Origin of the sequence: Limosilactobacillus difficilis (genome assembly GCF_947387495.1) — a bacterium.
GTDB lineage: Bacteria > Bacillota > Bacilli > Lactobacillales > Lactobacillaceae > Limosilactobacillus > Limosilactobacillus difficilis.
This window is the reverse complement of record NZ_CANDNU010000004.1, coordinates 1-57,671: the sequence shown is the minus strand read 5'-3', so window position 1 is coordinate 57,671 and position 57,671 is coordinate 1. Positions and strand designations below refer to the sequence as shown.

Below are 57,671 nucleotides of genomic sequence, written 5' to 3'. Positions count from 1 at the left end.
GTCAGCGTTTTTAACGACTTCCCTGCTGCTGGCACAAGCATGTGCACCCTGATGAACTAAGCAGTCAATATTTGTTTGGTGATGGTCATAGACATATACCGGCTGACCACTCTGCTTAGTCAAATTGTCAGCCATCGCCTTGCCCATAATTCCTAAGCCTACAAAACCAATTTTCATGATGCATCCCCCTAATATTGAATAACTGGCAATTGTAATAAACTTCCTAACTCGGCTACTTCTTTAACCACGTCCCCGTAAGCTAATGCAAAGTGGGGTTCATAGCCTTGGGCAATCGCCGTCTTTAAAAACGCTTCCGCATCACAATCCAGCTTAATTTGTGCACTGGTCCCCTGGTAGGCGTTAGCGCGGTCTAGAACCGTTCCGCTTAAGGTTATCAACCGGTAACCGTCCCCGGTAAAATTAACGCGTAGCAATGTGACCTTCCCCGGCTTAAGACCAAAATCCATGGCTAAACCGATTTTTCGGTTAGGATGCACTCCGGCACGAGCTCTCGTTCGCTTGTTAGCTAACGAGAAGGCTGCAAAACCACAGTGCCACATTACAATTTCATTGCGTTCGGGGAAACAATTGACGATATCACCTAGATAAGGAGCACTAGTCGTTAATTCTTGCAGGATAAACATCGATAAGGATCCATGGATGTCATGCTCGCACGCCGTTGGGAATTGCTGGTCCGTCAATTGAGAAAAGATCCCACAAGGTGCGGCGTGCAAGGCAGTAAAAAAGTCAGGCCAGCAACGCATTGCTAATGAGCTTAGATGATCTTCTTGGATATAGTGTTTCGCAACGGCAGTGAACTGGGCAAAACGTTTGACCGTCTCATCTGCCGGGTTGAGGCCGACTACCCTTTCTTTGGCAAAGTCCATCTCTTTTTGGTAAGCTTGTGTGCTAACGGTCTCGGCCTGTTTCAACCAATCGGCGAGTTCATATTGAAACAGCGAAACGCCAAATGTATCATGGATCAACTGATTGTCCGCATCGGAAAAATAAAAGCCAGCAGGATATTTACCAACGACGCCTAGGTGCATACCATGAAGGCGACGATAGACCGCCACTACTTTTAAAAGAGACTTTAGCTTTATCACCGTCTGGTCTTCATCCGGATTGCCAATTAAGCAACAGTATTGACGATGATTAACCATTAGAGTATTAGCCGTACTCATGACCCCCGTCAAAGTGTTGAGCCGTAAACGTCCCCCGTTTTCAAGATCTTCGCGAAGCCCCCAAATGATCACCGGAGCGTTCACCAAATCAATCGTTTGACTAATAAATTGTCCATCAACAAAGGTAATATCCTGGAAGACGACTGCATCCCAGTGCTGGCCAGCTTGACTAATGAAGTTATCCAACTTCACCGGGTCACTCAATAATTCATCAGGTGCCGATAACTCTATGCCAGGTAAATTAACCAAGGCCTGCTTGCTCTCTTTAAACATTTGTTCAGCTAAATTAACGTCAAATGTCAACCGGGCGACTGGCAAATATAAAACTTTCATTGTCAAGACTGGCAACTCCTCTCAATTAGGGTATGAACTAAAAAATTTTTGTTTGAAAATTTAATCAACTGAAGAATTAAGCAATTGTCGGCTGATGATATATACCAATTGGCATTTTAGCTGATGAGTCGAAGCCATCCATTCATTATGAACGCTATCAGTATCGGTCAAATCAACAAGTGTTTCATCCCACCTAAGCAAAATTTTTCTTCACAGTTTAGTATACCAATTTTTGGCAAGAATGGAACCGTTTTCTTTATAAATCAACGATAAGCAGATTAATCAGAATAATGATCAAAAGAATTAACACTACCTTGCTGGCCAAATTAAGGGTAAATTAAAAGGCAAGACTCTGGTTCAATCCCAAAATCTTGCCTTAGAACAATTATTTAAATTTCTCTTGTGAAAAGATTCCCGCTTCACCGTTCTGGAGAATCCTTCTTTTGTGATGATCTTTTTACTTTGATTGCTTAGTCGCTTGCTTTGGCGACTTCATAAAAAGACTGATCAAGATTACGATGACCGTGAAAGCGATGATACCGATGGTCAGGGCAGTAGCACCGGCCGAGCCCAGCTTGCCCAGGATGATCCCTGGAATCAAGTAATCGGTATCGGCGAAGGTCGAAGCGGCCATCTTCAGGCTGCCTAAGACTGGCAGGACGAAGAGCGGTAAGAAACTAATGATAATCCCATTCACGCTGGCACCGATGATTGCGCCTCGACGACCACCCATCGAATTACCATAGATCGCTGCTGCGGCACCACAGAAGAAGTGGCCGACAACACCAGGGATAATCACCGTGGTGTGCATTGCAATCATGATGAACATGCAGATCGTTCCGACGATAAAACTGACAACAAAGCCCAGCAAAACCGCGTTGGGAGCGTAAGGGAAGATGATTGGAACGTCCAGGGCAGGCTTAGAATTTGGAACCAATTTCTGAGCAATCCCCTGGAAGGCTGGAATGATTTCAGCCAAAATCATCCGAACACCTTGAAGGACAACGGCAAAGCCAGCAGCAAAGGTCCCGGCTTGAACAATCGCATAAACGATGAAGTTCGTGCCCGCGCTCAGTTTGCTTTCAACAAAGTGAGGTCCACAGACAATAGCTAAAATGATGTAAACAATTGACATCACCAAGGTAATTGAAACCGTTGAATCACGCATAAAACCTAGTGATTTCGGGAAGTTAATGTCTTCAGTGTCATGGGACTTGTCCCCAAAGAGCTTCCCGCACCAACCAGCAATCGCGTAACCGATGTTACCGGTGTGGCCCATGGCAACCGTATCCGCTTTAGTAATGCGCCGCATAAATGGTTGACACAGTGCTGGCGTGACGGTAAACAGGGTTCCTTCAAACAGGCCACCGAGAAGAATCGTCTTCCAACCAGAGCCCATGCCGGCTGAAATCATTACAACGGCCGCAAAGCAAGCAACATAGAGCATCGCCTGACCAGTTAAGAAAATATACTTAAACTTCGTAAAACGAGCCAGCAAAACGTTGACAATCATCCCGACCAGCATAATCAGGGCTGCGGTGGAACCATATTTCACCAGGGCGATCGCAACCACGGCTTCGTTACTTGGCACAACCCCTTGAACACCAAGGGCAAACTTAAACATTTTAGCAAATGGTGTTAAGGCGTTGCTCAAGATCGTGGAACCACCCGTTAAAATCAGAAAACCAGCGAAAGTTTTAATTGAACCCTGGATGACATTAGTAGCCGGTTTCTTTTGAAGAACCAGTCCCAGGAATGCGATCAAACCGACCAACAGCGCCGGCGTAGTCGCAACGCTCTTAAAGATATTTAAAATTGCATTCATATTGAATCCCCTAAATGGTATGATTGCTCTGTGACGACGAGAATATTAAGTCGCAAACAATAATTGCCGTCACATTGGTTACAAGTTAATCGTGGTCAATGCCTTCCTTATCGAGGATGGCGTTGACCTTTTCTTTTAATTCATCGGCATCCACCAAGCTCTTCAAGACAATCACACGGTCTTTGGGTAAATTAGCAGCAGCGGTCTCCAGCGTTGGGTCGAGGAAGAAGTAGTCCGCCTGATCAGGTGTTGCACTACCAACGTCTGAGTGATCGACCTCAATATCTTCCTTCACATTTTCCTGGTTGAGTAAGTTCTGGATGTTCATCTGAACCATAAAACTGCTACCTAAACCACTTTGGCATAATGCTTCAAACTTCATAATTAAATCCTCCTTTAGCCTTTTAATACTTGCAAAATTTCATCAACAGATTGGGCGTTGAGCAAAGCCTTTTGCTTGCTCTGGTCCATTAACACTTGCGACAGTTCCTTAATCACTTCCAGGTGACTAGTGCTGTCAACCGCTGCCAGGACGAACCATAAGCGGATCGGATGATCCTTGTTCACTAAATCAACATCCTGCTTGGTCTTCATCAACGCCAAGCCAATCCGTTTCACGCTTTGGCTCGGTCGTGAATGTGCTAAAGCAATTTCGGGACCGATGTTAATATAGGGTCCCTTCTTCTTCACAACTTCTACCATCGAGTTGACATAGTCCTTCCCGATCGTGCCGTTATCAACCAACGGCTGCGCTGCTTTGCGAATCGCTTCCTGCCAATTCAAATGGTCAGCTTCAACTACTTGAATGGTGTCCTTCGTCAGTAAATCTAGTGCCACGTCTTCACCTCATTTCCTTTCCTCGTTTACATTGTGTATCTTACATTTCTGTGCAATCGCTAACAAGTGCAATTCAGTTACTTGGCAAAGTGCAAAAAATTAACTACACTGTTGATATACACCTAAGGAGGCGCCGCTAATATGAAGACGTTTCAAACTAAACATGGCACCCAGCTCATCCAAGAACTGCTAGCGAGTCCCAATCCAATTGCGTTAACGACTCTGCGCAGCCACTTGCACCTGTCCCGGCGGAGTTTTTATTACACCCTCAAGCAAGTCAACCAAGAACTGGCTGCGAGTGGCTTAGACGAAATCGAAAACATTCGCAATGTCGGTTATCAGCTGCCCGAAAATTCGCGTCAGAGCCTGAACCGGTTATTTCAGCAGCAAAAAAAGGCCTCCAGTTTTCAGCAACTGTTTAGCCGTTACTATTACTTCCCACAACTATCCCAAAAGAAACGGCAACTCTTAATCATCTTTGGCCTGATCTCGCGCCCCACCACCTCACTTAACCAGCTTGCTGCTTACTTTTCTGTTAGCAAAAACACCATTTTAGCTGACCTGCGTCACATCCAAGAACGTCTCCAAAGTACGCATTCGCCCTTGACGATCCAAAACACCGCCATTGGCAAGCAAGTTGTCGGCGACGAACGGATCAAACGTCGCTGGGTCTTTGCCAATTTTGAACAATTGATGGACCTGATTGCTCCTCAGGTTAATTTCAACTCAAACAAGTATTACTATCAACAACTGCAACTTCTCGAAAAAATCACTGGCAATGCCTTTACTGACAACTCGGTCCACCTGCTGGTCAACTATTTTGGCTGGCAATTTGAACGACTACAAAACCTCCCCGATGCAGTCTTAGCAGCTAATCTTGAACAAAGTGACAAATTTTCCTTGACCTTAACCTGGGCTAAAAGTTTCCTAGCTGATTTGCATCTAGGCACCAACAACAAAGGAGAAGCTCCCTTTCTGGCAAAGATCGTCAACAGTCAGGCCTATCAACACATCAATTGGCAAAACCCGATGATTAAGCAAATTAAGCAGGTCGCTAGCGAAGTCATCCGAAGTTTTAACAACGTAGCGGGAGTCCACTTAGCCAGTCAAAATGGGCGCCTAGTCAACGATCTGACAGTCCATCTAGTCCCTACTTATTACCGACTCCAGTTTGATATTCCTTATCACAATCCCCTTTTGCGCCAAATTAAACACGGCCACCAAGAGACTTTTGAATTAACTAGAGCCGCCGTCAAACCATTTGAAAAGTTTGCCCACGCTAAGTTATCAGATGACGAACTCGGCCTCGTCACCGTTTATTTTTCTGGCGCCCTGCACGCCCGATCCGTAAACCCCAAGCAAAAAGCCGGTGCCATGGTCGTCTGTTCCAGCGGGATCGGCACGTCAGAGCTGTTAATCACTCAACTGCGTTCCCACTACCCGAGTGTGAACTTTATCGGTCCCTTTAACACCTTCGAGTACGAAAACGCCTCCCTCGATAACATCCGGCTCGTCCTATCCACAATCAACCTGCCCAAACTCAATGACAATTGCAGCGTGGTCACCGTCCCAGTCATCCCTGGTCCCGGCGATTGGCAGCTTATCGATTCCCAGCTCCTCCAAGCCCAACTGATCCAGACCCCCTTGAACCAGAAAATTAACGTCACCACCTTGATGGATATCATCGCCAATTACGCGCGGATCATCGAACCGCAAAAACTCGAAGCCGCTCTCCACGACTACCTTAACAAGCAGCTGATCAGTCCTGACACACCACTGACGCCAAAGGTCAGCTCCAATGTCGCGATTTCTTACTACCAACAGCCCGTAAACTGGCAAGAAGCGATTCGCATCAGTATGGACAAACTAGTGAGCGACGGAACAGTCCAACCTACTTATAGTGACCGAATTATTGAATTAACGCAACAACACGGCGCCTATATGGCAATCGGCAAGGGCGTCTTTCTCGCTCACGCGGCCCCGCGCGCTGGGGTAAATAAGCTCGGCTTTGCCTACACTTTTTTTGCCCATCCCTTCCACGTCAGCCCGGATAAAAAGATTAACTTTGTCGTTGCCCTTGCCCCCATTGACCAGAAAAAACACCTGGCAACCCTGAGCCAATTGCTGACTTGTCTCCAGGATGAGACCTGGCTGAACCGGCTCCAGCATGTCCAGTCAACTTTTCAGCTGCGTCGGCTCTTAATTGAAGGCGGCCTCTACAAGTCCGCCCGTACTGACCACCCCTAATTGCCAATTTTGATAGGGGTTTCATTAAAAAATAATGATGATTCCCCTCCCTCTTTTTTAATTTTCATCGTAAAATAGGAAGAACGGAGGGAAAAAGTTTTGAAAAAACACAAGTCAATCTACACGAAGGACGTCGTCTTAGTGATGGCCGCGTCGTTCTTCTTCATGTTCAGTTCTATGTTCGTCAACCCGTTGATCAACGGCTACGCTAAGGAATTGGGAGCTTCCAGTTCCTTTGCCGGCCTCATCGTGGGCTTGATGAGTCTGACGGCCATGTTTCTACGTCCGATCGCCGGTCACTTAACTGACCGCTTTTCACGTTATGGGCTCTCCTTTGTCGGCGGCATCTTCATCTTCCTGGGAATCTGTGGCTACATTGTGACCCCGAATGCCCCGCTCCTGTTATTCTTCCGCCTGCTCAACGGGACCGGTTACGTGCTCGCCACCGTCTGCATGACTACCTGGCTTGCCTTCCTGGTCCCCCGACAGCACGTCGGCGAAGCGATGGGTTTTTACGGTCTGATGAACGCCCTAGCGATGGCAATGGGGCCGGCCATCTCGATCAACCTCTACCACCGAATCGGCTACCGCCATTCGATCATTCTGGCGGCTCTCTCTGCTCTGTTGATGGTTATCAGTATCCAGTTTGTCGGTGACCACGCCCAACCATCTCCAGCCGCTCGCCAAGCTAAGCCCGAGCACTTTGAAATTATTCAGCCCCGCGTCATTCCAGTCGCCCTGCTGATCGCCCTCTTCGCGATCCCTTATTTCACGACCCAAGCCGACATCGTGACCTACGTTGAACAACGCCACTTGACCGTCGCAGTCGGCTACTACTTCCTAATCTACGCGGTTGTCCTCCTCGTCTTGCGGATCGCCTTGAAGAACTACTTTGATACCGTCCGCTTCGGTGCGTGGTTTTGGACCAGTTTTATTGCTATGGGGATCTACATCATCTTCCTGACAATTATGAAGACTAACTGGGAGATGGCGATTGCGGCCGCCGGAATGGCCGTCGGTTACGGCATTATTTACTCGGTTCTGCAATCCACGGCGATGTTACTGGCCCCGATGAGTGAACAAGGCCTGGCCAGCGCGACCTTCTTCCTCGGTCTCGACATTGGGATGTCACTAGGTCCTATTCTCGGTGGGATCATTGATGAAGTCCTGCCAGTTAAGTATTTCTACCTCGTTGAATTTATCCTGATGCCACTAATTCTGATCATTTACCTGCTGTGGCGTAAACGGCTGAACGGTGCCATCGACCAGCATTAAAATCAGCAAAAAAAGCATGCGACTATTTCATCCCCATGCAAGGAATGAAAATAGCCACATGCTTTTTTGTTTTATCTTAGGCGCGCCGCCACTGCAAGAGCTGGTGCGACATTTGCTTGGTTTGGCCGTAAACCTGCCGATAAATTTCGTAGAGGGAATTATAACGTTCCACTGCCTTTTCCTCTGGCAGATAATGCTTACCAAAGTGGACGAAGGCCTTGGCACATTCTTGCAACGACGTGAACCAACCGAGGCCCGTCGCGGCAATCATTGCAGCCCCGAGACCCGGCCCCTGCTCATTGGTCAAGGCAACAACTTCTTTATTGAAGATGTCAGCCTGTAACTGCAACCAAAATTCGCTCTTGGCACCGCCACCAATAGCCACAACCGTCTCAAAATCCTGACCGTTTTGTTGGTAGATGTTCATCACGTCACGGAAGCTGAAGGTGATCCCTTCCATCACCGCCCGAGCGAAGTCATCACGGGTCTGCATGTTGTCGACCCCGATAAAACTCCCCCGGATATCTGCATCCGCATAAGGAGCCCGTTCGCCATCAATGTAAGGGGTGAAGAGCAAGCCGTTAGCGCCAAGGGGTCGTTTACTGGCCCGCTCGACCATCGTATTAAAGTCAATATCAGTAGCAAAGTGGTGCTTAAACCAGTTAAGAGAATTGCCGGCCGACAACGTGACCCCCATCGAGTAATAGGTGCCCGGAATAGCGTGGCATTCGTACTGCACCGCCCCATGGTAGTCATTGTTGGCGTCAGCTTCGTATTTCAATACAACCCCGGAGGTCCCAATGCTGCTCATCACCATCCCCGGCTGCAGAATGCCCGCGCCGACAGCCCCGGCGGCATTGTCACCAGCACCGGCAAAGACCTTCGTTGCCGTCGTCAACCCTGACTGCTGGGCATAATCAGCACTGATATTGCCAGCCAAGTCAATTGACTCCATCAATGGCGGACACATCGACAGCGGAATGTCAAAGGTATCACATAATTCCTTACTCCACTGCCGCTTCTTGATGTCGAGCAGAACCGTGCCCGTGGCGTCAGAATAGTCCATCCCCTGCTTACCAGTCATTTGATAACGAACATAATCTTTCGGTAGCAAGAATGAGGCAGCCCGTTGCCAAATTGCCGGTTCATTTTCTTTGACCCATAACAACTTCGGCAGGGTAAATCCTTCCAGCGGCCGATTGCCAGTCAGTTCGATGAAGCGGTGACCCAATTTCGCTTCGATTTCTTGGCACTGCTTGGTCGTTCGGGTATCGTTCCAAAGGATCGCCGGCCGCAGCACCTTACCGGCCGCGTCCAACAGGACAAGACCGTGCATCTGTCCGGCATAGGAGACGGCTTTAATCGATTCGGCAGGCAAGCCGTCGTCTTCGATCAAGCGCTTAATGTCAGAAGTGGCCCCTTTGACCCAGTCTGCTGGATCCTGTTCGCTGTAACCCGGTTGTGGTTGGTGTAATGGATACTCATAGCTTTCTTGAGCGGCAATCTGGCCTTTGCGATCCATCGCCGAAACTTTGACGGAACTAGTACCTAAGTCAACACCGATAACATATTCATCCATAGTAAAAACCTTCCTTGATGAAAAAGGACCCAGCACACGTCTGGTGAGCAGGTCCTCCTTCCTTGTTGATAGTTTGTAGTTTGTTAGTCTGTTGCAGTTACTTAGCTAAGGTTTCGATCATGAAGTGGTTGATAGTGTCCTTAATTTCCTCAAGGTGATCAGACTGGGTTGCGGCCCGCAGTTCAGACTGTGGCGTGTCGATAACCGTCTTTTCAATGCTCTTGAAGTCTTCCTTGCCTTCTTCAATCCGCTTGCCCAGACCTTCGTCCCAGCTAGCGTAACGCTTCTTGATGATTTCGTCCAGGAAGCCATCTTCTTTCATGGCTGCAGCAACCCGCAGACCAGCAGCAAAGCTGTCCATGCCGACGATGTGGCCGTAGAAGAGGTCTTCCGGCTTGAAAGAAGTCCGCCGTGGCTTAGCGTCAAAGTTCAGACCACCACGAGGGCCGATACTACCATTTTGAATAACTTCCCACATTGCGGCAGTGGTTTCGTAGAGGTTCGATGGGTATTCGTCGATATCCCAACCGATCAGCTTGTCACCCTGGTTAGCGTCCAGTGAACCGAGGAGACCGGCTTCGCGAGCAACCCGGATTTCGTGTTGGTAAGTGTGGCCAGCTAGGTTAGCGTGGTTGCCTTCCAAATTCAGCTTGAAGTCCTTGTCCAGGCCGTATTCACGCATGAAGTTGATGGTCGTAGCAGCGTCGAAATCATATTGGTGAGTCGTTGGTTCCTTCGGCTTTGGTTCGAGCAACATCTGGGCATCAAAGCCAATTTCATTAGCGTAGTCCTTTGCCATGTGGAAGAACTTAGCAATGTGTGATTGTTCGCGCTTCATGTCGGTGTTCCACAGTGATTCGTAACCTTCACGGCCACCCCAGAAGACGTAGTTTTCAGAGCCAACCCGTTTCCCGATTTCCAGACTGTGCTTCAGTTGTGCGCAAGCGTATGCGTAAATCTTAGCTGACGGCGCGGTGCCGGCACCTTCCAAGAAGCGTGGGTTCGTGAAGAGGTTCGAAGTGTTCCACAGAACCTTCATGCCAGTGTCCTTTTGGTATTCGACGATCTTGTCGACGATCTTATCCAGGTTCTTGTTCGTTTCTCGCAGGGTGTCGCCTTCAGGTGCCAAGTCCCGGTCGTGGAAGCAAAGGAAGTTAACACCAAGCTTTTGGTAGAATTCAAAAGCGTAGTCAACCTTTGCCAGCGCCTGATCCATCGGGTCGCTGTACTTGTCATAAGGACGTTCAGCCGTGCCATCACCGAATGGGTCGACCAAGCGTTGGTCAAAAGTGTGCCAGTAAGCAACGGCAAAACGCAACCAGTCCTTCATCTTCTTGCCCAGGATTACTTCGTCCGGGTTGTAGTATTGGAATGACAGCCCGCTGTGAATATCCTTGTGTGGGCCAACATAGTTAATCTTATCGATTCCTTTCCATAAATCACTCATTGTGATTTCCTCCTCAGTTCAATGGTTATTGTCAATTTGGTTTGTTTAAACAACTAACTTACAACTATTAGTATAACGCTTACATTTTTCTTGTAAAGGCTTTTCAATAAAAAAACTGGGAAAAATCAAACGACTTTTCCCAGGAAATTTCAATTCAATTAACTAGTACCGAAACCGCAGCTGCAGGTCATGCATCTGGAAGCAACGATTAACTACCAAGGAGAAAGAGCCAAGCAGTTGAGCATCACGCGAATGGCGAATAATTGCAATTGGCCGATCCTGGCCCAACTTAACTAATTCCGCCTTGAGCTGGACATAGAGTTCCGGCACTTCGTCCATCAAGATGGAATTGATGTAGAGCACTTCGGGGTCATAGGAAACTGTCGCCCCAAAAATTGCTCGGGCCAGCAAGGACGAGAACGCCCTGACCTTACGATCGACTGCCGGATCATGGCGATCAATCAACCGCTGCAGGTCATCACGTTCCACCTCATGACCTTCCAATTGGCTAAGCTCATGCAACAAGGCATACTCCGAGCAAAAATCCTCAATTTTGCGTGCCTGCTTGGTCTTCGGGTCGAGGTAGACATTCCGTCCGATTTCGCCGGCCAGACCGTGACTGCCACGGTAAAGCTGGTTGTTAATAATGACCCCGGCACCAACCCCCCGGTGGATACTGACGGCTACCAGGTTATGATTTGGATAGCGGTCATCGAAGTCCCGCTCGTAGATGGCCGAAAGGTTGGCTTCGTTTTCGACGACGACAGGGACGTGATACTTGTCTTCAAAGTGCTTTTGCAGGTTGATGTTATCAAAGTCGACGAATGGTGAATCGAGAATTTGGTCGTGGAGAACTACCCCATGGACGGAAAAGCCAATTCCGATCAAACCGTTGATAGTATTATTCGATGCCACGACCCGGTCCAACTGCTGCTCAACTATAGGCAAGATATCGGCGAGCTGATTGCTATGAATTCGCTCCTGCTTGAAATAGTTGATCTCGCCGTCCAGGTAGTTAACCATCATATGTAGGTGGTCATAGCCAAAGTCAAAACTGGCGATGAGGCCATACTTCTTATTGATCTGAATAAGCTTCGGGCGCCGGCCACCACTAGACGTCGATTCCCCCTGTCCTACTTCTTCAAAGAGCTGCTGGTCATCGAGTTCGTTATATAAAGAAGAGACGGTTGACTTATTCAAGCCAGTTTGATGGGCAATCTCAATTCGAGAAGTAGGCTGGTGATTGAAGACTTGCTGTAATAATAATTTTAGATTTCGCCGGTGTTGAAACGGCTTACTGGTTGACGGTGTCATATTCATTTCTCCAATTAATATTCTGTGGTTAGTTTGTTTTTACAACTATCAATCATATTATAACACCATTTGACATAAAAGCGCTATCATTTTTGGTAAAAGCGTAAACTAAAAACGGTCGAGCACCCTGCCCGACCGTTGTGACGAAAACAATTGTTGTTTAGTTTAACTTCTTTGCAGCATCCATTGCCTTCATGAGTTCTGGATTCTTAGAATGGCAATCCTTGATCATTTGGACGTCAGCAGCAGTTAAAACAACTTGATACTTCTCTTCTTCAGCCATTATAATTACCTCGCTTTTTTTGATACACCTTGACTATACCACTTCCGGGCAAGCAAAAACCATTTAATTTATGAAAGCTGATGATTATTCCCCTCAAGCCGGCATTCTCTATCGTTAATCCACCGGCTCACCGCTATTTTTCACCAAACTTTCCAGCACTTGCAGAACCCCACTCTGGTCGTTGCTCGGTGCCCGGTGCCGGGCGAGACGGGCAACCAGCGGACTACATTTCGCCATCCCGTAACTGTGGGGAGTGCACTGCATCATCTGCTCATCGTTATCTGAATCACCAAAAACCATCAACTCGTCGGCCGTCAAGCCCCACTGGGCGAGCAGATGCCCCAGGGCAAAGCCTTTATTCACTCCGGGAATGATAATGTCCATCGCTCCTTGGCCACTAGCAACGGCTTCAGCATCGTGGCCAAAAGCTTTGTTAAATTGGTCGCACAGTTGGGCAATTCGCTGATCATCCCCGATAAAGAGACTGATCTCACCAAATTTATCATCCGGCAAAGACACAAAATCGCTCAACTCTTGAACCGCATAGTTATACTTGTACATCATCTTTTTAAAAGTAGGCCGACAACTGGTAAGCATGTAGCCGGCATGTACCCCGTTCAAAAGAAAGTCAACGTCGGGCAAATCCAGCAAGTAGTCGACGATCCGCCGTATCACCGCTGGCTGAAAAGATGATGAGAGAATCAGCTGGCCCCGATCAAAAATAAAGGCCCCGTTGTCACTCGCATAGACCATTTCTTGATCCTGATGGGGGAAGAAGGAGCGAATCTGCTGGTACTGGTTTCCGCTGGCGACCATGAAGCGGATGCCAAGCTGACTAAGCTGGCTGTAAACGCGGTCGAATCGCTCCCGGTCGTAATCATTTTGCGAATTGAGAAAGGTACCGTCCATATCGGTTGCCACGAGTTTAATCATCGCTGTTCTCCTTGGGGTTGGCCAGTGCCCGTACCCGGATGACCGGTTTAATGCGACGCAATTCTTCCTGCAGCTTGACCAATTGGCTGTCCGGTACCGCATCGATATCAATAACCGTGTAGGCAATCTCGTTGCGGGAGCGGTTGATCATGTTCGTAATGTTGAGCCGGTGCTGGGCGAGGATCGTCGTGATCTGCCCCACCATGTTCGGCACGTTCTGGTGGATCATGGTTAACCGCAACGGCGCACTAAAACCCATTTCCACCGTTGGGAAGTTGACCGAATTGATGATTTCGCCTGTCTCCAGAAAACGGCGCAAGGTCTGGGCACCCTGTTTGGCACCGTTAACTTCAGCCTGGTGAGTCGTCCCACCGATATGAGGTGTCACGACCGTCTTCGGGTGCTGCAAAATCTTGGGGCTAGAAAAGTCAGTCGCATATTGCCGCAGTTTACCGCTGTCCAGGGCGTCACAGACCGCGTCATCGTCAACAATCCCGTGACGCGAATAGTTGAACAGCACTGCGCCATCCTTCATCTGGGCCAGCTCCTCCGCCCCGATCAAATTGCGATTCTTTTCGGTATAAGGGATATGGATCGTGACATAATCTGCATCGGCCAAAACATCCCGCAGCTGCTTGGCCCGGGGAATGGAGTTGGACAGGCGCCAGGCAGAATCAACCGAAATGAAGGGATCATAACCGACCACGTTCATCCCCAAGTTAAGAGCCGCTCGGGCAACCCGGGAACCAACATTGCCGAGTCCGATAACGCCGATCTTCTTGCCCAGCAATTCCGTCCCGGCGAAGTGGTTCTTCCCCTTCTCCGTGCTGACTGAAACGTCGCCACCGCCGAGCTTCTTCGCCCAAGCGATGGCCGGAATCACCGGTCGCGCTGATAGAACCAGCATCGCCACCATCAATTCCTTGACCGCATTTGCGTTTGAACCCGGCGTGTTAAAGACCACCGTCCCCTGCTTAGTGCACTGATCAAGGGGAATGTTGTTAACCCCGGCTCCAGCCCGGGCAATCGCCAGCACTTGCCGGCCAAACGGCGTCGCGTGCATGTCCTGACTCCGGATCAGCAGGGCATCGGGATCCTGGCCATTGTTGACGCGGTAGTGTTCCTCAGGGAAAGCATCGATTCCTTCCTGGGCAATGACGTTGTAAGTTTTAATGTTAAACATGGGAGAACCTCCTAGTGCTCCAATTCAAACTGCTTCATGAAGTTGACGAGTGCTTCCACTCCGGCCTCGGGCATCGCGTTGTAAAGGCTGGCCCGCATCCCACCGACGGAACGATGGCCTTTCAGATTGAGCAAGCCCGCCGCAGTCGCCGCCTGGATAAACTGCTGGTCGAGTTGAGCATCACCAGTCACGAAAGGCACGTTGGTAGTCGACCGGTCACTGGCTTTGGCGGTCGGATGAAACAGTTTTGAATTATCCAAAAAATCGTAGAGCAACTGAGCTTTTTCCTCGTTGCGTTGCTGCATCGCATCAACACCACCCTGGTCCTGGACCCACTGAAAGACCAGTCCGGCGACATAGATGGCAAAAACCGGTGGGGTGTTCAGGGCGCTCTTCTTCTTGGCTTGTTTAACGTAGTCGAGCATTGCCGGCAGTTTTTGCTTTTCGTCAAGGAGGTCATGGCGAACGATTACCACCGTCAACCCGGCTGGCCCGATATTTTTCTGAGCACCAGCGTAAATCATCCCAAAATCCGCCACCCGGTAGCGTTGGGCTAAGATATTAGATGACATGTCACCGACCAGAACTTGGCCGTCCAGTTGGGGCAGCTGACGGTACATCGTCCCTTCAATCGTGTTGTTAAGGGTCAAATGGATGTAGTCATAATCTCCGCTTAAATGGTACGCACTCGGCAGAGCCGCATAGTTTTGCTCCTGATTCGTTGCAACTACTTCGGCCGTCATTTTCGGCAGTAATTCGGCCTCTTCTTTGGCCCGGACTGCCCAGTGACCGCTGTCCACTACCCCGATCCGGTGGTAATGCCGGGCAAGATTGAGAGGGGCCATCGTAAACTGCAGGGTGCCACCGCCCTGCAGGAAGAGGACGTCGTAATCATCCGGAATTTTCATTAAATCGCGCAGGTTTGCTTCCGCCGCAGCAGCCAATTCTTCATAGAGTGAGGAGCGGTGACTCATCTCCAAGATACTCATCCCACTACCGTGGTAGGACGGCAATTCGGCCTGCACTTGCTTGATCACTGGTGCTGGCAAAACGGCCGGTCCAGCAGAGAAGTTATAAACCTTCGTCATCATTCTTCACTTCTTTCGTTCAATATTGACTGACTGCTGACGATCACAATCAGCTATCATCATTATACACGAAAATAAGTGAAACATGAGTCTTGAATTAAATAATTATTAGAAAAATTTAATATTGATCCGTTGCAAAAAAATACCATGTCCGCCGACATGGTAATTATGGAGAGCATTGCTATTTCATTGTTATTTACTATCTTTTTACTGATTTAATTGAGAACATGCAAATCCCACCGATAATGGCAAAGACAAACGAAACCACGAAGACGCCTGAGTAACCACAAAGAGAAATTACTGTTCCGGCAATTACCGGGGCAATCGCTTGGGTGACCGTATTCCCCAAGTTGTAAACACCCAGGAAAAACGCAACTCGATTTTTATCCGGAATAACTTCCAAATTCATCAGATTATCCAGCGCATTCCATAGTCCCATTCCCAGGCCAGCAAAGAAGGCATAGGCGGCAATTCCGGCCGTGTTCCGGAAGAGGAATAAAATCAGAGCGGCGAGCGCCAATGACAGTGTCGAAAGAGCAATTGGGTATTTCAGAATTTTGAATTTGTCTGCTACCGGGCCGGCCACAAACCCCATTGCAATTCCCCAAACCAGCATAATAACATTAATCAGCTGAATTGATGACTGAGTTTGACCACCACGGTGTAAGAAATCAGTCATGATATAGAGGATGTATCCAGTAATGGCAAAATTACCTATGCCCTGGAACAGTTTTCCAATTAGAGCCAAGTAATAGTCACGGCCAACGGACCACTTAGGAAAGACACTCTTGAGATCTCCCCAGCTAAATTTCTTCTTATCTTTAACTTCATCAAGGTTGGATGGTTCGTGTACGATCAGCACTGCAATGAGCGTTCCGATAAAGGCAAAAATTCCAAAAATCACAAACCCTAAACGAAAACGACTGAGAAACATTGCACCGACCACGTTAAACCCATTATTTCCCAGTGCCATGCCTAATCCACCATAAGCTGACGAAGCAGTGGCCCGCCCATCTTTAGGGGCAAAGTCCAGCCAAGCAACCATTGGGGCAACGATAAAGTTCAGGGTGATCTGTCCCAGCATCCAATCGATTAATAGACTAGGAACGTTGTAGCATAGTGACGCACCGATCATCGACAACATAAAGCAAAAGGCCCCGCCAACAATCCATGGAGCACGTTTCCCAAAACGACTCTTCGTTTTATCCGACAGTGCCCCGGCCACCATGTTGGCAATCGCCGCACAGATCATGCCGACAGTCGCAAACAACGAAACCAGCTTAACTTTATCAGCCGCATCAATTTTCTGTATTAAGGCCGGTAAAAACAAGCTGTTCATTACCACATAAGGACCTAACCAGCTCGCTGGCCCAATCACCAACGCTGGTAACAAGCGTTTTAGACTAATTGTTACTTTTTTCATTATTAGTTCACCTCATGATTTTCAACCTGATAATACGAAAATTTCCCATAAGATTGGTGTTCGTTAGCATCAACAGCCCCAATAAAGTTAAAGAGACCTGTAAAGCCGCCAATTTCACCTGGCTCCCCGTTTACCCCTTCATCGGAAAGGTAGGACAGATCAATATTCTTGATCAGTGGCTGCCAGTCATCATCAGAAAAACGGAAACTAACCTGCACATGGCCCAGATGATAATGAATTTTTATTTCTACGACATTTGCTGGCACGTCCACTTCATTCACGTAGTCGTCGATTCTCTGACCTTGCTTCGCTTGCAATGTTCTTAGGACCACCCGCTTTTCATCATCAGATTGGCAGAGTCGAACGTAATACCAATTATTGGCATCATAGTAAAGACCGACCCCAGCCGTTTCAGAATAGTGATCAGGATGGAACTCAACCTTTGTTTTCAGATCATAATCCAGGGACGTCGCCCGGGTAGCCATAATTGACGGTGATAGCTGAGAAAAGAACGAATTACGACCTTTAATGATTAGCTTGCCGTTCTCAACACGGACCCATTCAGCGCTTTGACCGTGATAAGGAGTCATGAAACGCTGATCGTAATGGCCATTGCTAAAGTAGTCATCGATATCAAAGGTGCCTTGATTCTGTTGAACATCTACTGGTATTTCAACCTCTTCCTTAGCCAGGTTACTGCCATCGGCCATCTCCAACCAGCCGGCTTTGTTCCACCGCATCTTTTGCAGTGATGTTTCCCGTCCTAACGGATTAAGCTTTTGTCCCGGCAACGGTCGCGACATCAAGTGAGCCACGTACCACTGACCGTCCGGTGTCTCGACCAGCGAACCATGGCCGGCTTTTTGCATCTTGGAATGCGGATTGTACATTTCAAAATGTCCTGCATCCGGATCACCTAGTGAGAATAGATGATGCGGCGATGAAGTCAGGATAGGCTCGCCGGTCGGGTTAGGCTGATACGGACCAAAAATATTTTTTGAGCGGCCCATTTCTATCCCGTGACCATATCCGGTTCCGCCTGAAGCAAGCATTAGATAATAAAAACCCGCATGCTTATAGATCTGTGGCGCTTCAACACAACCACGAGTTGTAAAGCCAGTAGTCACACGATGCCACTTACCAGTTTCACCGGTAGTTAAGTCTACTTCGGCGATAACAATGTGGCCGGGAGCCTGGTAACCCTCACGCGTTTCCCATTCCAAAACAGCAGCGTAATGCTTGCCATCATCATCATCATGGAAAAGTGAAGGATCAAACCCTAACGATGTCAGATACTGTGGCTTTGTCCACGGCCCTGTAATTTGATCTGCCGACATGAAATAACTTTCGGCGTTAAATTCGCGACCAGCCATATTCTGGAGATGACAATAGACTAGCCAATATTTTTTGGTGGCCACATCGTAAGATAAATGCGGTGCCCAGATTCCGGCAGGCGTGTTGGTGCCCTGCAAATCAACGACCGAATCATCTAACGCATAGGTCAGCAATTGCCAATTGGCTAAGTCCTTGGAATGATAAATGGGAATAGCCGGCTTCCAATGGAAGGTCGAATTGGCAATGTAATAATCTTCACCAACCCGTAAGATCGACGGGTCAGGTGCCATTCCTGGAATAATTGGATTTTCAATTTTGCTCATTACTATTAGTCCTTTCTTTAGCTGAACAAAAACTGATATAATAGCTTTGTAAATTAGTTGTTTAGTTAAATTAACTGTTTTTAATATAATTTGAAAGCGTTTTCCCGTCAATGCTATTTGGTCAACACGTCGATAAAGGATTTTTGAAAAGTAAAAATTGTAAGGTTGGTGTTCGATTATGGATTTTAGACACGAAAACATTGTTATCAATACGAATGTCGGGATTCGCTTTTGGAAATCTCAAACTAATATCAATGGTTACGTTCCTTTTCACTGGCACAGCAGCATCGAAGTTGTCTGTGTTCTCCACGGCCAATTGACGTTTAGTATTAATGGTCAACATTTTAAAATCAGGGATAATCAATTTATCATTGTTCCATCCGGATTGGTTCACGATGTTAGCAACACGCCCAATACCGCCTTTGTTCTGCAAATTCCACTTCCCGCTCTAAAGCCCTATGTTATGCACCCGGAACGCACTTATTTTGTTAACGGGCGAACTGATAATCCTGCCTATCAGCAAGTTATCAAACTTATTTTGCGATTTGGACAACTCCAGGCAACTAAACCAGCTGGCTACCGCTTTGACAGCCAAATTGTCTTTGTGCAACTGCTGAAAATCTTTTTTACCCAGCTCAGTGACTCCAAGAAACAAATCGTTAACGACAGCAGCATTAAAAGAATTATTATTTACATCAATGAACATTACCGGGAAAAATTGCAGGCAGCACAATTAGCCCGATATTTTGGTTATAATCCCAGTTACTTTTCCCGCCTATTCAAGCAGCAGATGGGAATAGATCTCACCAACTACATCTACACTGTTAGGCTTAACCAGCTCCATAATGATCTTTTGAACAGTAATGATGATATCAGCACCCTTTTTCAGAAAAATGGTCTCTCTAACCCCCGCACCACCCGTCAGATATTTAAAAAAATGTTTGGCTGCCTGCCCAGTGACTTGCGTCAACATTAAAAAAGACCCATGCTGCAAAACAATGCCGCATGAGTCTTTAATTTTACTAGTCAACTTTTCTATTGTTGCAGCCGCACCGTACCCGCACTAAAAGTCCGCAAGCCCGTCGCTGTCTTGATCTGGAGATAGCCGTCATCCGTAATCTGGGCAAAGCTGCCGCTCACCTCCTGCTCGCCGATCCAAACGGTCAGCTCTTTGTCCTGCAGGTACTGATGGTCCCGGTAGACGGCTAGCACTTGATCCCAGGGCGCCGCCAAGAGATCAAGAAAATGGGCGCCCACCTGGTCGACAAAGGTCCGCCGTTGCGTCCCGCTGACCGGTTCGTCAGTCAGTGCTCCCACTTTTGCCCGGATGGCCGCCGGTAAATGAGGATCAGTCGTTAAGTCAATCCCACAGCCAATCACCAGACCCTGCAGTTGGTTGCTGTGATCCAGGGCCGTTTCAGCCAGGATGCCGGTGACTTTCCGGTTTCCCCGGTAAAGATCGTTGACCCACTTAATGGTCAAGTCGCAATGAAAGAAGCGGCTGGCTACTTGGTAAACCGCCACCGCCGCAGTGACCGTCAGGTGCTGGGGCGTCCAGTTGGCCGGCAGACTGGCGAGCGGGAGGCCAATTGAAAAGTAGGCCCCGCAATTGGGTGCCGAATAAAAGTGCCGATCAAATTTACCGTGGCCGGCGGTTTGTTCATCCGCCAACATAAGGACGGGCTGCTTCAGTTCGCCATCGGCCAACATTGCCTTGACTAAGACGTTGGTCGAGCTCACCTGACGCCGATCGATTACCTCGACCCCGCGCCGACTTAATTGCGGAAATAATGTCATTTTTTCTTCCCTTCTGATACACAAAAGGAGCGTGATTAAAGGTCAATTCCCTAATCACGCTTCTTATTCTTGCGTCTATTTCTTCTCCAAAGTCAGCAATAAGTCGTGGTCTTCCAACGCATCGCCAACCTTGACGGTAACACTCTTGACCGTACCACTAAACGGCGCCTTGACGTTAGTTTCCATCTTCATTGCTTCGGTAATCACCATTACATCGCCGGTCTTGACAGGATCACCAGCCTTGACGTTCACCTTGACAACATTGCCGCTCAACGGCATCCCAATTTGGTTAGGATCGTCAGGATCCGCCTTTGGTACAACCTTAACCTTGTTCTTGAGGCTGTTGTCCATGATCTTCATCAAGAATTGCTTGCCATTCAAGGCAAAGTGCAAGGTCCGGACCCCTTTCTTATTCGGAGCTGACGCAAACTGGTAGTTCAAAATCATCTGTTGGCCCTTGCCCAGGGTGACATGAACCGTTTCGCCAGGCCGCATTCCTTGGTAGAAAGTCGTCGTATCCAGCAACCCCATCTTGCCATATTCGTTGTTGTTGCGGACATAGTCGAGGAAGACCTTCGGGTACATGACGTAACCGAGCACATCGTCTTCGCTAGGTTCCCGGTGAATCTTGGCAGCCAGTTCTTTCTTGACAGCCGCAAAGTCAACTGGTTTGGCAAGAGAGCCTGGCCGCACGATGATCGGTTGCCGGTCTTTCAAGACTACCTTTTGCAATTCCTTCGGGAAACCGCCGTATGGCTGACCGAGGTCACCGGCAAAGAAGTTTACAACCGAATCTGGGAAGTCAAGGGTCTTGCCCTTCTCCAGAACGTTATCCTTGTCCAGGTGGTTCTGAATCATGAAGATCGCCATGTCACCAACCACCTTAGAACTTGGCGTCACTTTAATGATGTCGCCGAGCAAGTCGTTAACTTCCTGGTACTTAGCTTCCACTTCAGAAAAGTCGTCGATCCCGATCGACTGTGCCTGCTGTTTCAGGTTGGAGTATTGGCCGCCGGGCATCTCAGTTGCGTAGAGTTCCGGCTTCGGTGAATCAACACCGTTGCTAAAGTCCTTGTATAACGGCCGCACTTCTGACCAATACTTGTCTAAGACCTGGGAATTGGCCAGGTTTAGTTCTGGTTGCCGCTCGTTACCTTCCAGTGCCTGGTAGAAGGTTTGCATCGATGGTTGACTGGTGGTGCCGGCCATCGAACTCATAGCTACGTCGACAACATCAACGCCGGCCCGGCTAGCGGCGACATAGGTTGCCACCCCGTTTCCGGTCGTATCGTGGGTATGAAGATGTACCGGAACGTTCAGCTTAGCCTTCAATTCACCAACCAGTTCGTAAGCTGCTTGTGGTTTGAGCAAACCGGCCATGTCTTTGATGGCGATGCTCTGTGAGCCGGCAGCAACTAGTTCACTTGCCAAATTCAGGTAATACTGGAGAGTGTATTTCTTCTCGGTTGGTTTCAGCAGGTCACCGGTATAGCACATCGTCCCTTCAGCAATCTTGCCGGTTTCGCGGGCATATTCCAGTGGTCGCTTCATCTGTTCAATCCAGTTCAGGGAATCGAAAATCCGGAAGACATCGATCCCTGATTGGGCACTGTGGTCGATAAAGCGTTTCAGGGCGTTATCAGGGTAGTTTTGGTAACCAACCGCGTTAGAAGCCCGTAAGAGCATCTGCTGCATGGTGTGCGGCATGTAATGGGTCAGTGCCGCTAGTCGTTGCCATGGATCTTCGCCCAGGAAACGGTAGCAAACATCAAAAGTTGCACCACCCCAACTCTCAACGGAGAAGAGGTGTGGCATTGCCTGGTCATAAACCTTCATCGCTGGCAGCATATCGAAAGTCCGCATCCGAGTCGCAAAGAGACTTTGGTGAGCATCCCGCATCGTCGTGTCGGTCAGCATCACTCGTTTATGATCGAGGACGGCTTTCATTGCCGCATCGGCGCCTTCTTGATCCAGGATGTCTTTGATGGTCTTAACTGGTGCAGCGGCAGGCTGAATCTGGTCAGTAGTCGGCAGATCCATCTCTGGTACCCGCACCTTTTCCTGGCGTTCCACTCCGGCAAAACCATTGACCGTCACATTGCCGATGTAGCGGATCAGCTGAGTCGGCGTATCTGGCTGATGGTCAAAGTGGAACAGTTCTGGCGTTGTATCGATAAAGGTAGTCTTGGCGTTACCGTCCGCAAAGGTTGGGTGCCGCAGAACGTTCAGCATGAACGGAATGTTGGTCTTCACACCCCGGATGTTAAATTCGTTCAGGGCCCGCTGCATCTTCTTGTTGGCATCGCTAAAGTTGTCCGCTTGGACGATACACTTAACCAGCAGAGAGTCAAAGTACGGCGTCACGACATAGCCGGCGTAGGCGTTCCCGTCCAGCCGGACCCCGTTCCCACCTGGTGAGTTGTAGTTGGTAATCTGGCCAGTGTCAGGCATGAAGTTGTTTTCTGGATCTTCCGTCGTTACCCGGCATTGGATTGCGCAACCATGGAATTCCAGGTCTTCCTGCTTCGGCAGATGGATGTCCTTATAGAGATCTTGGCCAGCAGCTACCCGGATTTGGGTCTTCACGATATCAACCCCGGTGATCATTTCGGTAATGGTGTGTTCCACTTGGACCCGCGGGTTGACTTCGATGAAGTAAAAATCATCTGGGGTTTCCAAAAATTCAATCGTCGCTGCATTTTGGTAATGAACGCTCTTCATCATCTGAACGGCCATGTTGCAGACTTCCTGTCGGCGTTCGGGGCTCAGTACTACACTCGGGGCAAATTCAATGACCTTTTGATTCCGCCGCTGAACAGAACAGTCACGTTCAAAGAGATGCATCACGTGGCCGTGTTCGTCTGCAATTACTTGCACTTCAATATGCTTTGGGTTTTCGATATCCTTTTCGACGTACATTTCGTCGGAGCCAAAGGCCTTTTGAGCTTCGTCCTTGGCCTGCTCAAATTCATCGTCAAGTTGCTTGTCAGAACGGATGATCCGCATCCCACGGCCACCACCACCCATGGCTGCTTTGACCATGATCGGATAACCAACCTTGTGGGCAAACTCACGGACCTGCTCGATATCCTTGACGGCCCCTTGCATCCCTGGAATTGTGTGCAGGCCAGCCTTTTGAGCCACCTGTTTGGCAACCAACTTATCCCCAAACATTTTTAAATGTTCGACTTTTGGCCCAATAAACTTAATTCCGTTGTCAACGCAAGCCTGGGCTAAATCAGGGTTTTCGGAAAGGAAACCGTAGCCGGGGTGAATAGCTTCGGCACCGCTGGCCTTCGCCACCCGGATAATCTCGTCAATATCCAGGTAAGCGTCAATCGGTTGTTCGTCTTTTCCGATCTGGTAAGCCTCATCGGCCGCAAAACGATGGGTGCTATACTCGTCCTCTTTGGCGTAGACAGCAACTGCCTTGATGCCTAATTCGTGACAAGCACGAATAATGCGAGTGGCAATTTCACCACGGTTGGCAATTAAAATCTTATGAAACACTTATTTTGCACCGCCTTTAACACAGGAATTGCTTTACTTACTAGTTCAGCAAGGTCCATTATAACATTTTTAAGCCTCTAAAACCGGCCCCTCCCCATTTTTTCTTATATTTTGCTTTCTTTATTCTCATAATTTTATAATCTTCGCCTTTTACCAATTTTGAAGATCTGTCACGCGTTTGGTGAAGCGAAGTGACGAGAAGCTTTTTTGGTAAGAATAAACAAAAAAGTTTACAATAAAAAGCGATGTTAGAAAAACCATTATTCATCTTGAAGGGAGTTTTATCATGACCAATGTTCTTGTAATTGGCGCTAGCAGCCGAATTGCGCTCTGGGCGGATCCCATGCTGGTCAACGACCCGGATGTCAACGTCACCCTCTTCGTTCGCCAGGCTCAACGACTCGGGCCAAGTCTGCAAACCCAAAACATCATTACCGGTGATGCCACCAATCTCGATGACGTCAGCGTGGCCGTCAAAGGACAAGACATCGTCTATGCCAGTCTAGCCGGTGAAGTGGTCAAGCAGGCCCAGACGATCGTCAACGCCATGGATGCTAACAATGTCAAACGCCTGCTGTGGACTTCATCATTAGGAATTTACGACGAAGTTCCCGGCAAATTTGGCGAATGGAATAAGCAAATCCTCGGCGATTATCTGACTAAGTATCGGCAAGCCGCTGACATCATCACGGCTAGCGACCTGGACTACACCATTATCCGGCCGGCCTGGCTAACCGACGACGACGAGAGCGACTACGAAGTTACTCGTGGTGACGAACCGTTCAAGGGCACCGAAGTTTCCCGGCGGAGTGTTGCCGAATATGCCGTCAGTCTGATCAACGACCCGACAAAAGACAAGCGGGAATCCGTCGGCCTCGACAAGGCTAACACCGAGGGTGACAAGCCACGGGCCGCAATCCTTAAAGCGGATGGCATCAGTGAAGATTAGAAAATTCTAAAAAAATGTTTGCATTTTGATTAGCTTATGCTATTCTAATGTCATCAAGCAAACGAAATTAATAACCAGTGACGAGTTAAGTACTAGCTGCTTCCCCACCCAGCAAGTCGGGATAATGCGAGCCGATTGGCAGAAGGGCTATGAAAATGGACTTTGAGGTTAGAGCCACGTGAGCTCAGTGAGCGTGGCCGGAGTTCGCCTTCCTTACCACGGCGCAGTTGTGTTTGCAACTGGCTGAGAGCTTTTACGCGAGTGAGAGCAACAAGCAAGGTGGTACCACGTCACGACGTCCCTGCAGAAGGATTTTCCTTCGCAGGGACGTTTTTTTTGTTTGCTAGTCTCGTTAATCCTGCATTTCATTTAAGAAAGAGGTAGTTCATATGACTCAATCATCACAAGCACCATTCCGTTACGATCTCGTCGGCAGTCTGAAACGTTCCCAAGCACTGAAGGATGCCGAAGCTAAACTTTTTGAACGTAAGTTAGCGCTCGCTGACTTTGTCGCCATTCAGCGCGAAGAAACCAAAAAGATCGTCCAAAAGCAGGCTGACCTCGGCTTTCACGCCGTAACCGACGGCGAATTCAACCGCAGCTGGTGGCATCTCGACTTCCTATGGGGGCTGGGCGGAACTGAGCGCTACGACTACCAGCAAAGCTATAAGTTCAAGAACAGCAAAACGCGAACTGATAACGTCCGCTTGAGCGGCAAAATCAGCTATAACCCGACTCACCCCTTCTTTACTTCTTTCCAGTACCTCAACAGCATCACGCCAGACGGGGTTCTTGCCAAGCAAACCATCCCATCCCCGACCCTGCTGTTCCGCGACAACCGCAGCGATAACTGGTCGCAATACTATGATTCCTGGGATGAATACTTAACTGCCGTTGCCACCACCTACCACCAAACGATTCAGCATTTCTACGACCTTGGCTGTCGCTATCTCCAACAGGACGATACCACTTGGGCCTTTCTGATTTCCAAACTCAACGCTAGCAAGGACCAGCCAAAAGAGCACGCCAAGTACGTCAAGCTGTGTGAAGATGCCGTCAAGCTGATCAATCAAGAACTAGCAGGCTTGCCGGACGACTTGACCATCACTACCCACATCTGTCGGGGTAACTTCAAATCTACTTATCTCTTCAGCGGATCCTACGACGTTATCGCTAAATACCTTGGCCAGCTCAACTACGACGGTTTCTTCCTCGAATATGACAACCAACGTTCTGGGGGCTTTGAACCGCTGCAAGCCATCTACAACAACCGGCCAAACATCCGGATTGTGCTGGGACTGATCACCTCTAAATTTCCCGAACTAGAAAAACCAGCCGAAATCAAGGCGCGGATCAAAGAAGCCAGTCAGTACGTCCCGTTGACGCAGTTAGCCCTCTCCACCCAGTGTGGTTTTGCCTCGACTGAAGAAGGCAACAAGGTAAGCGAAGAGGAACAATGGAAGAAATTAGCACTCGTTCGTGACATCGCCCGCGATGTGTGGGATGACGCTAATTAGAAATTTAGGCAAACAAGATTTAACTGAGACTCATACCGGGTCTCAGTTTTTTGTTGACAGTGGTTGATTTTGGTTATATGGTTAGTTAGCAGAGTAATTAACCATATAAGAAACTATCACTACGAGGAGGTGGCTGCGCCAATGTTTCACTTCGACGACTCGGGGCCGATTTACACCCAGCTAGCCGACCAATTAGAAGAACTGATCTTCACCGGCGTTTTTCAGGCTGGCGACCAGGTTCCCTCAACGACCCAGGTGTCGCGAGAGCTACACGTCAATCCAGCAACAGTCCTGAAGGGAATGAACCGTCTCGTCGACGACGGCCTGCTGGAAAAGCGCCGCGGTCGGGGGATGTTCGTCACCAAGGACGCCCGTCAGCAAATCATGTCTAAGCGCAAGCAACATTTCTACGATGATTACATCCAATCTGTCGTCACGGAGGCCCAAAAATTGGGCTTAACGGAGGAGCACTTAATTGAGTTAATCAAACGGGGGTATCAAGATGACAACAATGCACATTAACAGTCTTAGCAAACGCTTTGGCCGTACTACCATCCTCAAGGACATCAATCTGAAATTTGACAGCAACGGCATTTACGGTCTCTTCGGCCGCAACGGGGTCGGCAAGTCGACCCTCTTGAACATGATCGTCGACGGCATCCGGCCGACAGACGGCACGATCGAAGTTGACGGCCAAAATGTTAAGGATAACGGCCAGGCCCTAACCAAGCTCTGGCTGATGAATGCTTCAATGCCGTTTGGTAAATGGACTAGCGTCACCACCATCATGAAGTGGGTTGACGCCGTCTATGGCGACTTTGACTTTGCGAACGCCAAACGGATGTTGCAGGAATTCGGTGTAAAGGAAAATGCCCATGTTGGTCGCCTCTCAACGGGTCAACAAACCAGTCTCAAACTGGTCCTAGCCCTTAACGTCAACGCAACAATCATCATGCTTGACGAACCGGTTCTCGGGCTTGACGCCAACCATCGCGAGCTTTTCTATTCTGAGCTGCTGCGGACATACAGCGAAAAGCCGCGAATTTTCATCGTCGCCACCCACTTGATCGACGAAATTGCCCATTTGGTCAACCACGTAATCATCATCGACCAACAGCACGTCGTCATCGATGACGCCACCGACACCGTCCTCCAACAAGCCTACCAACTGAGTGGCCCCCAGGAGCAAGTAACTGCATTCGGCCGTCACTTCAAGGTCATCAATCATTCTGCCAGGATGGGCAAACTGGGCCAGGTGATCATCTATGACCAGTTGCCAACTGATCTGAAAGTTCCGGCCGATCTCACTTTAAATCACCTCGACTTGCAATCACTCTTCATTGCCATGACGAGTCCTGACATGGGACAGATCGCTAGCGCACAATCAACAAAGGAGGCCCACCATCATGAGTAAAGGTGCAAAGTTTTTAATCAAATACCGGCTGATCGCTAACGGGATTGCTCTCGGCATCGGCGTCGGCATTTACCTATTGCTGACCCTGCTCTTTAATATCGGCGACCTGGCCAATGTTTGGCCGGCAATTCTCAGCGGCAGCATTGGAGTTGCCACCGTTGTCGGCCTGGTTATGCTCTTCGTTCTGCCGCGACGCAGCTTTAACCTGGCCGTTCAATTTGGCATTGACCGCAACACTCTTTGGTGGACGGACATCCTGACGCCGGTTTGCTGGTCCTTATTGATCACGATCCTCGGTCTGCTTTTTCAGCAATTCGCCACAAATAATCTAGGCCACAACCAGGGGAGTTTCTGGATCGGGATGGCGATTATCCTGTCCCTGTTTTTCACCACCCAGGTCCTGGCCGATATTGTCGCTCTCGTCCACGGCTTCTGGAAAGTCGTTGTCATCGTCGGCCTGCCATCCCTCTTAATGTCCATCCTCATTTGGATCCTGACTTGCATCGCTCAATGGATGTCCAAAACTAACTGGACCCTGAGCCAGCATCAAATCAACCAAATCGAACATCTGCTCACTTCCCCAGGCATTTGGACGGTCGTCTTGATCGTCTGCATCGCCATCATGATCCTCCTTACCTGGGTCTTTACCAAGATGATCCGGCTACAACGGGATTAATAATATAAAAAGAGATCGCAACATTAGGTATTAGTGCCTACGTTGCGGTCTCTTTTCGTTATGATGATGTTTTAATTGTTTTCCTGATAATAAGCGGCTAAAATGGCCAGCCCCTGCTGACGGAGAAAGTCCTCCCAGTCAACCCGCTTCCAGGCATGGAGCTTCTTGTCCTTGTCGATGCCGAGGGCCATGGCATCGGTGAGCCCTCCCAAACTATTGTAGGGATTGTTACTGCCATTGCCCAGCTCATCCAAGAAATGCTGATTGTCACGGTCGTTCAGCGTTTCAAAGGAGAGGCTACCGATAAAGTCCTGCAAGTCCTTGTTATTGCTGTATTCGATGATCTGCGCAAGCTGGCTGATGGCGCATTGGTCACTGCTCGTCAGTTGCCAAAACAGCTTGTTCAAATCTTCCAGAGCAAGGTCGTCCGCATCCTGGACTACCTTTAAGCCGTTAAAATATTTCTTCGTCGTCTCCAGCATTCCCTGCTGGCCAGCAAAATCTAATTCTTCCCGAAAATCTGCCATGTTGATTCACCGCTTTCTATAAGTGAATTATATCACATTCCCAGTCAAACAAAAGGGCCGCACCTCGCAGTGCCGCCCGCTTTATTTTAGTAAAAACCGCGTGACTTCCAGTAGTGACCATTGCGGTCGAAGTGGTAAGTCCAGCCATCTTCGAACAAGGTACCAGAGTCCTGCATCTTACCGTTAAGGTCAAAGTAGTACCAAGCACCGTTGATCCAGGCCCAGTCACTAGCCAATTTTCCAGAGCCATAGGCGTAGTACCAGGTATTGTTGCGGTAGAACCAGCCATTGTTTTGGTAGTGTCCGTTCTGATCGAAGTAATAAAGGTCACCATGATTATCAGTTTCGATACCATTATGAGCCATGCCATTGAAAATATCGATGAAGTAGTACCAGTGTCCGCCTAAGTAGGCCCACTGATGATCAAGCATGTGTCCCTGATTGTCGAAGTAGTACCACTTGTTCTCAGAGTAGATCCAGTGATTACGGAAATAGTGACCATTGCCATCAAAGCAATAATGATTGTGGCCATCATAATCTATCCGATTCTCAACCATCTGGTAATAGTCAAAGTAATACCAGGCGCCGTTGATCCACTGCCAACCATTTTTGACGGCGTGGCCGTACTGGTCGGCGTAGAACCACAGATCATTCGAAATATGACCCTGGTAAGTATAGTAGCCGTTGGCGTAAGGATAGGAAATCGCATAATTACTCTGATCATAATGGTACCAACTATTCTTCAGGTAGTGACCATTGTTATCAAAGATATAGGTATTGCCGGAATTATCACTGTAAGGGCCATTGGCCGCCATGATTCCTTCATAGTTGAAGTAGTACCAGTTGCCGTTCAGGTAGCGCCAATCACTGGTAACCATCTGACCATTGTCATAATAGTACCAGTCCGAATTGTCCAAATGCCAGCCGTCACTGCCGTAAGTGGCTGGTGCCGGCGCGGTTGCCACCGCACTCTGACTGACGGCAGCCGGTTGAACAGCGGTAGCCGTCGTCTGGGTATTCGTGCTTTGCGTCCGGTCAGCATCCACTGTGGCCTTGGCTTCCGTAGCCGTAGTGGCAGTTGTTGACGGTGCTGGCGTCTGTACAATCGTCGTTGGAACGTCAGCTGACGGAGCCGTTGCCGTCACATCCGCCTTCGCCGTTGCCGGAACTGCCATCCCCAGCAGAACAGCCGCGGTAAGGCCGGCCCAAGTGCGCCAATTAATTTTCATCATACTCTCCTCCATATTTTAAAAGTGATTTTATTATATCATAATCACAAAGTGGCCAAGCGGTTTTTCTGTCACCACTTTCTGCTTTTCGCGTTCCGCCCTATTAATGGTACAATAAATCGGATTCATTCTAAAAATCGGATTCATTCTAAAAATAAGAAAGGAGATTATTGTGAGTCAAATTAATCTTTCCGTCCATAACCGGCGGATCATTACCATCATCCTGCTCTTGTCAGCCTTCATCAGTCTGGCCAGCCAAACAATGATGGTGACGGCCCTACCCTTTATCGCCAACACTTTTAAGGTTTCTCTCAACAACGCCCAGTGGCTGACCACCGGCTACACCTTGATTATCGGGGTCATTATGCCCTTATCATCAAACCTCTACGACAAATTTACCAACCGCCAGGTCTTCTTGACGACGATCGGGGTCTTCATTGTCGGCAGTCTGATCGGCTGCCTGGCAACCAACTTTGCTGGCTTGCTGGCCGCCCGACTGATCCAGGCCGCTGCCAGCGGGATGCTGATGTCATTTCAAATGACCACCATGGTTTCGATTTATCCGATCGAAAAACGGGGAACCATTCTCGGTTTATCGAGTCTCGTCATCTCTTCCGGACCTGCTTTTGGTCCAACGCTGGCTGGGTTGATTCTCCAGGTATTATCCTGGCGCTGGCTCTTTATCCTCGTCTTGCCCTTCATGGTCTTGGCCTGGGTGGTCGGCTACTTCAAATTGCCTAATTATTCCATCCCACGTGATATCCACATCGACTACCTGTCCGTTCTCATTTCCTTAATCGGCTCCGCCCTCTTTCTGGGCAGTTTAACCGTCTTTGAGATCAACTTACCAGTCGGTATCATCATGATGGCCGTCGGGATCGTCCTCATTGCTATCCTCGTTCGGCGCCAGCTGCATCTCAAAAACCCGCTCCTGAAGGTGCAGATCTTCCGTTACCCTTCCTTTACCCTGATGACGATCGTCGGGATCTTCGCCTTCATGGTCCTGCTGGGAACCGAGCAGCTGATCCCGATTTGGGGTGAAAATGCCCTGCATATCTCCAGCTTTGTCTCTGGTTTAATCCTATTGCCAGGAGCGATCCTCAACGGCTTTACGGCTTCCATTATCGGCCGCTTGTATGACCAGTATGGACCGAAGTGGCTGATTATCAGCGGCGGTCTCCTCATGCTAATCGCCTCTGTCCCGCTCATGTCGATCAGCAACCACACCTCGCTGGCCCTGGTTTCACTGGCCTATGCCATCCGAATGATCGGCAACGCCCTCGTCTTCAGCCCCGCTCTGTCCGAAGCCTTTTCCGACCTCTCCCAACTGGAAAACAGCCACGGGACCGCGCTGAACAACACCCTCCGGCAAGTTTCTGGGGCCATTTCGGTCACCTTGGTCGTCGTCATCGCCGACGCCCCGGCTTCTCTGATCACTGGAATCCGTTCCGCCATGTGGGTGACGGTACTGCTGATCATCCTCATGCTAGTCACTTTCGGTATCTACCTGCAAAACAAGGCTCATCAATCGTAATCAGCATCTACCTGCCATACACCCCCAGAGTTAGTAATCAGCTCCGGGGGTCTTTTTAATGTGATTATCAATCATTTAATTAATGTCATTAAAGAAATAATCATCCTGAGCAACCTATTATCCCATTTTGCACCATAATTAAATAAATACTTACGACAACAGTTTGAATCTGGTAAACTAACCAGCTGTGAGAAAGGGAGGAATTATTTTGAATAATCATCATTTAACTGCCCAAAACAAAGTCAAGCATCCCGCTCTAGCAATGGCCGGGATGCTGCTCGGCGCTTTCGTCGGGATGCTCAGTGAAACTTCACTGAATACCGCCCTACCCAAACTGATGGCGGCCTTCCACACCAACCTGGCCACCATTCAGTGGCTGGTGACAGGCTACATGCTGGTCATCGGGATCATCCTGCCCCTGTCCAGCCTCATTTCCCGCTGGTTTACCAACCGACAAATTACCGTCTTCGGGCTGGGGGCTTTTATCGTTGGGGCTGCTATCTCCGCTTGCGCTGATAGCTTTAGCGTTTTGTTAGCTGGCCGGATGATCCAGGGGATCGGAACCGGCCTCATCCTACCATTGATGTTTGCCACCGCCATGCAGATCTTTCCGCCACAAAAAATGGGCGCGGCACTGGGCATCTGTTCCCTCGTCATCATGTTTGCACCGGCGATTGGGCCAACCCTCACCGGGATCATCCTCGGCTTCCTATCTTGGCGCTGGATTTTCTGGCTCTTTATTCCATTCTTGTTGATCGCGATGACTTTCTCCCTCGGCTTTTTGGAAAACGTCAACCACATCAGTCGGCCCCACATCGACTGGCTCTCGATCATCGAATCAGCCGTCGGTTTCTCTGGCCTGGTCATCGGGACCAGTCTGGCAAGTCGTGATGGCTGGCTGTCCGTGCCGGTCTTATCGGCTCTCATTATCGGCATCATCGTACTAGCCTTCTATGTTTACCGTCAGTTGCACTTGACGGAGCCGATCCTGAACTTAAAAGTCTTTAAAAAATCAGAATTTACAACCGGCGCCCTGCTCGTGATGCTGGACTTCGGAGTCATTCTCTCCATCATGTACTTGATGCCAAACTACCTGCAAAAGGGAATGTTGGTTCCCGTTGCCATGACCGGGATTATCATGCTGCCGGGTGGGATCGTCAATGCGGTGGTTTCCGCAATTGCTGGCCGCCTGTACGATAATGTTGGAGCTCGCAAGCCGGCCATCGCTGGTTTCATCTTAGCCTTGGTCGGAGCCCTGCTGTTTGCCTTTGCTAACAGCAAATCATCGCTTGCTTACGTCATTGCCGCCCACGTTATCTTAATGATCGGCTGTCCGCTGGCCATGTCGCCATCTTCCACCAACGCTCTCAGTTCCCTCAGCGGTTTGCAATCAGCTGATGGCAGTACAATTCTCAACACTATGCAGCAGATCGTCGGGGCGCTAGCAACGGCGCTTGCCACCAGTTTCTACGAAGCTGGCCGCATCACCGCAACTGGCAGTCGTGCCTTGCGCTATACTCAGGGCTTTCACTGGGGAATCTATTTTGCCATCGTACTGATCATTATCGCCTTGGCATTCAGTTTCCGTTTAGCCAAAAACAAACCAGCATCGCAAGATATCGCATAGAGAACAAGCAGGCTGCAAGTCCCTCACCAAGGGGGTGGCCTGCTTTTCTTATTACTGGTGTCACTTCAAGTAAGCGGATTAGTATGCTAAACTTAATTACATAACTAGGAAAACGAGGTAATAATTATGGCTGTACGCGCAACAAGCGACCAGAATTTTGAAACTGATACGAATCATGGCATTGCTGTCATCGACTTTTGGCAAGACATCGGCAACGGGGCCGTCCAAGCGGGAGTTGACCGGGCCGTCGCCGCTGAACTGCCAAACGTTAACTTCTTCGTGATGGACGTGATGGAAAATCACACCATCGCCAAACGCTACAATATCACCAAGACCCCGACCATCATGGTCAAGAAGGACGGAAAGGTCTTGGGTACGGCTGAAGGTTACCGACCAAAAGAACCACTGATTGCTTACATCAACCACCTGCTTAAATAAGTTGCAAATTCAAAAGAGGATCCACCCGGAATTTTCACAATTTCGGGTGGATCTTTTTGTCGTTTTCGGACCATGGACATGTTACTTTGCTTTCAGCAAGCTTATTTTATAAGCTGAACAAATCTTACCTTCATCCGCCAGCCGATTCTGTTGGCGAATCCAGCAATTTAAAGTTTCGACGTCCTCATCAGGACAGAAATTGCGGATCTTATCGTGACGTCCGCTACCAAAAGCACGAAAAGATTTTTTGCCATCGTTATAACCCAAAAGGTATAAGCGGGAAAAATTCTCTCTAATTACAGTGTTCATCAGTTGTAGATTGATATAAGCAATCGCATTCCGCGTCCTTTGGTCTTTGACCGCCGTTAAGTCTGTCAGGTTACCGGTTGCCAACATAATCGGATCGTCAGTATTGTCTAAATACGTTTTAAGAAATGCCAGGTTAGTTTTTAAAGCCTTGCTGTGCTCGCTTAGGAGAATGTCGGCAGCGTTATTCGTTGGAAATGGAACAAGATCTAAAAAGACAACTGAGTTGAGCACTGTGTGTTCCATCTTGGCAACATCTTCGGCCGCATCCTTGGCACTAGCCCAAACACCACTGGGGTAAACAAATTTTTGCCGCTTGCCTTTTGCCGCTGAAAAATAGTCATATAAGGGACCTTGTTGGGCCATCTGACGTCGCTGGGCAAAGATACTTTCTTTGTTTCCTTTCCCTTTCGGATTAATCCCAATGGAGATGACATCAATTCCATGCGGGACATTTAATCTGGCAAAGGCTTTATCCGCCTTGTCATACTCATAGGCTACGTAGGTTCGATCATTTTTATTAAATTGGTAAGGCAGTGCGTTCAGTACCGCTTGACTTTCAACCTGTTTGAGTTCCTCGATTTCATCACTTTTTTTCATAACCGCTCCTTTGCCAATTAAAGCTGTTGGTAATACTGGATGAGCTGATCCCAGTTGCCATGTGCCCTGTCGATAACCACTTTTCTGTTCTTTTCACGGTCATCGATAAAATGCCCGTCGACAGTTTTGCCAAAGTAGAAATAATACATCGCGTTTCTGCCACTCGGCGTCTTTTCTTGAAGCAACCGTTTAAACTCTTTCTGATCAAAGATAAAGAACTCAATCTTCGCTTGGTGTGGGACATCACTAGTATTAATCGCAAACACAAAAAAATTGTAATTCAACTGGCCAGCTGACTCGATGGCCTTTTTTGAGAGAGTCGAAAAACCGGTGTACAGCATTCGCGAGCTGACATCCGCTTGCCCATAGTAACCGGAGGCCCGCAAGCACAGCTTGATCTTATGGCTGCCCTTGCTGATCACAATTCCCGAACCGTCGCTGCGCTTGCCCTTACGAATATTTTGGGCGGGAATCTTGCTTGCTAGTGCGGCCTTGACGGCTGCGACAACTTGGTCCTTGCTGAGGGAACCTTTAATCTTTGGGCTGCGTTGCGTGGTTTTTCTTTCTTCAGGCTGATTCTCAGCTTGCTTTTGCGCCGCTGCTTTCAATTGATCCACTTGGCGGGACAGATCGTCAACCCTATCAGTGAGAGCTAGAACTCGTTCTTGAAGGTCTAGCAAAATACGCTCAACAGAAATAATCATCACCTTCTTTTATTTCTTTATTATATATGAAGATACCAGTCTGAACAATATATCATTTAAATATCTTAAAGATAAATGCAAGCGATTATACATCACATCCACTTCATCAAAAGGGCAATGATAAGTTTTTACCCCGTTAATTCGCGATTAAGCAGATGGAATTCCCATGGCGTAAATTATTTTCTCAAATAAATATCTTGATTTTATCTCATCACAAGATATAATATCTAGCATAGATATTTGCAAGAAATATCTGTATTAAGAAAGGAGATTTTCATCATGGCATTCTTTAAACAACCACACTGCAAGCACTGCGGCGCACTACTCGATTCTTTTGCCGAGACTTTTGGCAACTACTGTCCAGAATGTGGCAAAGAACTCGACCAAAATATCGTTTATTACTAGGGGGGAGAGATATCATGGCCATCAAGAATTTTACTTTAACCCGTCAAGGACAAGAAGCCTTTGCCAAAGCGCGCACTCTCGCCAATGACAGCCGGGTGATCCAGACTGAAAATATCCTATTGGCCTTAACCCAGATTAAAGATTCATCAGCCGGTCACATGCTCTTTCAGCAACGAATTACTTCCGTCAATGTCAGCGAAGAGTTAGCGCGATCCTTCATTTCAGTTGAAGAAAAGAGCCACTTACAACACAAAATCAAGGGCATGTCCCCCTTGGCCTTTGATGCCTTTAATGAAGAGCGAAAAAGTTTTGAACAGGAGCTAAGAACCAGCCAGTTACCACTGAGTAAAGAAGCTGGTCGCAGCAAAATTGCAATCGGCGATCGTAAATACTTCGTCAGCGATGATGTCATTAGTTCCCTTGAACTAGCCAGGCAATTACAAGCCCAGCGCAACCTGACCGCAATCGAAAGCTCCGACACCGTCTTCGGAATGATCGATGCCCAGCAGAGCAACGCTTTTTTGATTATTCTAAAGCTCTTGCTGCGTTTTGGCTGGCTTCCCACTGATACTGGCAGCTATCACGATGCAATAGCAGCCCAGTTCACCACCCCGGTCTACTACCATGACGGTCGGGTTAAAGAGGAGCAAACAGCAGTTGCAGATCAGCAAAAGCACTTACCCAATCAGCTGCAACGGCGTGATTACAGCTTATTAGACGACTATGGCCGCAACCTAACTGAAGAGGCTCAGGAGCACAAGCTGCAACCCGTTATCGGTCGTCAAAAAGAGCTAGGGCATTTAGCCCTAATACTGAACCGACGCAACAAAAATAACGCCCTGCTGATTGGCCCCACTGGCGTCGGCAAAACTGCCATCGTCGAAGGTCTCGCCATGCGGATCGCGGAAGGCAAACTGCCCCTTCTAAGCGGCCGGCAGGTGATCGCCCTGGATCCTGATCGCCTGTTGCCGCTCCTCAATACAGCAGTTTCTTCTTCGGTAATCCATAAATTAATCGCCGAGCTCCGGGAGCGGCGGAACGTCATCTTATTTATCGACGAAATTCAGCTGCTCCGTCTGGCCGGCGGTTCCTGGGCAATCAACGAATTAAAACCGGCTTTGGCCCGTGGTGATTTACAATTAATCGGGGCAACAACCCCTGTAGAAAGCCAATATTTTTTCCACAACGACGAAGCATTGGCACGCCGTTTTGAAACGATTGCGGTAGCACCGTTGGCAGTCCATGATGCCAGCAAAGTAGTGCAGCGATCAGCGCCCCTCTACGAAAACTACTATCACTGCAACTACACCCGCTCGACGTTGCAACTGGCCGTAGACTTAGCCGAAGCTTACCTAAAAGTACCCCTTCCCGATTCAGCTTTAACAATTCTAGACAATGCCGGAGCTTTAACTACTGCGTCAGCCAAGCATACACCTGCGGTCGTAACAGCCTACATTACCAAACGACATCGGCTGATCAAACAACTGACCAGTGCTAAAAAGAAAACTCTCAACGAGCACCAAATTAATAAGCTACAGCACCAACTTGACCACCTGACAGAGCAATTTCGCCAAAAGAAAAATGACCGCCAGCCCCATCAATATACTATGAAGGTCCATCCCCAACAGGTGATTTCAGCAACGGAAATGATCATCGATCAGCAGATCTTACCGTCAGATATCGCCCGAATTCAGCAGCAACGGCGCGCCGCTGAGTCTTCAACATTGACACTAGCGCAACGAATGAAAGAGAAGGTGATCGGTCAGGATGCAGCAATCAACAAACTAACCGAAGCAATTGCCCTCGGTCAAGCGGGTTTAAACCGGCCAAATGCTCCCGTGGCTAGTTTCTTTTTTGCCGGCTTAACGGGAACTGGCAAAACGGAAACTGCGAAGGTGTTGGCAACCCAAGCATACGGTTCGCCCAAAGCCTTGATTCGTTTTAATATGGAAGAATTCGTTGGCATCCTGGGTGGCGCAATTCAACTGGCAAACCGGATTCTCCAGGCAATTACCGACAACCCAAAATGCATTTTACTCTTTGATGAATTTGAAAAAGCCTCGCCAGACATGCGCCAAATGTTGTTGGGAATTATGGACGACGGCAGTTTTCTACCCAGTCTGGGCGTCCACGTTGACTTCAGCCAAGCGATTATTATTATGACTTCTAACGTGGGGGCAAAGCAGCTTTATCAGCAACCACTGGGCTTTAATAATATCCAAGCAGAACAGCAGGGGATGGCCGAGCATCTGAAGCAGGCCACTTGGGAGGCGATGCACCGGATTTTCAGTCCCGAATTTCTCAATCGTCTGACGGCCACCGTTATCTTCAATCCGCTAACCGAGACAGACCTGGCCCGAATTACCCAAAAATTGCTGAAACAAAAGCAATTGCAACTCCGCAACCAGGGAATACGACTGCAGTGGAACACCGACTTGGTTGACTACCTAGTCGACAATTATGCTGATCAAAAAAACGGGGCACGGCCAATTCAGCGAGGACTTGATGAGCTGTTGAGCTACGAGGTTGCCGTCCCGATTTTAAAGAAGGAACTCCAAAAAGGCGATACCTGCACCTTAACCGTTCCTCATAATAAACCATCATCCCGGTTGAACAGTCAATCATCTAGCTAGACCCCTTAAACAAAAAGCCTTGAATCCATCGCGAATTCAAGGTCTTTTGTTTAAAACTAATATTATTCGATCAGCAAGACTAACTGGTAGTCGTCTTTGCCCAGTCATCAGTTCTCGCGTTCAATCTGCCGAACCGCATAACTGTTGCCCTCGTTGTCGGCAAAATTAACGGCCTTCATCCCGTTCAGGTTGATGACATCTCCGACCGCAACGCCCTTAGCTGCCAGATCATCGTGCAGCTTTACCACGTCGTAGCTGCCAAAACACAGTGACGGCATTGCTAAGTTGAGGTCGGGTGAAATTTGCCGGGCTAACGGCTTGCTAAAGAAATTGAGGTGAGCGTCAGAACCTTCGCGGGGTGCCACCTGAACCGAAAAAACACCATTAGCATTTTGCTCGCTGCTGACCTGTTTAAAATTCAGCTGCTCCACAAAAAAGTTGGCAACCGCTACTGGATCCTCCACGTACACCATGACGTAGCCAAAATGGTCGATCATTATACATCCTCCCAGTCCTTATTGCTTTGTTTATACCAAGATCAGGCCCAAAATGCAAATCTTGGCAGATCATGTAACCAGCCTTATTGATAGTGGATCACCGTCGGGTCAAAAGACTTAGTATCCTTAACACCGGTATACAGCATTAGGCGTGACAATTCTTGATTCATCCCCTGCACTTTCTCCACCACCGCATCTTGCCCGCCGTCCAGTAGCTCTTTCAAAATTCCCCGGCCGATCAATACCGCATCGGCCCCGAGGGCTAATGCCTTGTAGGCGTCATAGCCACTCATCAAGGATCCGTCGACGAAGACGGTCATCTGGTGGCGGTTAACTGTTCGCAAAATATCGGGTAGAATTTTCAAAGGTGGCATGCCAAACGGCACCCGGCCGTGGTGGTGGGAAACGACGATCCCCCGGCAGCCAGCGTTCTGAGCTTTCACGGCATCCTGAACCGACAGGACCCCCTTTGCGATAAAGGGCAGCTTGGTGCTGTGGACATAGCTTTGGAGGTCGCTAGCAGTGAGGGGCCCCATTGGCAGACCGTCGACCACGTCATAACCACCGTCAGCGCCCGGAACGTGGTCAATATCAATGCCGACAGCTACCGCCCCTTGGTCTGCCGCCACCTGGATCTCGCGCAAAATCCGCTGGTGGTCGGCAAACGGTTTGATGATCCGGACCGTCGCCGCTCCTTGCTGGGCAATATTAGTGAAAGTCGGGTCGTCCTCCATTCCCACCCAGTTGAGGACGCCAAGCTGCTTGGCTGCCCGGGCCTTTTCCTGCATCGGCTGGCGGTGATCATCAGCCAGCACCTGGTTCAGGTGTGAAACGGCTGCCAGGGTCAATGGTGACGTGTATTTTTTACCAAAGATCGTCGTCGTCAGATCCGGTTTGACCGCATCGATCAACCGCATCTCTACCAAAAGATGGTCTAAAAAGTTTCGATTATGCACGTTGGCATCATCGGCCCGGCCGCTCGTCACCGGGATCATCCCGGCCGGCCCCGGCCAGTGGTCCGTTGTCGGCTGGAGGGAAGCTCCCGTCTGGGCATCGCTCTTCTTTTCCGTCATTGTACACTCACCCTTTCCAAGTTTCTCTTGTTATTGTAACCAATTCAACAACGCCCTGACTACCCGCTCAGCCAAAAAGCGGCTTGGTCCCTGCCTCACCGCTTTTAATCATTTATCGCGCTGATTACTTTCCCCATTTGTTGCAAATCAAATCAGCGATTTCTTCATAGTGTGATTCTAGGGCAAAATGACCTGCGTTCAACAGGTGAATATCGACATCCGAATCATCCCGTTGAAAGGCCAAGGCGCCTGGATAGATGTAACGCGGATCGTTGCGTCCCCAAGCAACGATCAAATCTGGATGGTGCTTGCGTAAAAAGTTTTGGTAGTCCGAATAATTTTTGACGTTATTCTGGTAGTCAACCAGGAGGTCAGACTGCCGTTCCACAAAGTCATTATCTTTCTGGCTGTTGTAAATATCCATCGCGTAGCCGTCCGGACTGATTGCGTTAGCCTTTTCCCCCGTCAGGTAAAGGCTCTTGATGACATCAGGACTAAAAATCGCTTTGTACTTTTCCCGCAATTCCTGGGTTGGTTTCTTCCAGTACTGCTGACGCTCGTTCCACTCTGGTCCAAGCCCCTCCTGATAGATATTCCCGTTCTGGCTGACGATCCCTAAAATGTTGTAAGGGTGGCGACGTGCCAAGTTAAAGCCGATCGGGGCACCATCATCAAAGACATACATATAGAATTTTTCGACCCGCAATTCCTCGAGTAAGGCATCGAGGTAGTCAGTCAGGTGCTCATAAGTGTAGTTAAACTTCGTGTGGTCCGGTGCAGCTGAATTACCACAACCGATATAATCTGGCGCAATCACGTGGAAAGTCTGTCCCAGCAGTGGCATTAGATTGCGGAACATGTAGCTAGACGTTGCCGTCCCGTGCAGCAGTAGCATTACCGGCTTATCTTTTGATCCGCATTCTCGATAAAATGTTGATAGTCCTTCCACATCAATAGTCTTGTATTGCATTCTTACCCCTCCAGCTTTATTAGCAATTAGCTATAATTAAATACATTTATATTATAATGCAATTATTTAAGAATGCTATCTTTAATTTATAAATTGATCACGCTTTTCTGTTTAGCAGATCCGCGAGGTAAAGAAAAAAGCCCCGTTGACCATCCTCATTTGCCGTGATAACGAGGATTGCCAGCGAAGGCTTATTTTGTCAGCCGATTATTCATCAGTCGGCTATTTTTCAACTGGTCCCAGGTAGTTACTATTGGTACCAAACCACTTTTCGTTCAGTTTCCGCAACTGGCCATTCTTTTGCAGGTGAGCCAGTCCGGCGTTTATTTTCCGCTGCAGAGTCTTGTCACCTTTCCGCATCCCCACGCCGAAGTAGTCGGTTGGCATCTGGGAATTGTCGTAAATGCGGTAGGCCTTACTGTTAGCCATGTGATCGATATAGTAGCGGGCATAAACTTGATCCATCAGCAGTCCCTTGATCCGACCGGCATTAAGATCAATGAAGGCATCCGGATAGGTATCGTAAAGAATGGGTTTCTTATTTTTGATCTTATCCTGCAAGAGTTTGGGGTGGTCTTCTAGGGCTTGCTGCCCAGTCGAACCGGTTTGCGTTCCCAAGGCCTTCCCCTTCATGTCATTAAAGTTTTCGATGTGGTTCTTCTTCTGTGTCACTAAGACCTGGGCGTTTTGGAGGTAGCTCCGACTAAAGGCCACCTTCTTTTTCCGTTGGGGCGTGATCGAGTAGCCGTTCCACAGGCAATCAATCGTCCCGTTCTTCAGTTCAGTTTCCTTCATCGACCAATCGATCGTTTGAAAGTCGACCTTGATCCCGTACTGCTTAAAAACTTCGCGAGCCAAATCAACGTCGTAACCAACCAAGCGACCGTCTTTTTGGCGAAAACCCATCGGCACAAAGGAATCATCTAGGCCGACGATCACCTTGCCCCGACGCTGAATGCGTGACCAGGTATCCTGGTGGTTAGCCCGGTAAGTCACGTTTTGACAGCCGCTCAAGAATAACACGGGAACGGCGATCATAAACAGCAGGCAAAGCCGAAGAAGTGTTGAAATATTTTTCTTCATCTCAATGCCGCCCCCTATCTTAATCTTCTTGTCCTTCGAGCGCCTTCACCGTGAACAAATCATCGGCGACCTTTTTCGCAAAATCCATGTCGTGAGTAATGATCAGTTGGGTGGTGCCACCCTTCTTCAAATCCAGGATCATTTCGGCCACTTCGTCCCGCAAGTTCGGATCGAGGGCGGACGTTGGTTCGTCATAGCAGAGCACCTGCGGCTTCATTGCCAGTGCCCGGGCAATGGCAACCCGTTGTTTTTGCCCCCCGGAAAGCTGCCAGGGGTATTGTGATTCCACCTGGGTCAAGTCGAGTTGACGTTCCAGCTTAGCCGCTTGGGCATCGGCAGTTTCCTGGCTGATCTTCTTGACTAGCGTTGGTGCCAGGGTAATATTCTCCTTAACGCTCAGGTTCGGAAAGAGGTTAAAGTCCTGGAAGACCACCCCGAAAATCCGTTGACTATCCTTGGCGGGGTCAAAAGGCTTGTCATCTAAGGAAAATTCACCGCTATCAGCTTGCTCCATCCCCGTCAGGCAACGCAGGATCGTCGTCTTGCCGGCCCCTGATGGACCAACGATGCAAAGAATTTCGCCATCCTTGACCGTAAAGTTAATCCCGTCGAGGATTTGCCGTCCATTAAAACTCTTCTTTAAATTAGTAACTTTCAGCATTCTCAGTTCCCCCTTTGGAATTTACTTGAAGTAGGAATAACGCTTTTCGACCTTTTGCAGGCCCCAAGTGCAGATCGCAATCATAATCAGGTACATAAGAGCCACCAGTACCAGCGGTACCAGGGTGACATCCCGGGATGTTGCAACGTTGCCGGCCCGCAGCAGGTCGCCCAAGCCGATGACATAGACCAGTGAAGAATCCTTAACCAAATTGATGACTTCGTTACCAATCGACGGAATCACAATTTTAACAACCTGGGGAATCACGATCTTCCGCAAGGTCTGAGGATAGGAAAGTCCGAGCATCCGAGCCGCTTCGTATTGGCCAGTGTCAATTGATTGGAAACCGCCACGAAAGATTTCAGCAAAGTAGGCCGCGTAGTTCAGAATAAAGGCAAAGACCGCCGCGTTATAACGTTGGAAGACGATCCCAACAATCGGCAGACCGTAGAAAACGAAAATCAGTTGCAACAGTAATGGCGTTCCCCGCATCAGCCAAACATAGATCCCCAAGATCCAACGCAGGGGCGAAAACTTAGAAGTAAGACCGAGGCTCACCAAAATTCCTAGCGGCAGCGAACCAATCAAGGTCCAGAAGAAAAGTGATAATGTCACACCGCAGCCGCTGAACAGCGACGGCAAAATTTGACTAACATAGTGCAATGACATGGGTACAACCTCCTCAAAAGTTAACCAGTAAACAAAAAGCCCCCTTGGTGCCATAACACCAAGAGGACGAACTAATCGCGATTCCACCTCACGTTCGTGAATGATTCACACCATCCACCTCAACGAGTTTACTTACCGCCGAATAAAAAAGCCCTCATACTGGTCTATCCCAGCATGAGGGCGATTCCGCGGTTCCACCTCATCATGCCACTCTCTCGCGATCGTGGCCTCTACGAGTTCAATTAGTAAACTCTGTGCTGTAACGGGCGGCCCCGGACTTTCTTACTACGTTCAGAAAATCAACTCACAGATGTGATTCACGGATGATCACCGGTCCTTTTCACCAACCAGGGCCTCTCTTATCATGACCATTTCGTTACTAGTCTGTTCACTGTTATTTTTAATGTTGTTTTAATAATACACTAAGATTATAGATTGTCAAGCGTCTTTTAGAATCTTTTTATTTAACCGATTCCAGATTGTGCTTGATCGCTGCCGCCGATTTTTGGTACTTGGTCTCCTCGTCAGCTGTCAGATCAAGGGCTGGCTGGGCCAATACGCCCGCGGCGCCGACCGTTGTCGGGTGACCGATGTAGACGCCAAAGTGGTCGTCATATGACGTCGCCGGGAAAGTCCGGTGCTCATCGTTGACCACCGCCTTGACGATCGTCAGCGCCGTCATTCCAATCCCATAGTTGGTAAAGCCTTTGCCGAGGCCAACGACGTGGCCGCCCATCCGGGCTTGAGTTTCCAGATCATCCAAGTCTAGACCCGCTTCCTGAGCAATCTTAGTCATCGGCCGACCATTGACTGAAACAGAAGACCAAGCGGCAAACTGGGTCTCCCCGTGTTCCCCGATGACGTAACCGGCAACGTCAGAGATCGAAACACCTAACGCCACTGCCACCGCTCGGTGCAGCCGGGCGGTGTCCAGTGACGTCCCGGTTCCCAGTACCGACTGTTTTGGCAAGCCGGTTACTTTCTGCATCAACTGAGTGATAACGTCACATGGGTTGGAGATGCAGACCATCGTCCCGTGGAAGCCGCTCGCCTTGATGCGAGGACCAACCTCCCGGACGATCCGTGCCGAGTTGCTCAATTCGCCGACCCGGTTGTTAGATTTATCATTCGGGTTGCCCAGGACAATCTTGATGTTTCCAGCTGCAAAGACGATTACGTCGACGTCCCTTAAGGCTGCCCAATCATCATGGTAGGGAATAAACTTTACGCGCGTCGTCGTGTCCAGGTAGGCTTGCTGGTCAAAAAGATCGAATTCATCAGCGCGGGCAATCTTGTCCTGCTCGTCGATCAGGTATAATTCCTGGGCAATTCCTGCTGTAACAATATTGGTGGCAACGGTCGACCCAACATGGCCGACCCCGATAATGGCAATTTTATTCCCCATGATGATTCCTCCTAAACAAAATGAGTTATTTCTCATTATACTTTAATTATTGATTAATACAAGTCAGAAGGATAGCCGGAGATGAAATCAGTCCCGAAAATGCAATAAGTCCGCTAAGTCTTGCCGCTTGGCCCGGTACTGATTGATCTTGGTGTCAGCCGGGTAGCCAATCTCGATGCCGACCATGAAGCGTTCGTCTTCCGGCACTTCCAAGAACTGATGAAGAATTGCGGGGAAGCGTACGCTATTGTAGGTTGGAATCGAGCCTAATCCTTCCGCAGTCGCCGCCAGGAGCAGCGATTGAGCAAAAATCCCGGCATCTAAAATCGACCAGTCCGGACTTTGTTTGGGAATGGTAATGAAGAGGATCGCCGGAGCAAAATTCAGGTTATTGGCGGCCCCAGTCATCGCTTCGTGGGCTTCATCATAATTAGCAAAGTGGTGGACAATCTCGTGACCCCACTGCTTCATGTTAGCCTGCGGACGTTCCTGCCAATCGCCCCGTGACATCACTTTCAGGTCCGGATCACCGTGGTTGCCAGCCTGGTCCTGCTCCTGATAAGCCGCCTTGATTTGTTGGAGGACCTCCCCCGTGGCAGCGTAAACCTGCCATGGTTGTGAATCAACCCAGGATGGCGAACGCTGAGCGAGACTAACGAGGTGTTCGATCTGTTCCCTGCTAACTTCTTGATCCGTAAACTGGCGCACGGAATGGCGCTTGTTCATTGCTGTTTCTAGATCCATCAGGCTCAACTCCTTTTCTTGTCCGGGCCAAGCAATCATGAAAGCCCTTTCTTCAATTATAAGGGCTGGCGAGACTTGTGAAAAGCAAAACTTACTGCATAGTCCCCCACAGTGTTATTATTAAGGCAATCATTTTGAAAAAGGACGTTTCAACATGCTCTCTGATCAAGAAATTCGCCACGCCATTCAAGTGATGCGGCAGACTTTTCCCAACGCCAGCACTACCCTGGAAGCCGATTCTACCTATCACTTTCTGCTAGCAACAATTCTCAGCGCTCAGTCGACGGACAAGTCCGTCAACCAAGTCACCCCCGCGTTGTTTGCCCGCTACCCCCAAGCAACCGACCTGGCCCAGGCCTCGCTAGACGAAGTCGAACCTTACATTAAGCAGCTCGGTTTATACCACAACAAAGCCAAGTTTCTCGTCAAGTGTTCCCAGGAACTCGTCGAGCACTTTGGTGGGCAAGTTCCTAATACCCGCAAAGAATTGATGACCTTGTCCGGTGTTGGGCGCAAAGTGGCTGACGTCGTGCTCGCTGAATGTTTCGGGATCCCGGCCTTTGCTGTCGACACCCACGTCAGCCGGGTGGCTCGGCGGCTGGGGATGGTTGCCCCTCAAGCCACCCTTTTGCAAATCGAGCACCGTTTGATGGACGCCGTTCCCAAAGAACAGTGGCTCGATGGGCACCATAGTATGATTTTCTGGGGTCGCTACCAGTGCACATCACGCAACCCTAAATGTGCAACCTGTCCCCTCCAATCGATGTGTGCCTTTTATCATCAAAATTAGCTCACAAACCACCAAAACCACCTGACGCCGCTTGATGGAGCCAGGTGGTTTTCAATATCGGTTAAATTGGTGGGCCGCTTCGATTGCCCAGCGAAGGTGGTCGTAGTTGATATCACGCGGCACCGTGCAATCAGCGCCCAGAATAACGCCATTAGTGCCGGCTGCGTCCAATAGCTGTTGCACTGCCGTCTGGATCTGTTCCTTATTTCCGCTGTAAAGAACGCCCTTGGTAGAGTTGTCGAGGCCGCCCAAAACGGGCCGCCCGCCAAACAGCTTTTGTCCGGCTGCCAGGGAGTAGCCATCTGTTTTGCTAGCCCAGTTAATCACCTGCAGCGGGTAATCTTTGAACCAGTCCAGGTGGTTATATGCGCCAGCAAAACCACAAATATGGAGGATGTTCAGGTCACTGACGGCATTGATCCTTTCTTGAACGAGCTGGTCAACCGGCTCCATTACCGTGCTGAAAAAGTGAGGATTATCGAGGCGATCATCCTGAACCGACTGGGTCGAATAATAGATCCCATCAATCCCGGTTTTCATTACGGCCGCCGCGACCTTGCCAAGGTCTTGGCCGATCACTTTTAAAACGTGTAATACCAATTGCGGATCTTGGTGATACAAATCGGCAAAACGATGATCGGCTAGTTTGAGCGGCTCCACGTAGTGCTGGATCAAGGCCCACTTAAAGAGGTACATCGGCGAAAAGATCGTGACAAAGACCGGCTTATCACCTGCCAACGCCCTTTGCTGCCGGGCCAGGTCGGCCTGCTGGCTAATCCACGGATCGTCATCAGTTAGCGGTTGCAGCTTCGCCAAGTCAGCTGCTTGCTTGGGATCCTTAACACCCCGGAACGGATACGGAAAATACCCATCGAGCATCGTCTTAACAAAGTCGACATCGACCGCTTGCAAATAATCGCGGTGACCGTTCAAATTCTTCTGAATCACCGCCGGCTTTTGAAAAGCATCCGTGAATTCATTGTCCGCAAAGTGTCGCCAAAATGAAGCCGGGACCACTCCGCCTACTTCCCCTTTCAAAACACCGAGCACTGTTTCTTTCGCTAGAGCCATTGCCATTCCTCCTGAAAAGTTGTTTATCTCCAGTTTATCAGGAATTGTCCCAGATCGCTATTTACTAGGTGGGACGGGCATTGTAGTGCTATTTCTGTTGTTGTGGGAAAGTCAAGAGCACCAGGAGAACGACTAGCATCACACTTAGAGCAATAATTTGATTTAGCATTGCACTTACCTCCGATTCATTTTTTGCTGATGATTTAAGTATAGTGGGGCAAGCTGTCCGCGAAAATTATCAAAAATCAATGCTAGTATACGCATATAGCATACTATGTTGCTTAAAAAAGGCGGTCGGAGAGACCACCAGCTTCTTTTATCCACGCAAAACTCGATTCACAGCCGCTGTGTGTTCCCGCAGCAATTGAGCGAACCAATCGACCGCCCGGGCCTGAACCGGGTGGTCAGTAATGATTTTTTCCATCCAAACCATATCGTACCACCGGTCGAATTTGTACCCACACTGGTGAAACCGGCCAACTAGGCGGTAACCCAGGTGCTGGTGAAATTCTGCACTGTTGGCCGTCAGGTGGGGATCAGGACGGCTGGGATAGGCGATACAAGCGTTGAGATTAGTCAAGCCCATCAACCGTGCCAGCTGTTCGATGGCCGCATATAACTTAGCGCCAACCCCCTGGTGGCGAGCATCCCGGGCAACATAAATTGATGTTTCCGCAGCCCAATCATAGGCCTTGCGTGCCCCAAAGCGCCCCAGATAAGCGTAGCCCAGGAGCCGTCCACCTTTCGTTGCCACGAGATAGGGATAATTCTGCATCGTCTTGGTGATCCGCCGCCGAAATTCGGCCACCAGCGGCACCCGGTATTCAAAAGTGATCGCCGTATGCTCAACGTAGGGCGCGTATATATCAAGTAGTTGCGGTGCATCATCTGGATGTGCTAAGCGAAGTTCAATCCTCTCTGTCATCTCCATCACTCTCCGATCCCACAAATTGCATTTGAGTATAGCACCCTCCAGGCAAATCAAAAAGCACCTTTCCGCCCTCGTCGGGTGAAAAGATGCTGATCTATCAATCATTTAGTCATTTGCGTGGACGTCAAAGGCACTCAGCAAGGAATCCGCAACTCCGGGAGCATCTGGATCATGCATCCCCTGCCCCTTATCAAGACCGCGAATAGCGTCCATTTCATCACTCGTCAGTTCAAAATCAAAGATTTCCGCATTAGACTTAATCCGTGCTTCGTGAACGGACTTTGGGAAGACGATGACCCCTTCTTGGTGTTCAAAACGCAGAATAATTTGGCCAACGTTCTTGTCGTACTTTTTGGCCAGTCGTTGGAGAACCGGTTCCTGGAACAAATCGGCATTGCCTTGTCCCAGCGGTGCCCAAGCTTCCAATGCCACGTGTTCCTTAGCCATGATCTGCCGCAATGGCCGTTGCTGGAAATAAGGGTTGAATTCGACCTGGTTGACAGCCGGAGTGACATTTGCAAAAGCGTCTTTCCACTTAGCCCAAAGCTTAGGTGTGAAGTTAGAACCCCCGATTGAGCGGAGCTTTCCCGCTTGTTGTGCTTCTTCCATTGCCCGCCAGGCTTCGTCAACCTTACCGTAAGGCTGGTGGATCAGATATAGGTCCAAGTAATCCAGCCCCATTTTGGCCAAGGTGTTATCGATCGTCTTTTTGGCATCCTCGTAAGCGTAATCCTGCAGCCACAGCTTGGAAGTAACCCAAATTTGATCGCGTGGGATCCCGCTGTCCTTAATGGCCTTGCCGACTTCTTGTTCATTAAAGTAGGCTTCCGCCGTATCGATGTGGCGGTAACCAAGCTTCAGTGCTGACAAAACGGCCTGGTAAGTGGAACCGTCAGCTGGAATTTGGAAGACCCCGAAACCGAATGACGGAATCTCGTGACCATCGTTTAATTTAAAAGTTGGAATTTGCATTATTTTGCCCTCCTCGTAATTGTACTTTCATATCTTGTTTTTATTGTAGCGATGACAAAAGCACTAGCAAAGTAAAACCGTTCTATACTAGTATGCGTCGATGGTATACTCAGTGTTGTGAGCTAATTCGGTCGTATTTAAAACTGCACTCTTCCAAATGATCATTGACCAAGCCGACTGCTTGCAAGAATGAATAGATCGTCGTCGGCCCGACAAAGCGAAATCCCTGCTGCTTCAACTTCCCGGCCAGTTTTACTGATAAGTCAGTCTTGGCTGGGACATCGGCAAGCTGTTGAGGATGGTGGACAATCACCTGGGGGACCGCTTCATGCAGCAGCTGGGCAAGTGATTGGCCTTTTTCGTGCATTGAAACGAGCACCCGGGCATTATTGATAGTTGCCATGATTTTTCGGCGGTTGCGGATAATCCCGGGATCATTCATCAGCCGCTTATAATCAACCTCGTCAAAGCGTGCCACTTTCGTCACGTCAAAGCCCGCAAATGCTTGCCGGTAATGATCCCGTTTTTTCAGGATCGTTAGCCAGGACAAGCCCGCCTGGGCACTCTCCAACACCAACATTTCATAAAGGTAGTCTTCATTTAAATTCAACCGGCCCCACTCATGGTCATGATAATCACGATAGAGCGGATCGGCGATGCCCGCCCACGGACAACGTTGAACCGTCATCAGAAACATCTTCTTTCTTTTGCCACTTCAACATCGCTGAGCTTGTTGGACTCTGATAACTTTTAGACGGTGCTGACACCACAATAGCGCCTCGCCCGGATCCAACCGAGCCGCCCTCGTACGATCCCAGTTGCTCGTCTGTGATAGTGCAGCCAGTTCTTCGGGGGTGGTCAGTTGATGGATAAGCAGGTTGGTAAATTGCGACCGCAACCGCGCCGGCAGGTCCAGTGGCGACTGGGTCGTCAAGGTTAGCGATAAGCGAACCTTACGTCCCTCCCGTAGCACCTGAAAAATACCATTAGTAGACAAATCATGTAGATCAGTCGGCAGATAGCGATGGGCCTCATCGATAACCGCGGTGACTGGTCGCGGCCGAACTTGCTGGATTTGGTCCGCTAGCAGCTGTTTCATCAGTAGTGAAATCACCACCCGCTGAGCGGGGCCAAAGCGCCGGAGAGCTGATAAGTCAATCACCAGGGTTCGCCGTGATGTATGCTGGCTGACAAACATCTTTAAAGCAAAAAACAAGTCTGTTTTTACTTGGCCGCGCTGAGGATCCGGATCAAACAGAATCCGAAATTCTCGACTGACCATTCGCTCACGAATCGTCGTCAAAGTATCCCAGCACTGGCTGATTTGCTGGCGAGCATAGTCTTGCCCTAAAAGCGAGTAATCAACTTTTTCGTCAGTACAGGGAATTATGAATTCTTCAACCAACTGCCGAGCCAGTAGCCGCGGCTGGTAGGAGCGGGCCCAATCGCCGAGTTGCTCGAGCTGGCGCTGGTAATCGCGAATCGGCACTCCCAGCTTGACGTAGGGTTGCGCTGTTTGGACGAGATTTTGTTGGATCCGCAGAGCGTTGATGGCCGAGTGCAGTTTTTCTCTTAGGACCGGTCCCAGTTTTAAGCTCAGCGCCTGACATAACTGGTCAACAGTCAGATGCCCAGGATCTAGATAGGCATTAATCCCAAGCTGATAGCGAACAGCATGCGATAGGTGCCGGTACTCGCCGGTCGGGTCCAAAACGATCGCGGTATGATTCAGTTCCTGAAGCCGGTGGAGCAAGGCTAGAGTGGTCGTGGTTTTGCCACTGCCGGTCTGACCAACGATTAAAAGGTGACGCTGCACCAGTGCCTGCACATCATCGAATGCCTGCCCGTCCTGACCAATTGCAAATTCTTGTTTTGGCATCGCACTTCTCCTTTTCAAATCAGATTCTCGCTAGCTGATTGACTTCATTTCCCGGGAAAATTCGGTGACAAGCAAAATCAGCTGGGAAAACTCACATGCATTATATAATATAGGCAACTCTAACAGAAAGAAGCACTTGATAATGACTAATCATGACAACGGTCAATCGCTGCGACAATTCGTTCAGCGGATGACACAATCGCCCGCTTATCAACGTGGCAATGCCCCACAATTTGCCTCTGAGCAAGTCACCCGCAACCCACAATCGCCACTGAATGGCAAAAGAATCGCCTTTCTCGGTTCCTCGGTGACCGCTGGTTTCGCTGCCCGAGGGCGATCATTTGTCGATTACCTAGTCGCCCGCGATGGGATCATCGCCACCAAATCAGCGGTTTCCGGCACTACCCTGGCTGGCCATGACCAAGGCGGCTACCTGGTTCGGCTTCAGCGCGACTTTCCAACTTCTAACAAATACGATCTCTTTGTCTGCCAGCTATCAACCAACGATAATCGACATGGCAAGAACCTCGGCCAGCGCACTCCTCCCGAGCAACGGGATCGCTTTGACGAAACTACAACCCTCGGCGCAATCGAGCGGATCTGTCAGTATGTCAGTTGCGAGCTACACTGTCCGCTTGCCTTTTACACCTGTTTGCAGGATGATTCGGCCGGCAAGTACGCTACCCTGATCCAACAACTGCAACAACTCGCGGCAAAGTGGAATTTCGCTATCATCGACCTTTTCCACAATCAGGAGCTACGGACCCAGACAGCGGCACAACCTGATGCAATGTTTGATGACGTCCACCCCACCCAAGAGGGTTATTACCAGATTTGGCTACCAGTCTTTGAAAAGGAATTAACGCAAATCCTCGCCAGCAAGAAAGGAAAATAATAATGAAAAGCTATGATGAAATTTTAATTGGTTCCGGTCCGGCCGCCTACCGGTTATCCAACCTGCTCGCTACAACCGATCATCGCGTCCTCGTCGTCGAGGGCTTTGAATATGGTGGCACCTGCCCTAACTACGGCTGTGAGCCTAAGATTTTCCTGGAAGGCGCGGCGCGGGCAGTTCTCCAGTCCCAACAACTGCTGGGGCGGGGCATTAAAACCCCAGCAACTTTGGACTGGTCCGCGCTCATGAAGACCAAGCTTGATCGTTTCAATCCTTGGCCGGGCCAAACCAGCGAGATCATCAGCAAGAGCCATGACGTGGTCGACGGCTATGCCCGCTTCGTCAATGCCCACACGATCGAAGTCGCGGGACAGCATTACCATGGCAAAAACATTATCATCGCTACCGGTCAAACACCTAACATCCTCGACATTCCTGGCAAGGACCTGCTTCACACCAGTTACGACGTCTTATCCATGACTGAGCTCCCGAAGAAGATGGCTTTTATCGGCGGTGGATTCGTCGCTCTTGAATTAGCCACGCTCGTCGCGGCAGCCGGAGCCGACGTTACGATTATTGTGCATTCCGACCGCCTGCTTCGTGAATTCCCGGTCAATGAAACCATAGCCCTGGGAAAAGACATGGCCAAGCGGGGCATTCACTTTGCCTATAACACCAACCTGCAAGCAATCCAGCAAACCAAGCAAGGTCTGCTCCTCCAAACTGATAAGGGAACCATGACCAGCGACTACGTAGTCGACGCCACTGGCCGCCACCCGAATATTGATCGCCTGGGGCTGGAAAAAGCTGACATTCAGCACGATCGGCACGGCATTGCTGTCGATTCACATCTGATGACTTCAGCTAAGGATGTTTACGCCATCGGTGACGTCGTCAATCGAAAGCAGCCAAAACTGACCCCAGTTGCTGAATTTGAAGGTCAGTACCTGTTTGACCTTCTCACGGGGCAAAATCCTGAGCCAATTCATTACCCGACAGTTGCCCGGGCCACCTTTACTTTCCCTGAAATCGCCCAAGTCGGCATCAATCCTGACGACGTACAAAAGAAAGCTGACTATCAAATCAAGACGATTCCGCTAAATGGTGCGAGTCTTTATGCTGGCCAAAACGACCAGACCACTACCCTCACCCTGGTCTTTAGTCATCACCAACTCGTCGGAGCCAGTGAAATTGGCGACCACGCAGCCGACGATATCAACAATTTTTTGCCGGTGATCGGCCTCAAAATCAGTGGTCAGCAATATCGGCAAGCGCTGATTGCCATTTACCCCGCCTTGGCTGATAAAGTAGCTAGTCTCCTCCAGTAATTGATCATATCTAGTTTTAAAGACTAGACCAATTAGTAAACAGAATTGCTATTAAAGCGCTTCCAAGATATAATGGTGGAGGTTTAATTTTCGAAACCAAATTAAAAAAAGGAAGTGCATTTGATAATGCAAAAAAGCAAAGTCCACACGAGCTATCACCGGCTCCGTCTGCAAGTCTTTATGGGTATCTTCATCGGCTATGCCGGTTACTACCTGCTACGTAACAATTTTTCCATTGCCATCCCCGGTTTGCTTAAGGAAGGATTCAGCAAAGCCGAACTGGGCTTTGCCCTCTCCGCCGTTTCGCTGGCCTACGGGATCAGCAAATTTGTGATGGGAATTGTTTCTGACCGCAGTGACGCGCGAATTTTCCTGCCCCTCGGTCTCTTCCTCGTTTCAATCGTCAACTTGGCGCTAGGCTTCATCCCCGCCCTTACCAGCAATATTGCGATGATGTTTATTATGCTGTTCATTGTTGGCTGGTTCCAGGGAATGGGCTGGCCTCCCTGCGGTCGGGTTCTCGTCCACTGGTTCTCGGTGAACGAGCGTGGCGGTAAAACCGCGCTATGGAATACCGCCCACAACGTCGGCGGCGGCCTCATGGCGCCCCTGGCCAACTGGGGAATTGCTGTAATCGCGGCCAGCTCACTGGCGATCAAGAGCTATAACGGGGCTTTTATCATTCCCGCGATTGCCGGCTTCATTATCGCCATCATTGCTTTTTTGCTCGTCCGCAACAGTCCCGAAAAGATGGGATTGCCGCCGATCGAAGAATACCGCAATGACTATCCGAATAAAGAGCACCAGCTCAGCGAACATAACTATTCCACCAAGGAACTGCTCTTCCAGCACGTCCTCAATAACAAGTGGATCTGGGTCATTGCGGTGGCTAACATCTTTGTCTACCTCGTCCGTTACGGGGTAGAAAACTGGCTACCAACCTACCTAACCGAAGTCAAACACATCACTCTCAGCACGGCTTCGACTTCCTATCTCTGGTACGAATTAGCCGGGATTCCCGGCACCTTGATTGCCGGCTGGGTCTCTGATCACGTCTTTCACGGCCGTCGGGGCCCTGCTAGTTTCTGCTTCATGGTCCTGGTTTCTGTCTTCTTACTGATTTACATCTCCGCCAACTCATTGACGGTGATCAACATCGCGCTCGTGGCAATCGGCTTCTTGATCTATGGACCAGTCATGCTGATCGGCCTCCAATCCCTCGACCTGGTTCCAAAGAAAGCGGCCGGGACTGCCGCCGGATTGACCGGCCTCTTTGGCTACTTCTTCGGTTCTTTCTCGGCCAATGCAATCCTCGGTTGGGTCGTTGACGTTGCCGGCTGGCACATGGGCTTTATGCTGATTTTAGCTGCCAGCGTCCTTGCCTGTCTGATCTTCTTGACAACATGGAACGTTCGTGGTCAGTCGGTAATGAAATAATCTCTGCATATTTTAAAGAGCAGCGTAGGCTTTTTCCGCGCTGCTCTTTTTAAGCTTGACAAGGTGAGTAAATACTCACTAAAATTAAAGCAGCCAGTGAGTGAGTGTTTACTCACCAAGGAGGAATTCTGATGGAAACCACTATTGCACTACAACACCTTAAAAAGGCTTTTGGCAAGCAACAAGTCTTACGCGATATCGATTTCACCGTTCACCAAGGCGAAATCGTTGGCCTGATTGGCCCGTCCGGAGCCGGCAAATCAACAGTCATCAAAACAATGCTTGGCATGGAGCGTGCCGATGGCGGCCAGGCCTTCATCCTCCAGCAGCCAATGCCCAACCGGCTCATTCTCGGCAGAATTGGATACATGGCCCAGTCCGACGCACTGTATGAAGACCTGACAGCCAAGGAGAATCTTCAATTCTTCGGTCAAATGAAGGGCCTGCGCAAAGCAAAACTCGCCCAAGAAATCAGCCACGTCAGCCAAGTGGTGGATTTAACCGCAGATCTCAATAAGCTGGTGAAGGGTTATTCAGGCGGGATGAAGCGGCGGTTATCACTGGCGATCGCCCTGCTCGGGACACCCGAATTGCTGATCTTAGATGAACCGACCGTCGGCATTGACCCCGCCCTGCGCCGCCAAATCTGGCGAGAACTAGCGACTATTCGGGACCAGGGTCGCAGTGTCCTGGTTACCACCCACGTGATGTCAGAAGCCGAGGCAACTGACCGGGTAGCCCTCCTTATCGGTGGGCAAATTGTCGCCTTTGATCAGCCGCAAAAGTTGGAAAAACAATATGACGTGCCGACGATTGAAGACGTCTTTCTCCAAGCTGAAAAGGAGGCAGTGAAATAATGCGTATTTTAGCGATTACCCAGCGGGTTTTAAAAGAATTGATGCGTGACAAACGTACTCTGGCACTGATGTTTTTCGCTCCCATCCTGGTGATGTGGCTGATGAACGTCATGTTCTCGGCCAATTCCAACACGCACGTCAATTTGGCAACCGTCAACGTCAGCTCATCATTGCAACGACGCATCGATAATGTCAAAGATGTCACGATTCATCCAGTGGCCAGCGAGCAGCGCGCCCAGGACCAGCTCCGCCAACAGAGTGTCGATGGAATCATCTACTACCATGACGGCCGATACGAAGTAACTTACGCCAATACGGATGCTAGCAAAACGGCCCTAACCAAGCAAGCCCTTAAAGCCGGCTTGACCCAACAGACGATTGGGACTCTGACCGGCACGGTCCGTCAGCTGCAGCACACCCTTGCCAGCACGAATCCACAAGCCGGTCGTGCCTTGCCCCAGCAGGCGGCCAAACAATCCCCGACAGCCCCTAAAATCAACAACCACTACAATTATGGCGACGAGAACACTAATTTCTTTGCCAAAATCATCCCCATCCTGATGGGCTTCTTTATCTTCTTCTTCGTCTTCCTGGTATCCGGGATGGGCTTGTTAGGCGAGCGTACCAGCGGAACCCTGGGTCGGCTCTTAGCCACTCCTGTCAAGCGCAGCGAAATCGTTTATGGCTACATGCTCAGTTACGGGATCATCGCCGTTCTCCAATCAATCGTCATTGTCCTAGCCACTATCTGGCTGTTAAAAGTCGAAGTCGTCGGTAACGTCGTCAGCATCATTTTTATCAGTATGCTCTTGGCCCTAATCGCGCTGGCCTTCGGAATTCTCCTCTCAACTCTGGCCAATTCTGAATTCCAGATGATGCAATTCATTCCAATCGTGATCGTCCCCCAGATCTTTTTCTCTGGAATCATCCCCCTGGATTCGATGGCTGCTTGGGTCCGTTACATTGGCAAGGTCCTGCCACTCACCTACGCTGGTGACGCCCTGAGCAGCATTGTGCTCAAGGGTGTCTCGATCAACCAGCTCGGCGGGGACATCCTCGCTCTGCTGATCTTCTTGATCATTCTCGTGATCTTAAATATCATTGGTTTGAAACGCTACCGAAAGGTTTAAAGGGAGGTATCAAAATGGCTCAAGTCTTACCATCCTATGAACGATCAATCGCTGAATCCAAAATTCCGGCGGGCAAGAAAAAAGTCCTCTTAGCAGCAATTCATCTTTTCGCCAAGCAGGGCTTTCATGCGACTACGACGGCAGCGATTGCCAAGGAGTCGGGAATGAGCGAGGGGACAATTTACAAATACTTTTCATCCAAAAAAGATCTGCTGATCGCCTTGCTAACCCCACTCCTCATTGCCATCCGCGACAACTTTTTCAGCAAACTCAACCAAGCTCACTCCCTCGATCAGCTAGTAGACTTCATCATCAATGACCGCCTCAACTTTGCCTTTGACAATTTTGAGTTGATCCAGATTCTGCTGCAAGAAGTCCTCACTGATCGCAGTATGCTAGCGTCCTTGGCACCCTTGCTCAATGCCGAGGATGGTTTAAACCAGGAGATCAGACAGCTCCAGAAAACTTATCCAGCCATCAACCAGCAACTGGTGCCGAGCCAAATCATCCGCATCTTGCTGGGACCACTCCTGGTTTATGTTGGCCAGGTCAAGCTGGTAGGAATCCGATCTCATAACAAGCAATTCGAGCGGCAAATCATCCACCAGCAGATCGTGGCCGGTTTAACCGTTAAATGATCACCAAAAAATAACGCAAGAATGACCAGGGTTGAAACTAGTGCATGTTGCACGAGCCACCTTCACTTCATTCTTGCGTTTTTTGTTTACGACGAATTGTCAAACTAAGTGCAACGGTTCTTCAAAAAATATCTCAAACGGTGTTTGATAGTTTAATATTTTTCTA

Annotated in this window: 53 protein-coding genes and 1 other annotated feature (1 of these 54 running past the window's edge); of the genes, 20 read left to right on the top strand and 33 right to left on the bottom strand. The window is 49.3% G+C overall.

Going from position 1 to position 57,671, the window contains the following annotated elements; all coding sequences use genetic code 11:
* From QOR82_RS01580 to QOR82_RS01560, 5 genes are all read right to left on the bottom strand, one after another.
* On the bottom strand, window positions 1-177 hold the 5' portion of the coding sequence (locus tag QOR82_RS01580) for an NAD(P)-dependent oxidoreductase (RefSeq protein ID WP_283583017.1). Its footprint begins 663 nt before the window's first position; the window shows 177 of its 840 coding nt (coding positions 1-177); its start codon is at window positions 175-177; the stop codon falls past the left edge of the window.
* Window positions 178-188: 11 nt separating this feature from the next.
* Window positions 189-1,517 (bottom strand): hypothetical protein, encoded by a 1,329-nt coding sequence (locus tag QOR82_RS01575; protein WP_283583016.1) that lies wholly within the window; start codon window positions 1,515-1,517, stop codon window positions 189-191.
* A 457-nt stretch (window positions 1,518-1,974) separates the two neighbouring features.
* The gene (locus tag QOR82_RS01570) at window positions 1,975-3,342 is read right to left on the bottom strand and encodes a PTS ascorbate transporter subunit IIC (RefSeq protein WP_283583015.1); all 1,368 of its coding nucleotides are present in this window, start codon (window positions 3,340-3,342) and stop codon (window positions 1,975-1,977) included.
* An 85-nt stretch (window positions 3,343-3,427) separates the two neighbouring features.
* Window positions 3,428-3,724, bottom strand: a complete 297-nt coding sequence (locus tag QOR82_RS01565; protein WP_283583014.1) for a PTS sugar transporter subunit IIB — start codon at window positions 3,722-3,724, stop codon at window positions 3,428-3,430.
* A 14-nt stretch (window positions 3,725-3,738) separates the two neighbouring features.
* A complete protein-coding gene (locus tag QOR82_RS01560; RefSeq protein ID WP_283583013.1) occupies window positions 3,739-4,179 on the bottom strand; it encodes a PTS sugar transporter subunit IIA in 441 nt (146 codons plus the stop codon).
* A 141-nt stretch (window positions 4,180-4,320) separates the two neighbouring features.
* On the opposite strand from QOR82_RS01560, the gene QOR82_RS01555 reads away from it, so the two are divergent.
* Window positions 4,321-6,426 (top strand): BglG family transcription antiterminator, encoded by a 2,106-nt coding sequence (locus QOR82_RS01555; protein ID WP_283583012.1) that lies wholly within the window; start codon window positions 4,321-4,323, stop codon window positions 6,424-6,426.
* A gap of 99 nt (window positions 6,427-6,525) precedes the next feature.
* Window positions 6,526-7,701, top strand: coding sequence for an MFS transporter (locus tag QOR82_RS01550; protein WP_283583011.1), 1,176 nt, complete (start codon window positions 6,526-6,528; stop codon window positions 7,699-7,701).
* 76 nt (window positions 7,702-7,777) lie between these two features.
* On the opposite strand, the gene xylB is transcribed toward QOR82_RS01550, so the two are convergent.
* From xylB to QOR82_RS01505, 9 genes are all read right to left on the bottom strand, one after another.
* Entirely contained in the window at window positions 7,778-9,280 is a 1,503-nt protein-coding gene (gene xylB, locus QOR82_RS01545; protein WP_283583010.1) for a xylulokinase, read from the bottom strand.
* Window positions 9,281-9,377: 97 nt separating this feature from the next.
* Window positions 9,378-10,727, bottom strand: coding sequence for a xylose isomerase (xylA, locus tag QOR82_RS01540; protein WP_283583009.1), 1,350 nt, complete (start codon window positions 10,725-10,727; stop codon window positions 9,378-9,380).
* A gap of 162 nt (window positions 10,728-10,889) precedes the next feature.
* A complete protein-coding gene (locus tag QOR82_RS01535; RefSeq protein ID WP_283583008.1) occupies window positions 10,890-12,041 on the bottom strand; it encodes an ROK family protein in 1,152 nt (383 codons plus the stop codon).
* Between the two features lie 160 nt (window positions 12,042-12,201).
* Entirely contained in the window at window positions 12,202-12,324 is a 123-nt protein-coding gene (locus QOR82_RS01530; RefSeq protein WP_283583007.1) for a hypothetical protein, read from the bottom strand.
* Window positions 12,325-12,438: 114 nt separating this feature from the next.
* Entirely contained in the window at window positions 12,439-13,257 is an 819-nt protein-coding gene (locus tag QOR82_RS01525; RefSeq protein ID WP_283583006.1) for a Cof-type HAD-IIB family hydrolase, read from the bottom strand.
* Window positions 13,250-14,440, bottom strand: a complete 1,191-nt coding sequence (locus tag QOR82_RS01520; RefSeq protein WP_283583005.1) for a phosphoglycerate dehydrogenase — start codon at window positions 14,438-14,440, stop codon at window positions 13,250-13,252. Before QOR82_RS01520 ends, QOR82_RS01525 begins: the two co-directional genes overlap by 8 nt.
* Window positions 14,441-14,451: 11 nt before the next feature.
* Window positions 14,452-15,528, bottom strand: a complete 1,077-nt coding sequence (gene serC, locus QOR82_RS01515) for a 3-phosphoserine/phosphohydroxythreonine transaminase (RefSeq protein WP_283583032.1) — start codon at window positions 15,526-15,528, stop codon at window positions 14,452-14,454.
* Window positions 15,529-15,727: 199 nt separating this feature from the next.
* Entirely contained in the window at window positions 15,728-16,951 is a 1,224-nt protein-coding gene (locus QOR82_RS01510; RefSeq protein ID WP_283583004.1) for an MFS transporter, read from the bottom strand.
* A gap of 2 nt (window positions 16,952-16,953) precedes the next feature.
* Complete coding sequence (locus QOR82_RS01505; RefSeq protein ID WP_283583003.1) at window positions 16,954-18,609, bottom strand: family 43 glycosylhydrolase; 1,656 nt, start codon at window positions 18,607-18,609, stop codon at window positions 16,954-16,956.
* 178 nt (window positions 18,610-18,787) lie between these two features.
* Between QOR82_RS01505 and QOR82_RS01500 the strand changes: the two genes are divergently transcribed.
* A complete protein-coding gene (locus QOR82_RS01500; protein WP_283583002.1) occupies window positions 18,788-19,585 on the top strand; it encodes a helix-turn-helix transcriptional regulator in 798 nt (265 codons plus the stop codon).
* A 59-nt stretch (window positions 19,586-19,644) separates the two neighbouring features.
* Here the strand turns inward: QOR82_RS01500 and QOR82_RS01495 are convergent, their stop codons facing one another.
* Together QOR82_RS01495 and QOR82_RS01490 are read right to left on the bottom strand one after the other, a co-directional pair.
* The gene (locus QOR82_RS01495; protein ID WP_283583001.1) at window positions 19,645-20,406 is read right to left on the bottom strand and encodes a biotin--[acetyl-CoA-carboxylase] ligase; all 762 of its coding nucleotides are present in this window, start codon (window positions 20,404-20,406) and stop codon (window positions 19,645-19,647) included.
* Between the two features lie 75 nt (window positions 20,407-20,481).
* Window positions 20,482-23,916: a pyruvate carboxylase gene (locus QOR82_RS01490; protein WP_283583000.1), complete on the bottom strand. Its 3,435-nt coding sequence runs from the start codon at window positions 23,914-23,916 to the stop codon at window positions 20,482-20,484.
* A 286-nt stretch (window positions 23,917-24,202) separates the two neighbouring features.
* Between QOR82_RS01490 and QOR82_RS01485 the strand changes: the two genes are divergently transcribed.
* From QOR82_RS01485 to QOR82_RS01465, 5 genes are all read left to right on the top strand, one after another.
* Complete coding sequence (locus QOR82_RS01485) at window positions 24,203-24,865, top strand: NAD(P)H-binding protein (protein WP_283582999.1); 663 nt, start codon at window positions 24,203-24,205, stop codon at window positions 24,863-24,865.
* A gap of 389 nt (window positions 24,866-25,254) precedes the next feature.
* Entirely contained in the window at window positions 25,255-26,382 is a 1,128-nt protein-coding gene (locus tag QOR82_RS01480) for a vitamin B12 independent methionine synthase (RefSeq protein ID WP_283582998.1), read from the top strand.
* A gap of 141 nt (window positions 26,383-26,523) precedes the next feature.
* Window positions 26,524-26,904: a GntR family transcriptional regulator gene (locus tag QOR82_RS01475; protein ID WP_283582997.1), complete on the top strand. Its 381-nt coding sequence runs from the start codon at window positions 26,524-26,526 to the stop codon at window positions 26,902-26,904.
* Complete coding sequence (locus tag QOR82_RS01470; RefSeq protein WP_283582996.1) at window positions 26,885-27,796, top strand: ATP-binding cassette domain-containing protein; 912 nt, start codon at window positions 26,885-26,887, stop codon at window positions 27,794-27,796. The genes QOR82_RS01475 and QOR82_RS01470 overlap by 20 nt, the downstream gene beginning before the upstream one ends.
* Complete coding sequence (locus QOR82_RS01465; RefSeq protein WP_283582995.1) at window positions 27,789-28,472, top strand: hypothetical protein; 684 nt, start codon at window positions 27,789-27,791, stop codon at window positions 28,470-28,472. Before QOR82_RS01470 ends, QOR82_RS01465 begins: the two co-directional genes overlap by 8 nt.
* A 71-nt stretch (window positions 28,473-28,543) precedes the next feature.
* Here QOR82_RS01465 and QOR82_RS01460 read toward each other — a convergent pair whose 3' ends face one another.
* A complete protein-coding gene (locus tag QOR82_RS01460) occupies window positions 28,544-28,999 on the bottom strand; it encodes a hypothetical protein (protein ID WP_283582994.1) in 456 nt (151 codons plus the stop codon).
* Window positions 29,000-29,085: 86 nt separating this feature from the next.
* A complete protein-coding gene (locus tag QOR82_RS01455; protein ID WP_283582993.1) occupies window positions 29,086-30,231 on the bottom strand; it encodes a hypothetical protein in 1,146 nt (381 codons plus the stop codon).
* A gap of 169 nt (window positions 30,232-30,400) precedes the next feature.
* Here QOR82_RS01455 and QOR82_RS01450 point away from each other — a divergent pair, with 169 nt between their 5' ends.
* The 3 genes from QOR82_RS01450 to QOR82_RS01440 all read left to right on the top strand — a co-directional run bounded on the left by QOR82_RS01450 (window position 30,401) and on the right by QOR82_RS01440 (window position 33,827).
* Complete coding sequence (locus QOR82_RS01450; protein WP_283582992.1) at window positions 30,401-31,762, top strand: MFS transporter; 1,362 nt, start codon at window positions 30,401-30,403, stop codon at window positions 31,760-31,762.
* Window positions 31,763-32,024: 262 nt separating this feature from the next.
* The gene (locus tag QOR82_RS01445) at window positions 32,025-33,389 is read left to right on the top strand and encodes a DHA2 family efflux MFS transporter permease subunit (RefSeq protein WP_283583031.1); all 1,365 of its coding nucleotides are present in this window, start codon (window positions 32,025-32,027) and stop codon (window positions 33,387-33,389) included.
* Window positions 33,390-33,515: 126 nt separating this feature from the next.
* Window positions 33,516-33,827 (top strand): thioredoxin family protein, encoded by a 312-nt coding sequence (locus QOR82_RS01440; protein WP_283582991.1) that lies wholly within the window; start codon window positions 33,516-33,518, stop codon window positions 33,825-33,827.
* A gap of 81 nt (window positions 33,828-33,908) precedes the next feature.
* On the opposite strand, the gene QOR82_RS01435 is transcribed toward QOR82_RS01440, so the two are convergent.
* Complete coding sequence (locus tag QOR82_RS01435) at window positions 33,909-34,733, bottom strand: hypothetical protein (RefSeq protein WP_283582990.1); 825 nt, start codon at window positions 34,731-34,733, stop codon at window positions 33,909-33,911.
* Window positions 34,734-34,750: 17 nt separating this feature from the next.
* Window positions 34,751-35,437 (bottom strand): hypothetical protein, encoded by a 687-nt coding sequence (locus QOR82_RS01430; RefSeq protein WP_283582989.1) that lies wholly within the window; start codon window positions 35,435-35,437, stop codon window positions 34,751-34,753.
* Between the two features lie 279 nt (window positions 35,438-35,716).
* Here QOR82_RS01430 and QOR82_RS01425 point away from each other — a divergent pair, with 279 nt between their 5' ends.
* The gene (locus QOR82_RS01425) at window positions 35,717-35,842 is read left to right on the top strand and encodes a hypothetical protein (protein WP_283582988.1); all 126 of its coding nucleotides are present in this window, start codon (window positions 35,717-35,719) and stop codon (window positions 35,840-35,842) included.
* A gap of 14 nt (window positions 35,843-35,856) precedes the next feature.
* Window positions 35,857-38,475, top strand: a complete 2,619-nt coding sequence (locus QOR82_RS01420; RefSeq protein ID WP_283582987.1) for an AAA family ATPase — start codon at window positions 35,857-35,859, stop codon at window positions 38,473-38,475.
* A 107-nt stretch (window positions 38,476-38,582) separates the two neighbouring features.
* Here QOR82_RS01420 and QOR82_RS01415 read toward each other — a convergent pair whose 3' ends face one another.
* The 8 genes from QOR82_RS01415 to QOR82_RS01380 form a co-directional block, all read right to left on the bottom strand.
* Complete coding sequence (locus tag QOR82_RS01415; protein ID WP_283582986.1) at window positions 38,583-38,972, bottom strand: VOC family protein; 390 nt, start codon at window positions 38,970-38,972, stop codon at window positions 38,583-38,585.
* A gap of 83 nt (window positions 38,973-39,055) precedes the next feature.
* Window positions 39,056-40,045, bottom strand: a complete 990-nt coding sequence (locus QOR82_RS01410) for an alpha-hydroxy-acid oxidizing protein (protein ID WP_283582985.1) — start codon at window positions 40,043-40,045, stop codon at window positions 39,056-39,058.
* Between the two features lie 124 nt (window positions 40,046-40,169).
* Window positions 40,170-41,015 carry an alpha/beta fold hydrolase gene (locus tag QOR82_RS01405; RefSeq protein WP_283582984.1) on the bottom strand — a complete coding sequence of 282 codons (846 nt, stop codon included), beginning with the start codon at window positions 41,013-41,015 and terminating at the stop codon, window positions 40,170-40,172.
* 222 nt (window positions 41,016-41,237) lie between these two features.
* Window positions 41,238-42,053 (bottom strand): amino acid ABC transporter substrate-binding protein, encoded by an 816-nt coding sequence (locus tag QOR82_RS01400; RefSeq protein WP_408612901.1) that lies wholly within the window; start codon window positions 42,051-42,053, stop codon window positions 41,238-41,240.
* Window positions 42,054-42,117: 64 nt separating this feature from the next.
* Window positions 42,118-42,759, bottom strand: coding sequence for an amino acid ABC transporter ATP-binding protein (locus QOR82_RS01395; RefSeq protein WP_283582982.1), 642 nt, complete (start codon window positions 42,757-42,759; stop codon window positions 42,118-42,120).
* Window positions 42,760-42,780: 21 nt separating this feature from the next.
* Window positions 42,781-43,428, bottom strand: coding sequence for an amino acid ABC transporter permease (locus QOR82_RS01390; RefSeq protein WP_283582981.1), 648 nt, complete (start codon window positions 43,426-43,428; stop codon window positions 42,781-42,783).
* A 59-nt stretch (window positions 43,429-43,487) separates the two neighbouring features.
* Window positions 43,488-43,829: a binding site (T-box leader), on the bottom strand.
* 59 nt (window positions 43,830-43,888) lie between these two features.
* Entirely contained in the window at window positions 43,889-44,833 is a 945-nt protein-coding gene (locus QOR82_RS01385; protein ID WP_283582980.1) for a lactate/malate family dehydrogenase, read from the bottom strand.
* 87 nt (window positions 44,834-44,920) lie between these two features.
* Window positions 44,921-45,577, bottom strand: coding sequence for a nitroreductase (locus QOR82_RS01380; RefSeq protein WP_283582979.1), 657 nt, complete (start codon window positions 45,575-45,577; stop codon window positions 44,921-44,923).
* Between the two features lie 154 nt (window positions 45,578-45,731).
* Here QOR82_RS01380 and nth point away from each other — a divergent pair, with 154 nt between their 5' ends.
* Entirely contained in the window at window positions 45,732-46,367 is a 636-nt protein-coding gene (gene nth, locus QOR82_RS01375) for an endonuclease III (RefSeq protein ID WP_283582978.1), read from the top strand.
* A gap of 51 nt (window positions 46,368-46,418) precedes the next feature.
* Here nth and QOR82_RS01370 read toward each other — a convergent pair whose 3' ends face one another.
* The 5 genes from QOR82_RS01370 to QOR82_RS01350 all read right to left on the bottom strand — a co-directional run bounded on the left by QOR82_RS01370 (window position 46,419) and on the right by QOR82_RS01350 (window position 51,220).
* Window positions 46,419-47,438 carry a uroporphyrinogen decarboxylase family protein gene (locus QOR82_RS01370; protein WP_283582977.1) on the bottom strand — a complete coding sequence of 340 codons (1,020 nt, stop codon included), beginning with the start codon at window positions 47,436-47,438 and terminating at the stop codon, window positions 46,419-46,421.
* Between the two features lie 316 nt (window positions 47,439-47,754).
* Complete coding sequence (locus QOR82_RS01365; protein ID WP_283582976.1) at window positions 47,755-48,363, bottom strand: GNAT family N-acetyltransferase; 609 nt, start codon at window positions 48,361-48,363, stop codon at window positions 47,755-47,757.
* A gap of 111 nt (window positions 48,364-48,474) precedes the next feature.
* On the bottom strand, window positions 48,475-49,341 hold the full coding sequence (locus tag QOR82_RS01360) for an aldo/keto reductase (RefSeq protein ID WP_283582975.1): 867 nt from the start codon (window positions 49,339-49,341) through the stop codon (window positions 48,475-48,477).
* A gap of 109 nt (window positions 49,342-49,450) precedes the next feature.
* Window positions 49,451-50,029, bottom strand: coding sequence for a DNA-3-methyladenine glycosylase I (locus QOR82_RS01355; RefSeq protein WP_283582974.1), 579 nt, complete (start codon window positions 50,027-50,029; stop codon window positions 49,451-49,453).
* Window positions 50,030-50,056: 27 nt separating this feature from the next.
* On the bottom strand, window positions 50,057-51,220 hold the full coding sequence (locus tag QOR82_RS01350) for an ATP-binding protein (RefSeq protein WP_283582973.1): 1,164 nt from the start codon (window positions 51,218-51,220) through the stop codon (window positions 50,057-50,059).
* A gap of 142 nt (window positions 51,221-51,362) precedes the next feature.
* Between QOR82_RS01350 and QOR82_RS01345 the strand changes: the two genes are divergently transcribed.
* From QOR82_RS01345 to QOR82_RS01320, 6 genes are all read left to right on the top strand, one after another.
* The gene (locus QOR82_RS01345) at window positions 51,363-52,115 is read left to right on the top strand and encodes an SGNH/GDSL hydrolase family protein (RefSeq protein ID WP_283582972.1); all 753 of its coding nucleotides are present in this window, start codon (window positions 51,363-51,365) and stop codon (window positions 52,113-52,115) included.
* A gap of 2 nt (window positions 52,116-52,117) precedes the next feature.
* Window positions 52,118-53,443 (top strand): dihydrolipoyl dehydrogenase family protein, encoded by a 1,326-nt coding sequence (locus tag QOR82_RS01340; RefSeq protein ID WP_283582971.1) that lies wholly within the window; start codon window positions 52,118-52,120, stop codon window positions 53,441-53,443.
* A 126-nt stretch (window positions 53,444-53,569) separates the two neighbouring features.
* Entirely contained in the window at window positions 53,570-54,880 is a 1,311-nt protein-coding gene (gene pgtP / locus QOR82_RS01335) for a phosphoglycerate transporter protein PgtP (protein ID WP_283582970.1), read from the top strand.
* 131 nt (window positions 54,881-55,011) lie between these two features.
* Window positions 55,012-55,737: an ABC transporter ATP-binding protein gene (locus QOR82_RS01330; RefSeq protein WP_283582969.1), complete on the top strand. Its 726-nt coding sequence runs from the start codon at window positions 55,012-55,014 to the stop codon at window positions 55,735-55,737.
* Window positions 55,737-56,867: an ABC transporter permease gene (locus QOR82_RS01325; protein WP_283582968.1), complete on the top strand. Its 1,131-nt coding sequence runs from the start codon at window positions 55,737-55,739 to the stop codon at window positions 56,865-56,867. Before QOR82_RS01330 ends, QOR82_RS01325 begins: the two co-directional genes overlap by 1 nt.
* A gap of 14 nt (window positions 56,868-56,881) precedes the next feature.
* Window positions 56,882-57,505 (top strand): TetR/AcrR family transcriptional regulator, encoded by a 624-nt coding sequence (locus QOR82_RS01320; RefSeq protein WP_283582967.1) that lies wholly within the window; start codon window positions 56,882-56,884, stop codon window positions 57,503-57,505.
* The last annotated feature ends 166 nt before the right edge of the window (window positions 57,506-57,671 follow it).

Excerpts from the sequence above, each read along its gene's own strand:
- QOR82_RS01325 (WP_283582968.1), top strand. The coding sequence starts at position 55,737 with ATGCGTATTTTAGCGATTACCCAGCGGGTTTTAAAAGAATTGATGCGT.
- QOR82_RS01555 (WP_283583012.1), top strand. The coding sequence starts at position 4,321 with ATGAAGACGTTTCAAACTAAACATGGCACCCAGCTCATCCAAGAACTG.
- QOR82_RS01465 (WP_283582995.1), top strand. The coding sequence starts at position 27,789 with ATGAGTAAAGGTGCAAAGTTTTTAATCAAATACCGGCTGATCGCTAAC.
- QOR82_RS01500 (WP_283583002.1), top strand. The coding sequence starts at position 18,788 with ATGGATTTTAGACACGAAAACATTGTTATCAATACGAATGTCGGGATT.
- QOR82_RS01485 (WP_283582999.1), top strand. The coding sequence starts at position 24,203 with ATGACCAATGTTCTTGTAATTGGCGCTAGCAGCCGAATTGCGCTCTGG.
- QOR82_RS01320 (WP_283582967.1), top strand. The coding sequence starts at position 56,882 with ATGGCTCAAGTCTTACCATCCTATGAACGATCAATCGCTGAATCCAAA.
- QOR82_RS01405 (WP_283582984.1), bottom strand. The coding sequence starts at position 41,015 with ATGCAATACAAGACTATTGATGTGGAAGGACTATCAACATTTTATCGA.
- QOR82_RS01350 (WP_283582973.1), bottom strand. The coding sequence starts at position 51,220 with ATGCCAAAACAAGAATTTGCAATTGGTCAGGACGGGCAGGCATTCGAT.
- QOR82_RS01535 (WP_283583008.1), bottom strand. The coding sequence starts at position 12,041 with ATGACACCGTCAACCAGTAAGCCGTTTCAACACCGGCGAAATCTAAAA.
- QOR82_RS01365 (WP_283582976.1), bottom strand. The coding sequence starts at position 48,363 with ATGACAGAGAGGATTGAACTTCGCTTAGCACATCCAGATGATGCACCG.
- QOR82_RS01440 (WP_283582991.1), top strand. The coding sequence starts at position 33,516 with ATGGCTGTACGCGCAACAAGCGACCAGAATTTTGAAACTGATACGAAT.
- QOR82_RS01470 (WP_283582996.1), top strand. The coding sequence starts at position 26,885 with ATGACAACAATGCACATTAACAGTCTTAGCAAACGCTTTGGCCGTACT.
- QOR82_RS01455 (WP_283582993.1), bottom strand. The coding sequence starts at position 30,231 with ATGATGAAAATTAATTGGCGCACTTGGGCCGGCCTTACCGCGGCTGTT.
- QOR82_RS01385 (WP_283582980.1), bottom strand. The coding sequence starts at position 44,833 with ATGGGGAATAAAATTGCCATTATCGGGGTCGGCCATGTTGGGTCGACC.
- QOR82_RS01575 (WP_283583016.1), bottom strand. The coding sequence starts at position 1,517 with ATGAAAGTTTTATATTTGCCAGTCGCCCGGTTGACATTTGACGTTAAT.
- QOR82_RS01475 (WP_283582997.1), top strand. The coding sequence starts at position 26,524 with ATGTTTCACTTCGACGACTCGGGGCCGATTTACACCCAGCTAGCCGAC.
- QOR82_RS01445 (WP_283583031.1), top strand. The coding sequence starts at position 32,025 with ATGGCCGGGATGCTGCTCGGCGCTTTCGTCGGGATGCTCAGTGAAACT.
- QOR82_RS01345 (WP_283582972.1), top strand. The coding sequence starts at position 51,363 with ATGACTAATCATGACAACGGTCAATCGCTGCGACAATTCGTTCAGCGG.
- QOR82_RS01565 (WP_283583014.1), bottom strand. The coding sequence starts at position 3,724 with ATGAAGTTTGAAGCATTATGCCAAAGTGGTTTAGGTAGCAGTTTTATG.
- QOR82_RS01530 (WP_283583007.1), bottom strand. The coding sequence starts at position 12,324 with ATGGCTGAAGAAGAGAAGTATCAAGTTGTTTTAACTGCTGCTGACGTC.
- QOR82_RS01480 (WP_283582998.1), top strand. The coding sequence starts at position 25,255 with ATGACTCAATCATCACAAGCACCATTCCGTTACGATCTCGTCGGCAGT.
- QOR82_RS01330 (WP_283582969.1), top strand. The coding sequence starts at position 55,012 with ATGGAAACCACTATTGCACTACAACACCTTAAAAAGGCTTTTGGCAAG.
- QOR82_RS01415 (WP_283582986.1), bottom strand. The coding sequence starts at position 38,972 with ATGATCGACCATTTTGGCTACGTCATGGTGTACGTGGAGGATCCAGTA.
- QOR82_RS01370 (WP_283582977.1), bottom strand. The coding sequence starts at position 47,438 with ATGGCTCTAGCGAAAGAAACAGTGCTCGGTGTTTTGAAAGGGGAAGTA.
- QOR82_RS01390 (WP_283582981.1), bottom strand. The coding sequence starts at position 43,428 with ATGTCATTGCACTATGTTAGTCAAATTTTGCCGTCGCTGTTCAGCGGC.
- QOR82_RS01360 (WP_283582975.1), bottom strand. The coding sequence starts at position 49,341 with ATGCAAATTCCAACTTTTAAATTAAACGATGGTCACGAGATTCCGTCA.
- QOR82_RS01400 (WP_408612901.1), bottom strand. The coding sequence starts at position 42,053 with ATGATCGCCGTTCCCGTGTTATTCTTGAGCGGCTGTCAAAACGTGACT.
- QOR82_RS01505 (WP_283583003.1), bottom strand. The coding sequence starts at position 18,609 with ATGAGCAAAATTGAAAATCCAATTATTCCAGGAATGGCACCTGACCCG.
- nth (WP_283582978.1), top strand. The coding sequence starts at position 45,732 with ATGCTCTCTGATCAAGAAATTCGCCACGCCATTCAAGTGATGCGGCAG.
- QOR82_RS01380 (WP_283582979.1), bottom strand. The coding sequence starts at position 45,577 with ATGGATCTAGAAACAGCAATGAACAAGCGCCATTCCGTGCGCCAGTTT.
- QOR82_RS01495 (WP_283583001.1), bottom strand. The coding sequence starts at position 20,406 with ATGACATTATTTCCGCAATTAAGTCGGCGCGGGGTCGAGGTAATCGAT.
- QOR82_RS01395 (WP_283582982.1), bottom strand. The coding sequence starts at position 42,759 with ATGCTGAAAGTTACTAATTTAAAGAAGAGTTTTAATGGACGGCAAATC.
- QOR82_RS01420 (WP_283582987.1), top strand. The coding sequence starts at position 35,857 with ATGGCCATCAAGAATTTTACTTTAACCCGTCAAGGACAAGAAGCCTTT.
- QOR82_RS01525 (WP_283583006.1), bottom strand. The coding sequence starts at position 13,257 with ATGATTAAACTCGTGGCAACCGATATGGACGGTACCTTTCTCAATTCG.
- QOR82_RS01435 (WP_283582990.1), bottom strand. The coding sequence starts at position 34,733 with ATGAAAAAAAGTGATGAAATCGAGGAACTCAAACAGGTTGAAAGTCAA.
- QOR82_RS01340 (WP_283582971.1), top strand. The coding sequence starts at position 52,118 with ATGAAAAGCTATGATGAAATTTTAATTGGTTCCGGTCCGGCCGCCTAC.
- QOR82_RS01510 (WP_283583004.1), bottom strand. The coding sequence starts at position 16,951 with ATGAAAAAAGTAACAATTAGTCTAAAACGCTTGTTACCAGCGTTGGTG.
- xylA (WP_283583009.1), bottom strand. The coding sequence starts at position 10,727 with ATGAGTGATTTATGGAAAGGAATCGATAAGATTAACTATGTTGGCCCA.
- QOR82_RS01410 (WP_283582985.1), bottom strand. The coding sequence starts at position 40,045 with ATGACGGAAAAGAAGAGCGATGCCCAGACGGGAGCTTCCCTCCAGCCG.
- serC (WP_283583032.1), bottom strand. The coding sequence starts at position 15,528 with ATGACGAAGGTTTATAACTTCTCTGCTGGACCGGCCGTTTTGCCAGCA.
- QOR82_RS01430 (WP_283582989.1), bottom strand. The coding sequence starts at position 35,437 with ATGATTATTTCTGTTGAGCGTATTTTGCTAGACCTTCAAGAACGAGTT.
- QOR82_RS01425 (WP_283582988.1), top strand. The coding sequence starts at position 35,717 with ATGGCATTCTTTAAACAACCACACTGCAAGCACTGCGGCGCACTACTC.
- QOR82_RS01460 (WP_283582994.1), bottom strand. The coding sequence starts at position 28,999 with ATGGCAGATTTTCGGGAAGAATTAGATTTTGCTGGCCAGCAGGGAATG.
- pgtP (WP_283582970.1), top strand. The coding sequence starts at position 53,570 with ATGCAAAAAAGCAAAGTCCACACGAGCTATCACCGGCTCCGTCTGCAA.
- QOR82_RS01520 (WP_283583005.1), bottom strand. The coding sequence starts at position 14,440 with ATGTTTAACATTAAAACTTACAACGTCATTGCCCAGGAAGGAATCGAT.
- QOR82_RS01355 (WP_283582974.1), bottom strand. The coding sequence starts at position 50,029 with ATGACGGTTCAACGTTGTCCGTGGGCGGGCATCGCCGATCCGCTCTAT.
- QOR82_RS01570 (WP_283583015.1), bottom strand. The coding sequence starts at position 3,342 with ATGAATGCAATTTTAAATATCTTTAAGAGCGTTGCGACTACGCCGGCG.
- xylB (WP_283583010.1), bottom strand. The coding sequence starts at position 9,280 with ATGGATGAATATGTTATCGGTGTTGACTTAGGTACTAGTTCCGTCAAA.